General features: G+C 69.0%; 53 protein-coding genes (1 of these 53 running past the window's edge). 20 read left to right on the forward strand and 33 right to left on the reverse strand.

The features are described from left to right. Positions 1-74 precede the first annotated feature (74 nt). The 4 genes from QM019_RS05010 to QM019_RS05025 form a co-directional block, all read right to left on the reverse strand. Positions 75-860: an ABC transporter ATP-binding protein gene (locus tag QM019_RS05010; protein ID WP_249386890.1), complete on the reverse strand. Its 786-nt coding sequence runs from the start codon at positions 858-860 to the stop codon at positions 75-77. Between the two features lie 35 nt (positions 861-895). Beyond that, the gene (locus tag QM019_RS05015; protein ID WP_282852113.1) at positions 896-1939 is read right to left on the reverse strand and encodes an ABC transporter substrate-binding protein; all 1044 of its coding nucleotides are present in this window, start codon (positions 1937-1939) and stop codon (positions 896-898) included. A 59-nt stretch (positions 1940-1998) separates the two neighbouring features. Then, positions 1999-2853 (reverse strand): ABC transporter permease, encoded by an 855-nt coding sequence (locus QM019_RS05020; protein ID WP_282852114.1) that lies wholly within the window; start codon positions 2851-2853, stop codon positions 1999-2001. 141 nt (positions 2854-2994) lie between these two features. Then, positions 2995-3672, reverse strand: a complete 678-nt coding sequence (locus QM019_RS05025; protein WP_282852115.1) for a YoaK family protein — start codon at positions 3670-3672, stop codon at positions 2995-2997. Positions 3673-3795: 123 nt separating this feature from the next. On the opposite strand from QM019_RS05025, the gene QM019_RS05030 reads away from it, so the two are divergent. Continuing rightward, a complete protein-coding gene (locus QM019_RS05030; protein WP_282852116.1) occupies positions 3796-5034 on the forward strand; it encodes an Nramp family divalent metal transporter in 1239 nt (412 codons plus the stop codon). A gap of 6 nt (positions 5035-5040) precedes the next feature. Here the strand turns inward: QM019_RS05030 and QM019_RS05035 are convergent, their stop codons facing one another. The 12 genes from QM019_RS05035 to QM019_RS05090 all read right to left on the reverse strand — a co-directional run bounded on the left by QM019_RS05035 (position 5041) and on the right by QM019_RS05090 (position 18564). After that, positions 5041-5718 (reverse strand): metal-dependent transcriptional regulator, encoded by a 678-nt coding sequence (locus QM019_RS05035; RefSeq protein ID WP_282827294.1) that lies wholly within the window; start codon positions 5716-5718, stop codon positions 5041-5043. A gap of 61 nt (positions 5719-5779) precedes the next feature. Further along, positions 5780-6895, reverse strand: a complete 1116-nt coding sequence (locus QM019_RS05040) for a fatty acid desaturase family protein (RefSeq protein WP_428831959.1) — start codon at positions 6893-6895, stop codon at positions 5780-5782. 148 nt (positions 6896-7043) lie between these two features. After that, the gene (locus QM019_RS05045) at positions 7044-7523 is read right to left on the reverse strand and encodes a hypothetical protein (RefSeq protein WP_282852117.1); all 480 of its coding nucleotides are present in this window, start codon (positions 7521-7523) and stop codon (positions 7044-7046) included. Between the two features lie 41 nt (positions 7524-7564). Then, complete coding sequence (gene purL / locus QM019_RS05050; protein ID WP_282852118.1) at positions 7565-9874, reverse strand: phosphoribosylformylglycinamidine synthase subunit PurL; 2310 nt, start codon at positions 9872-9874, stop codon at positions 7565-7567. Positions 9875-9952: 78 nt separating this feature from the next. Beyond that, complete coding sequence (locus tag QM019_RS05055; protein WP_282852119.1) at positions 9953-11056, reverse strand: hypothetical protein; 1104 nt, start codon at positions 11054-11056, stop codon at positions 9953-9955. A 108-nt stretch (positions 11057-11164) separates the two neighbouring features. After that, positions 11165-12865, reverse strand: a complete 1701-nt coding sequence (locus QM019_RS05060) for an ABC transporter transmembrane domain-containing protein (protein WP_282852120.1) — start codon at positions 12863-12865, stop codon at positions 11165-11167. Next, positions 12865-13989, reverse strand: a complete 1125-nt coding sequence (locus tag QM019_RS05065) for a P-loop NTPase family protein (protein WP_282852121.1) — start codon at positions 13987-13989, stop codon at positions 12865-12867. Before QM019_RS05065 ends, QM019_RS05060 begins: the two co-directional genes overlap by 1 nt. A 108-nt stretch (positions 13990-14097) precedes the next feature. Then, entirely contained in the window at positions 14098-14985 is an 888-nt protein-coding gene (locus tag QM019_RS05070) for a hypothetical protein (protein WP_282852122.1), read from the reverse strand. Then, complete coding sequence (locus tag QM019_RS05075; protein ID WP_282852123.1) at positions 14985-15533, reverse strand: hypothetical protein; 549 nt, start codon at positions 15531-15533, stop codon at positions 14985-14987. Before QM019_RS05075 ends, QM019_RS05070 begins: the two co-directional genes overlap by 1 nt. 7 nt (positions 15534-15540) lie before the next feature. After that, the gene (locus QM019_RS05080) at positions 15541-16977 is read right to left on the reverse strand and encodes a phytoene desaturase family protein (RefSeq protein WP_282852124.1); all 1437 of its coding nucleotides are present in this window, start codon (positions 16975-16977) and stop codon (positions 15541-15543) included. 66 nt (positions 16978-17043) lie between these two features. Further along, on the reverse strand, positions 17044-17475 hold the full coding sequence (locus tag QM019_RS05085) for a DUF3817 domain-containing protein (RefSeq protein WP_282852125.1): 432 nt from the start codon (positions 17473-17475) through the stop codon (positions 17044-17046). A 9-nt stretch (positions 17476-17484) separates the two neighbouring features. Further along, positions 17485-18564 (reverse strand): DMT family transporter, encoded by a 1080-nt coding sequence (locus tag QM019_RS05090; RefSeq protein ID WP_282852126.1) that lies wholly within the window; start codon positions 18562-18564, stop codon positions 17485-17487. A 267-nt stretch (positions 18565-18831) separates the two neighbouring features. On the opposite strand from QM019_RS05090, the gene QM019_RS05095 reads away from it, so the two are divergent. Genes QM019_RS05095 through QM019_RS05105 form a run of 3 tightly spaced genes read left to right on the forward strand, consistent with a single transcriptional unit; the run spans position 18832 to position 19898 of the window. Further along, entirely contained in the window at positions 18832-19110 is a 279-nt protein-coding gene (locus tag QM019_RS05095; RefSeq protein WP_193128023.1) for a hypothetical protein, read from the forward strand. Between the two features lie 11 nt (positions 19111-19121). Next, complete coding sequence (locus QM019_RS05100) at positions 19122-19301, forward strand: hypothetical protein (RefSeq protein ID WP_282852128.1); 180 nt, start codon at positions 19122-19124, stop codon at positions 19299-19301. Positions 19302-19319: 18 nt separating this feature from the next. Beyond that, the gene (locus tag QM019_RS05105; protein WP_282852129.1) at positions 19320-19898 is read left to right on the forward strand and encodes a helix-turn-helix transcriptional regulator; all 579 of its coding nucleotides are present in this window, start codon (positions 19320-19322) and stop codon (positions 19896-19898) included. A gap of 12 nt (positions 19899-19910) precedes the next feature. Here the strand turns inward: QM019_RS05105 and purQ are convergent, their stop codons facing one another. Beyond that, positions 19911-20603, reverse strand: coding sequence for a phosphoribosylformylglycinamidine synthase subunit PurQ (gene purQ, locus QM019_RS05110; protein WP_125107578.1), 693 nt, complete (start codon positions 20601-20603; stop codon positions 19911-19913). Continuing rightward, entirely contained in the window at positions 20603-20866 is a 264-nt protein-coding gene (purS, locus tag QM019_RS05115) for a phosphoribosylformylglycinamidine synthase subunit PurS (RefSeq protein WP_125107579.1), read from the reverse strand. Before purS ends, purQ begins: the two co-directional genes overlap by 1 nt. A gap of 148 nt (positions 20867-21014) precedes the next feature. On the opposite strand from purS, the gene QM019_RS05120 reads away from it, so the two are divergent. Next, positions 21015-22250: an AI-2E family transporter gene (locus QM019_RS05120; protein WP_282852130.1), complete on the forward strand. Its 1236-nt coding sequence runs from the start codon at positions 21015-21017 to the stop codon at positions 22248-22250. A 12-nt stretch (positions 22251-22262) separates the two neighbouring features. On the opposite strand, the gene purD is transcribed toward QM019_RS05120, so the two are convergent. Next, entirely contained in the window at positions 22263-24545 is a 2283-nt protein-coding gene (gene purD / locus QM019_RS05125; RefSeq protein ID WP_282852131.1) for a phosphoribosylamine--glycine ligase, read from the reverse strand. 53 nt (positions 24546-24598) lie between these two features. On the opposite strand from purD, the gene QM019_RS05130 reads away from it, so the two are divergent. Together QM019_RS05130 and QM019_RS05135 are read left to right on the forward strand one after the other, a co-directional pair. Then, positions 24599-24967, forward strand: a complete 369-nt coding sequence (locus QM019_RS05130; protein WP_282852132.1) for a sterol carrier family protein — start codon at positions 24599-24601, stop codon at positions 24965-24967. 17 nt (positions 24968-24984) lie between these two features. Further along, complete coding sequence (locus tag QM019_RS05135) at positions 24985-25389, forward strand: hypothetical protein (RefSeq protein WP_282852133.1); 405 nt, start codon at positions 24985-24987, stop codon at positions 25387-25389. A 19-nt stretch (positions 25390-25408) separates the two neighbouring features. On the opposite strand, the gene purF is transcribed toward QM019_RS05135, so the two are convergent. Further along, entirely contained in the window at positions 25409-26866 is a 1458-nt protein-coding gene (gene purF, locus QM019_RS05140; protein WP_282852134.1) for an amidophosphoribosyltransferase, read from the reverse strand. Between the two features lie 107 nt (positions 26867-26973). Between purF and QM019_RS05145 the strand changes: the two genes are divergently transcribed. Together QM019_RS05145 and purM are read left to right on the forward strand one after the other, a co-directional pair. Next, positions 26974-27741, forward strand: coding sequence for a tyrosine-protein phosphatase (locus tag QM019_RS05145; protein ID WP_282852135.1), 768 nt, complete (start codon positions 26974-26976; stop codon positions 27739-27741). A gap of 10 nt (positions 27742-27751) precedes the next feature. Continuing rightward, positions 27752-28855: a phosphoribosylformylglycinamidine cyclo-ligase gene (gene purM / locus QM019_RS05150; protein ID WP_282852136.1), complete on the forward strand. Its 1104-nt coding sequence runs from the start codon at positions 27752-27754 to the stop codon at positions 28853-28855. Here purM and QM019_RS05155 read toward each other — a convergent pair. Continuing rightward, the gene (locus tag QM019_RS05155) at positions 28852-29199 is read right to left on the reverse strand and encodes an SdpI family protein (protein ID WP_164509799.1); all 348 of its coding nucleotides are present in this window, start codon (positions 29197-29199) and stop codon (positions 28852-28854) included. The two genes, purM and QM019_RS05155, sit on opposite strands and share 4 nt — an antisense overlap. A gap of 42 nt (positions 29200-29241) precedes the next feature. After that, positions 29242-29478, reverse strand: a complete 237-nt coding sequence (locus QM019_RS05160; RefSeq protein ID WP_282852137.1) for a DUF3073 domain-containing protein — start codon at positions 29476-29478, stop codon at positions 29242-29244. 169 nt (positions 29479-29647) lie between these two features. On the opposite strand from QM019_RS05160, the gene QM019_RS05165 reads away from it, so the two are divergent. After that, complete coding sequence (locus QM019_RS05165) at positions 29648-30781, forward strand: NAD(P)-binding domain-containing protein (protein WP_282852138.1); 1134 nt, start codon at positions 29648-29650, stop codon at positions 30779-30781. Here QM019_RS05165 and QM019_RS05170 read toward each other — a convergent pair. From QM019_RS05170 to QM019_RS05190, 5 genes are read right to left on the reverse strand one after another with little or no spacing between them, the layout of a single operon-like run. Further along, positions 30778-31161 (reverse strand): fluoride efflux transporter FluC, encoded by a 384-nt coding sequence (locus tag QM019_RS05170; RefSeq protein WP_282852139.1) that lies wholly within the window; start codon positions 31159-31161, stop codon positions 30778-30780. The two genes, QM019_RS05165 and QM019_RS05170, sit on opposite strands and share 4 nt — an antisense overlap. Then, positions 31154-31537: a fluoride efflux transporter FluC gene (locus tag QM019_RS05175; RefSeq protein ID WP_282852140.1), complete on the reverse strand. Its 384-nt coding sequence runs from the start codon at positions 31535-31537 to the stop codon at positions 31154-31156. The genes QM019_RS05170 and QM019_RS05175 overlap by 8 nt, the downstream gene beginning before the upstream one ends. Before the next feature lie 10 nt (positions 31538-31547). Further along, positions 31548-32099, reverse strand: coding sequence for a PadR family transcriptional regulator (locus QM019_RS05180; RefSeq protein WP_282852141.1), 552 nt, complete (start codon positions 32097-32099; stop codon positions 31548-31550). Beyond that, positions 32096-33073: a DUF4097 family beta strand repeat-containing protein gene (locus tag QM019_RS05185; RefSeq protein WP_282852142.1), complete on the reverse strand. Its 978-nt coding sequence runs from the start codon at positions 33071-33073 to the stop codon at positions 32096-32098. The genes QM019_RS05180 and QM019_RS05185 overlap by 4 nt, the downstream gene beginning before the upstream one ends. Positions 33074-33105: 32 nt before the next feature. Further along, entirely contained in the window at positions 33106-34362 is a 1257-nt protein-coding gene (locus tag QM019_RS05190) for a GNAT family N-acetyltransferase (RefSeq protein WP_282852143.1), read from the reverse strand. Positions 34363-34418: 56 nt separating this feature from the next. Here QM019_RS05190 and QM019_RS05195 point away from each other — a divergent pair, with 56 nt between their 5' ends. The 3 genes from QM019_RS05195 (at position 34419) to QM019_RS05205 (ending at position 42222) form a co-directional block, all read left to right on the forward strand. Continuing rightward, positions 34419-37589, forward strand: a complete 3171-nt coding sequence (locus tag QM019_RS05195) for an efflux RND transporter permease subunit (protein ID WP_282852144.1) — start codon at positions 34419-34421, stop codon at positions 37587-37589. Between the two features lie 38 nt (positions 37590-37627). Beyond that, positions 37628-39013, forward strand: coding sequence for a DEAD/DEAH box helicase (locus QM019_RS05200; protein ID WP_282852145.1), 1386 nt, complete (start codon positions 37628-37630; stop codon positions 39011-39013). A gap of 110 nt (positions 39014-39123) precedes the next feature. Next, the gene (locus QM019_RS05205) at positions 39124-42222 is read left to right on the forward strand and encodes a lamin tail domain-containing protein (RefSeq protein ID WP_282852146.1); all 3099 of its coding nucleotides are present in this window, start codon (positions 39124-39126) and stop codon (positions 42220-42222) included. Positions 42223-42286: 64 nt separating this feature from the next. On the opposite strand, the gene QM019_RS05210 is transcribed toward QM019_RS05205, so the two are convergent. From QM019_RS05210 to QM019_RS05220, 3 genes are read right to left on the reverse strand one after another with little or no spacing between them, the layout of a single operon-like run. Beyond that, the gene (locus QM019_RS05210) at positions 42287-43057 is read right to left on the reverse strand and encodes an energy-coupling factor transporter transmembrane component T family protein (RefSeq protein ID WP_282852147.1); all 771 of its coding nucleotides are present in this window, start codon (positions 43055-43057) and stop codon (positions 42287-42289) included. Then, positions 43054-44727, reverse strand: coding sequence for an ABC transporter ATP-binding protein (locus QM019_RS05215; protein WP_282852148.1), 1674 nt, complete (start codon positions 44725-44727; stop codon positions 43054-43056). The genes QM019_RS05210 and QM019_RS05215 overlap by 4 nt, the downstream gene beginning before the upstream one ends. Further along, positions 44724-45281: an ECF transporter S component gene (locus tag QM019_RS05220; protein ID WP_125107602.1), complete on the reverse strand. Its 558-nt coding sequence runs from the start codon at positions 45279-45281 to the stop codon at positions 44724-44726. Before QM019_RS05220 ends, QM019_RS05215 begins: the two co-directional genes overlap by 4 nt. A 159-nt stretch (positions 45282-45440) precedes the next feature. Here QM019_RS05220 and QM019_RS05225 point away from each other — a divergent pair, with 159 nt between their 5' ends. The 6 genes from QM019_RS05225 (at position 45441) to QM019_RS05250 (ending at position 51595) form a co-directional block, all read left to right on the forward strand. Continuing rightward, positions 45441-45836: a response regulator gene (locus QM019_RS05225; protein ID WP_282852149.1), complete on the forward strand. Its 396-nt coding sequence runs from the start codon at positions 45441-45443 to the stop codon at positions 45834-45836. Positions 45837-45879: 43 nt separating this feature from the next. Then, on the forward strand, positions 45880-46776 hold the full coding sequence (locus tag QM019_RS05230; RefSeq protein WP_282852167.1) for an ABC transporter ATP-binding protein: 897 nt from the start codon (positions 45880-45882) through the stop codon (positions 46774-46776). Then, complete coding sequence (locus tag QM019_RS05235) at positions 46776-47969, forward strand: ABC transporter permease (protein ID WP_282852150.1); 1194 nt, start codon at positions 46776-46778, stop codon at positions 47967-47969. The genes QM019_RS05230 and QM019_RS05235 overlap by 1 nt, the downstream gene beginning before the upstream one ends. Before the next feature lie 216 nt (positions 47970-48185). Further along, positions 48186-50270 (forward strand): acyl-CoA dehydrogenase family protein, encoded by a 2085-nt coding sequence (locus QM019_RS05240; RefSeq protein ID WP_282852151.1) that lies wholly within the window; start codon positions 48186-48188, stop codon positions 50268-50270. 47 nt (positions 50271-50317) lie between these two features. Then, the gene (gene ypfJ / locus QM019_RS05245; protein WP_125107606.1) at positions 50318-51202 is read left to right on the forward strand and encodes a KPN_02809 family neutral zinc metallopeptidase; all 885 of its coding nucleotides are present in this window, start codon (positions 50318-50320) and stop codon (positions 51200-51202) included. Between the two features lie 6 nt (positions 51203-51208). Further along, entirely contained in the window at positions 51209-51595 is a 387-nt protein-coding gene (locus tag QM019_RS05250) for a hypothetical protein (RefSeq protein ID WP_282852152.1), read from the forward strand. A gap of 59 nt (positions 51596-51654) precedes the next feature. Here QM019_RS05250 and QM019_RS05255 read toward each other — a convergent pair whose 3' ends face one another. The 3 genes from QM019_RS05255 to QM019_RS05265 all read right to left on the reverse strand — a co-directional run bounded on the left by QM019_RS05255 (position 51655) and on the right by QM019_RS05265 (position 55966). Further along, positions 51655-53136, reverse strand: coding sequence for an HNH endonuclease signature motif containing protein (locus tag QM019_RS05255; RefSeq protein WP_282852153.1), 1482 nt, complete (start codon positions 53134-53136; stop codon positions 51655-51657). 632 nt (positions 53137-53768) lie between these two features. Next, the gene (gene recQ, locus QM019_RS05260) at positions 53769-55577 is read right to left on the reverse strand and encodes a DNA helicase RecQ (RefSeq protein ID WP_282852154.1); all 1809 of its coding nucleotides are present in this window, start codon (positions 55575-55577) and stop codon (positions 53769-53771) included. Positions 55578-55666: 89 nt separating this feature from the next. Then, complete coding sequence (locus QM019_RS05265) at positions 55667-55966, reverse strand: rhodanese-like domain-containing protein (RefSeq protein WP_125107610.1); 300 nt, start codon at positions 55964-55966, stop codon at positions 55667-55669. 273 nt (positions 55967-56239) lie between these two features. Between QM019_RS05265 and QM019_RS05270 the strand changes: the two genes are divergently transcribed. After that, positions 56240-57671, forward strand: the 5' portion of a protein-coding gene (locus QM019_RS05270; RefSeq protein WP_282852155.1) for a DUF7937 domain-containing protein. 2489 nt of this gene lie beyond the right edge of the window; 1432 of the gene's 3921 nt are visible here — the first part of the coding sequence; the start codon lies at positions 56240-56242; its stop codon lies off the right edge, out of view.

Below are 57671 nucleotides of genomic sequence, written 5' to 3' on the forward strand. Positions count from 1 at the left end.
CCCCCGCGCGGGGGGGCCCCCCACCACCCTGCGGGGGGGCGCCCCCCACGCCGTGCTTATCAGTGAACGACCGCCTAGTCGCCGCCCATCGGGCTGCCGAGCAGCTCGCGCACGCGGCCGGCGACCGCGTGAAAGCGCGGGTCTTCGAGCGTGGGCTCGTACTCGCGCTCGTGCGGCAGGTCGACCTCGAACTCCTCGATGATGCGCCCCGGGCGGGGCCCCATCACGACGACGCGGCTCGCGAGGTAGACAGCCTCGGGCACCGAGTGGGTCACCAGCAACACGGTCTTGCCGGTCTCAGCCCAGACGTGCTGGAGCTCGACGTTGAGGTGCTCACGAGTGAGCGCATCCAGGGCTCCGAATGGCTCATCCATGAGCAGCACGTCGGGGTCGTGGAGCAGCGCGCGGCAGAGCGAGACGCGCTGTTGCATGCCGCCCGATAGCTCGTGGGGGAGTGCCTTCGCGAAGTCGGTGAGGCTCGTGAGTTCGAGCAGTTCATCGCAGCGCTGGGTCGCGGCGCGCTTGTCGAGATTGCGCATCTCGGCCTGCAGCATGATGTTGCCGCGCACGTCGCGCCAGGGCAGCAGCGCCGGCCGCTGGAACACGAAGCCGACGTCCTGCCGGGGCTTCGTGACCGTGGAGCCGCGCAGCTCGATCGTGCCCTCGGTGGGCAGGGTCAGGCCGGCGACGGCGCGCAGCAGCGTCGACTTGCCGCAGCCCGAGGGGCCCACAATCGAGATGAACTCGCCACGGCTGACGTTGAGGTCCACGTGCTCGAGGGCCTGCACCTGGCGGCGCTTCGTCTCGAACCGGATGCCGACGTTGTCGACATCGAGCAGCACGTCCTTGCGAGATCCCATCCGAGTCCCCACATCCTCTCTATCTGCCATTAGGGTCATTCCGCACCGCCCGGCTGGAAGTCGGCGTTGAAGTAGGTGTCAACCGGCTTCGCCTCGTCGATGAGGCCCGCCTCGGCGAGCACCGAGATGGTGTTCTCCCAGTCGGTGGTCGAGTTGACGCCGGGGGTGACTTCGCCGTCGGTCGGCGACTGCAGCAGTTCAATGGTGCCAGCCCACTGCTCGGCGAGCACGTCGGCGTCGGGCATCTGCGGGTCCTTGCCGTCCATCGCGGCAACCGCGCCCTCGGGGTCGTCGATCGCGGCCTGGAACGACTCGGAGGTCGCGGCGACCATCGCCGAGACGAGCTCGGGGTTGTCGCTGATCATCGAGTCGCTGGCGATGAGGCCGTTGCTGTAGAAGTTGAGGCCGACGTCGGAGTAGCGCAGGTAGGTGACGTCCTTACCGCTCTCAGCGGCGATGGTCGGGCCCTGGTCGTGGGCGAAGCCGATGAGGCCGTCGACCTGGCCGTTGATCATGGCGGCCATCTTGCCGGCCGCATCCAGGTTCTGCTGGGTGACGTCGCTCTCCTGCAGGCCAGCAGCCTCGAGGTACATCGGGAACGTCGTGGTCGGTGCGTCACCGGCCGATACGGCGATGGTCGTGCCCTTGAGGTCTTCGGGCTTGGTGATGCCCGAGTCGGTGAAGATCTGCACGGCCGAGGGGGTGGTCTGCAGGAACACGCCGACGCTGTGCACCTTGACGCCCTTGTCGATGTTCGAGAGCACCGCGGGGGTGTCGGCCCAGCCGAAGTCGACCTGGCCCTGGCCCGCGGCCTGCGTCGTCTTCGTCGAGCCCTGGCCGGCCTCGATCGTGAGGTTGATGCCGTGCTCTTCGAAGATGCCCTGGTCGACACCGTAGTAGAACGCGGCGTGCTCGCCGTAGGGGTACCAGTTGAGCATGAGGGTGACGTCGGTCATTTCGCCGTCGGCTGCCGTGGCGCCGGCGTCGTTCCCCGCGCCGCCGGAGCAGGCGCTGAGCAGCAGGGCCGCGCCGGTGGCGGCCGCCGCGAGGGCCATTCGGGTGGACTTCTTCTTAAACATGGAGTGCCTCTCGGGTTGGTGAGGATCGAATTCGTCGTTGAATGTGATCGTGGGTGGGGTTACTGCTCGAGGTTGCGGTGGGACGAGTGCCAGGGCACGAGGAAGCGCTCGGCGACGATGATGACGGCGAAGAGCAGGATGCCGAGCAGTGACATGATGAACAGCGCGGCGAAGAGCATCGCGGTGTCGACGTTGCCGTTGGCCTGGAGGATCACGTAGCCGAGGCCCTCGTTCGCGCCGACGAACTCACCGACGACCGCACCGGTCACGGCAAGGGTCGCGGCGACCTTCATGCCCGAGAGCAGCTCGGGCAGCGCGGCGGGAAAGCGCACCTTGACGAAGGTCTTGAGGCGCGAGGCGCCCATCGTGCTCGTGAGCTCGAGGATCTCGGGGTCGATCGTGCGCAGGCCGCTAATGCCCGAGATGACGATCGGGAAGAAGGCCATCAACACGGCCACGAGGATCTTCGGCTCGGGGCCGAAGCCCATCCACACGATGAACAGCGGCGCGATCGCGATCTTCGGGATCACCTGGGCGAACAGGATGAGCGGGTAGAAGGTGCGCTCGAGGGTGCGCGAGTAGACCATCGCGACGGCCACGAGCACACCGAAGATGACCGAGAGCGCGAAGCCGATGAGGGTCTCGGTCGTGGTCACCCAGGTGTGCTGCCACATGTAGGCCGCGTTGTCGGTGAATGCCGCGAGGGTGTCGGCCGGCGAGGGCAGGATGTACGGGGCGACCAGGCCCGCCTCGGTCACGATCCACCACGCGATGAATGCGATGACGAGGAAGATGGTCGGGTAGACGTAGCCGCTCGTTTGCTGGAGCCAGCCCGACTTCGCCCTGCGCCGAGCCTTGGGCTTGGGCGCGTCTGGTGAGTCGATCACCGGAGTTGCAGTAGTTGCACTGGTCATGTGCACTCCTTACATCGTTGTAAGAGATTTGGGATGCGATGGGTAAACGCTTTCCCGTGACGTCAGCCTACAACGGCGTGAGTGGCATCGGCAACCATCTGGATGCGCGGGAAAAGTTTCCGGCCCGGCTCGCGTCGCGTCTTAGCTCGCGTCGGTGCCGCGCAGCCAGCGGGGAACAGGCCCCTGGAAGCGGCGCGCGGCGAGGGCTGTCGCGATCGCGAACAGCATGGCTGCGCCGACGCAGAGCGAGAGCGCGTGGTGGACGACTTGCAGGCCTGCGCCGGCGACGGCGCCAACGGCGAGCGAGCCCCACAGCAGCAGCGGCCGGCGCCACGCAACCTTCGAGCCGCCGGTGAACAGCGCGGCGAGGCCGAGCCCGACGCTCACGAGCGTTCCGGTCGCGTAGGTAATCGCGACGCGGGCGCGGCCGTCGGCGAGGTAGAGCGTGTTGAGCGAGCCCATCGCGGCGGCGACGAGCAGGTACCACCACGGCGACGACCAGCCGATGAGCTCGAGCCCCGCGACGATGGCGACGGCGAGCGCGGCGGTGCCCACCACATCCCGCCGGTGGTCTTCGATGCGGCTCGCGAACATCCCCGCGAGCGTGACGCCGACGAGGAAGCCGAGCACGAGGCCGAAGCCGAGTAGCGCCTGGGCGGCGCCGTCGTGGAAAAACTCGACGCCGGCCTGGGTCGAGTTGCCGCTCATGAACGAGACGAACATGCCGCCGGTGGCGACGAAGCCGACCGCGTCGATGTAGCCGGCCGCAAACGCGAGGGTGCAGGAGAGCACCAAGCCATCGCGCGTCACCGTTTTCACGCCACCAGTTTAGTGAGTCGTGCCAGCGACCCGCGTCACACGCGACAAATATTCGGTGCTACTGTTTTCAAAAGTTCGGCACGACGAAGTTTTGTCGCAAATGGCGAAAAGGTGGACGACACGATGGCGAGTACGACCGTCACGCAGCGAGCAACGAAGGCGAAGCCGGCATGGTTGCTCGGCCCCGCGCTCGTGGCCGGTGTCGCGTATCTCGACCCGGGCAATGTCGCCGTGAACATGTCGGCCGGCGCGCAGTTCGGTTACCTGCTCGTCTGGGTGCTCGTCGCGGCGAACGTCGCGGCCTGGCTCGTGCAGTACCTCTCGGCGAAGCTCGGCCTCGCGACGCACGCGAGCCTCGCCGAGCTGCTCGGCCGCCGCATCTCGAATCGTGCCGGGCGCATCCTTTACGGTCTGCAGGCGCAGTTCGTCGCGATCGCGACCGACCTCGCCGAGGTCATCGGCGGCGCCGTCGCGCTCTGGATCATGTTCGACATTCCCCTCGTCGTCGGCGCGATCATCACCGGCGTCGTCTCGACCGTGCTGCTGCTCATTCAGTCGCGCCGGGGTGCGAAGACCTTCGAGTTCGTCATCATCGGCCTCGTGCTCGTCATCGCGGTCGGCTTCTGCTGGAGCCTCTGGCTCGCGCCGCCCGCGGCCGGCGACGTGCTCGGCGGCATGGTGCCGCGGTTCGAGGGTGCCGACTCGGTGCTGCTCGCCGCGAGCATCCTCGGCGCGACCGTCATGCCCCACGCGATCTACGCGCACTCCTCGCTCGCCCGCGACCGCTTCGGCGTCGGTACGAAAAAGTCGCTGCGCACGCTCCTGCGTGCGACCCGCGTCGATGTCACCATCGCGCTCACGATCGCGGGCTCGGTGAACCTCGCGATGCTGCTTGTCGCGGCGACCGTGCTGCCCGGCGTCGAGGGCACCGACACGCTCGATGGCGCGCACGCCGCGCTCGAGCAGGCGCTCGGCACGACGGCGGCCTGGATGTTCGCGATCGGCCTGCTCGCCTCGGGCATCGCCTCGACCGCGGTCGGCGCCTACGCCGGCAGCGACATCATGGGCGGCCTGCTCAACCGCGGTATGCGGCTGCTGACGCGCCGGCTCATCACCATCATCCCCGCGATCATCGTGCTCGCGATCGGCGTCGACCCGACCCAGGCGCTCGTCTGGAGCCAGGTCATCCTCTCGTTCGGCATCCCGTTCGCGCTCGTGCCGCTCGTCTGGCTCACCGCGCGCAGATCGGTCATGGGCGAGGCGGTCAACGCGTGGTGGACGACGGCGCTCGCCTGGATCATCACCGCGGCGATCATCGTGCTCAACATCGGCCTGATCGTGCTGCAGTTTGGGATGCAGTAGGGCGCGTTACGCGCGCTCGCTCACCCAGACTTCTTGCGCGGCCGTCGAGCTGATCGACAGGCTCGCGCCGGTGGGCTGCACCGTGAGGCTGACCGTGTCGGTGAACGGGGCCGAGCCCTGCACCTCGAGCTCAGCGCCGTAGATGACGCCCTGCTCGGCGAGGTATTCGAGCAGTGCTGGGTCGCTGTCGGAGACGCGCTCGACGAGCAGCGACTGCCCCGGCTTTGCCTCGCTCAGCGGGGTCGCCTCGGGCCTGTCGACGGTGCCGTCGGGGCCCGGGATGGGGTCGCCGTGCGGGTCGCGCCGCGGGTTGCCGAGTGAGGCGTCGATGCGCTCGATCATGAAGTCCGAGACCTCGTTCTCGAGCCGCTCGGCCTCGTCGTGGACCTGATCCCAGCGGTAGCCGAGGGCCTCGACCAGGAAGGTTTCTATGAGTCGGTGGCGGCGGACTGTTTGCACCGCGTGCACGGTGCCCTCCTCGGTCAGCGTCACAGCACCGTAGGGCGCGTGGTCGAGCAGACCGCGCTCCGAGAGCTTCTTGATCGCATCCGACGCCGTCGACGTGCGCACGCCGACGCGGGCCGCGATCATCGTCGCCGTCACCGGTTCATGCGACCACTCGCCGAGGGCCCAGACGGCCTTGAGGTAGCTGAGGTTGCTCGGCGAGAGCGGCGCGTTCGACACGCATGAACCGTACCAAAGTTTCGAGTTCGGGCAGTCAAACTCGGCGGGTGTTGAACCCTGCCTAGACCCGCCGGAACTGCTGCGCGGCCGGGCAGTCGAAGGGGTCGCGCGCCGCGAGCCCCACCCGGTTGAGGTACTCGATCACGATTGCGTACGAGCGCCAGAGCGAGGTCTCGGTGTAGGGCACGCCGAGGGTCTTGCAGTGCTGGCGCACGATCTCGCGGGCCTTCGCGAGGTGCGGCCGCGGCATGCTCGGGAAGAGGTGGTGCTCGACCTGGTAGTTGAGCCCGCCCATGAGCCAGGTGGCCCACCAGCCGCCGCGGATGTTGCGCGAGGTGCGCACCTGCTTGCTGAAGAAGTCGAGCTTCGCGCCCTCGGCGATGACCGGCATGCCCTTGTGGTTCGGGGCAAACGACGCGCCCATGTAGACGCCGAACACGGCGTAGAGCACGCCGAGGAACGCGAACGCCATGCCGACGGGCAGGAACAGGAAGATCGGCGTGAGCAGCAGCACGAAGCGCGCGAAGATGATGCCGAGCTCGGTCCAGCGGCCGTTGACCGGGCCGCGCTGGAAGAGGTGCTTGAAGCTGTGGAGGTGCAGGTTGAACCCCTCGAGCGTGAGCAGCGGGAAGAAGAACCAGCCCTGGCGCTTCGTAATGGCCCGCCGGAGCCCACGGGCCTCGACCGCATCCTCTTCGAGGAAGGAAATGGTGTCGACCGCGATGTCGGGGTCTTTGCGCATGCGGTTCGGGTTCGCGTGGTGGCGCGTGTGCTTCGAATCCCACCACGCGTAGCTCATGCCGATGCTGCAGGCGAGGATGCGCCCGAGTCGCTTGTTCGACGGGCCCGACTCGAGGATCTGGCGGTGCGCCGCCTCGTGGGCGAGGAACGCGACCTGCGTGAAGATGATGCCGAGGGCCGCGGCGATGAGCAGCTGGAACCAGCTCGGGCCGAGCAGGATGAAGCCGGTCACCGCGCCGCCGAGCGCGAGCACGATCGCGAGGCCGACGAGGCCGTAGAACCAGGGCGTGCGGCGCAGCAGGCCGGTCTCGCGCACCACGGCCGAGACCTCGGTGTAGGCCTTCGCGATGGGAGGGAAGTCGGTGGTGTCGGCGCGCTTGGTCGTGCGCAACGGACCGAACCCGCTAACAACGGGCGTGGCGGTGGGAGAGATGATCGGTACCTGTTTTCGTCGCGGGCCGCAACTCGGCCCTTGGGAAGCCAAAGGCAGATTACCGATCGCTTCAACTCACCGTACCGAGCGAGGGCCGCGTGAAACTGGGCGCAACGTGCCCATCGCCTGTGGATGCGGTTGCCCGCACCTGCTACGGCCCCTCGGTGCGGTCGGCCGACATGGCGAGGCCCTCGTTGTCGACGGCGACCACGGCGTCGAGGCCGGTGACTCCCCCGGCGTGCTCGAGCACGGTTGTTGCGAACGCCTCGAGGTCGTTAGGGCGCACCTTTTCGCTGAGCACGACGGTGACGCGGCCCTCGCTGAACGAGTCCCACGAGTCGATGTATGCCATGAGTATCGTCGTGTTGTCGGTCGCCTCGATCTCGCTGAACTCGTCGACCTCGTACGCGTCGAGCACGGCCTGCTCGCTCTCGCTCGCGAGGGCGGTGCCGTCGTAGGCGGGAGCCGCGGGGGTTGCCGCGGAGTCGCTGTCGGGTGTGCCCGATTTCGCCTCAACGGTCGGCGCTGCGACGCGAATCACCACGACAATCGCAATGACCGCGCCCGCAACGACCACCCAGGTCCACAAGTTCTTCCACCACGGCACCGCCGCGCTCTGCCCATCACGCATGCTGCGCAGAATAAACGACGCGCGTTGCGCGCCGGAAAACGCTACGCCTCGACGCGCTCGCCGAAGCGCTTCGGCAGCGTCGCGCCGCGCAGTTCGCGGAGCGTCGCGACCGGCACGGTGAACTGGCCCTGCACCTCGAGCTGCGCATCCGCATCCACGCCGTCGGAGACGCCGATGCGGACCACGGGGAAGCCGCGCGCCTCGCACATGTACGTGAACTTCACGTCTTCTTCGCGCGGCACCGACACGAGCACGCGGCTGGTCGACTCCGAGAAGAGCGCGGTCGCGGCGTCGACGTGGTCGCGCGAGATGATCTCGTCGAGCACGACGCGCGCGCCGATGCCGAAGCGCGTCACGCACTCGGCGAGCGCGAGCGCGAGCCCGCCCTCAGAGAGGTCGTGCGACGAGCCGAGGATGCCCTGGCGCGAGGCGCCGTCGATGAGGTCGGCGAGTGCCTGCTCGCGATCGAAGTCGACGACCGGCGGGTGGCCGCCGAGGTGGCCGTGCACCGCATCCGCCCAGAGCGAGCCCGAGAGCTCGGTGTGGGTCTCGCCGAGCAGGTAGAGGTTGTGGCCCTCCTCCTGCCAGCCGTTCGGCACGCGGCGCGCGACGTCGTCGAACTTGCCGAGCACCGCAACGACGGGGGTGGGGTGGATGGGCACATCGCCCGTCTGGTTGTAGAACGACACGTTGCCGCCGGTGACCGGAATCGAGAGCTCGAGGCAGCCGTCGGCGAGGCCCTCAACGGCCTCCTTGAACTGCCACATCACCTCGGGGTTCTCGGGCGACCCGAAGTTGAGGCAGTCCGAGACCGCCATCGGCGCGGCGCCGGTCGCGGCGACGTTACGGAACGCCTCGGCGAGCGCGAGTCGCGCACCCGCACGGGGGTCGAGCTGGGCGTAGCGGCCGTTCGCATCCATCGCGAGGGCGACGCCCATGCCGGTCGACTCGTCGACGCGCACGACGCCGGCGTCCTCCGGGTAGGCGAAGGCGGTGTTGCCGAGCACGTAGCGGTCGTACTGGTCGGTGATCCACGCCGGGTCGGCCGCGTTCGGCGAGCCGAGCAGCGTCAGGAACTGTGCCTTGAGCTCTTCGCTCGATGTCGGGCGGGGGAGGCCCTCGGCGTTGTTCGCCTGGAGCGCTTCGATCCACGTCGGGTAGACAACCGGGCGGTCGTAGACCGGCGAGTCGACGGCGACGGTGCGCGGGTCGACGTCGACGATGCGGCCGCCGCGCCAGTCAATCGTGAGGCGACCGGAGTCGTTCACCTCGCCGAGCACGGAGGTCTCGACCTCCCACTTACTCGTGATGGCAAGGAACGCCTCGAGCTTCTCGGGCTTGACGATCGCCATCATGCGCTCCTGCGACTCGCTCATGAGGATTTCCTCGGCGGTGAGCGTCGGGTCGCGCAGCAGCACGCTGTCGAGGTCGATGTGCATGCCGCCGTCGCCGGCGGCCGCGAGCTCGGACGTGGCGCACGAGATGCCGGCCGCGCCGAGGTCTTGAATACCCTCAACCGAGTCGTTCGCGAACAGTTCGAGGCAGCACTCGATGAGCACCTTCTCGGCGAACGGGTCGCCTACCTGAACGGCGGGGCGCTTCGTCGGGCCGCCCTCGCTGAAGGTGTCGGACGCAAGAATCGAGGCGCCGCCGATGCCGTCGCCGCCGGTGCGTGCGCCGAAGAGCACGACCTTGTTGCCGGCGCCGCGCGCGTTTGCGAGGTGGAGGTCGTCGCGCTTGAGCACGCCCACGGCGAGCGCGTTGACGAGCGGGTTCACCTGGTAGGTCTTGTCGAACCAGGTCTCGCCGCCGATGTTCGGCAGACCGAGGCAGTTGCCGTAGAACGAGATGCCGCCGACGACGCCGTGCACGACGCGCGAGGTGTCGGGGTGGTCGATGGCACCGAAGCGCAGGCCGTCCATGACTGCCACCGGGCGCGCGCCCATCGAGATAATGTCGCGCACGATGCCGCCGACGCCGGTCGCGGCACCCTGGAACGGCTCGATGTAGCTCGGGTGGTTGTGCGACTCGACCTTGAAGGTGACGGCCCAGTCGTCGCCGAGGTCGAGCACGCCCGCGTTCTCGCCCATGCCGACGAGCAGGTGCTCGCGCATCTTGTCGTTCACCTTCTGGCCGAACTGGCGCAGGTACTTTTTCGACGACTTGTACGAGCAGTGCTCTGACCACATCACCGAGTACATGGCGAGCTCGCCCGACGTGGGGCGGCGGCCGAGCAGTTCGCGAATCTGCGCGTATTCGTCGGCCTTGAGCCCGAGTGCCTCGTACGGCTGTTCGCGCTCGGGGGATGCCTCGGCGTGCTCAACGGTGTCGGGAACGTGCTCGATGCTCAAGTGACGGCTCCTTGCAGACGGATGCTGGCGGCGATTTCGCCTTCCCTGAGTCTAGTCGGCGTGCGGGCCGCGGTGCGCCTACGTGTTGCCTGCCACATCCGCGAGGGTGATCGAGCCGTCGGTGCCGACGCGGTAGAGCAGGCGCACGGCGTCGCGCGTGCTCGGCAGGCCGTCGGCTTGCGACACCGAGCAACTGCTCGCGGACGTGCTTGAGCAGGTCACCTTCGAGTAGTCGATGCTGAGCGGGCTTACCTCGGCGTACTGCGCGGCCGCGTCGCCGTGCTCGGAAATCGCTGACTCCCAGTCGCCCGGGTTGTCGCGGTCGACCGGGGTGATCGACGAGGCGCCGGCTCCGGTCGTGATCGTGAAGATGCCGGTGCCGTCGACAGCCTGCGACCACACCATCGCCTGCCACTTGTCGTTCGCCGGCTCGCTGCACCAGCCCGAGCACATGTTCACGTCATCGGCGTACTTGCCCGAGACGAGGTCGACGCCGGTCGACGACAGCTCGATGCTCGCGGCCGAGGCGATCTCTTCGCGCGTCGGCGGGGTCTCGTTTTCGCGGTCGCCGACGAACACCGGCACCTGCTCGGCGTCGGTGGTCACCTCAAAGGCATCGGTCGGCGGGGTCACGGTGTAGAGGTACGCGCCCGGCAGCGAGTCGATCTTGTCGTCGAGCTCGATGCCGTCCTGCTGTGGCACCACCTCGTACTCGGCGAAGGGGCCGCTGCCGCCGCTGCTCGGCGTCTCGACCTCGACGATGGCGTTCGTGAGCTGCCAGGCCGGGTCGTCGGTGCCGCTCGAGACGTACCGCAGCTGCGCATCCCACGACGCCTCCTCGCCGGCGAGCGAATAGGTGACCTGCACGGTCGCCGAGGCGCCGTCGAAGTGGCCCGTGTTGCCCGTGATCTCGCCGATTTCGACGAGCTCGGGCGCCACGTCGGGCACCTGCACGTCGACGTCGTCGTAGTCGGGCACGAGCTCGTCGAGCCGGTCGGCGTTGTGCTCGTCGATCGCGGTGAAGAGGTCGGTGATGACCGACTCCACCTCGGGCGCCTCCGCGACTTGCTGCGCGGCGTCGGTCGAGTGATCGTTGGGCTCGATGCGCTCGCCGCCGCCCGAACAGGCGGTCAGCGCGAGGCCCGCGAGCGCGAACCCGCCGGCGGCGCGCAGCCACCGCATCCGTGTAATCGACGTTCGTCGCGCACCAAAACCCATCACGAGTTGAAGACTACGCAGGTGCGCGACGCCGATCGTCGGTCGGGGGTTGTAGCGGACTCGGCCCGGAGGCTACTCCTCGTCGTCCGCGTCGTCGGCCTCGCGGGGCTGACCGAACGCGGCGACGGCCGCCGCCGTGCGCTCGCGGCTGGCCGGGTCGGTGCCGTCGAGGCGCCAGTCGCGTACATCCACGCCGAGCGCTTCGGGCCGGTGTGAGGCGACGAGCGCGATGCCGGGATACTCGCGCAGCACCCCGCGCAGAGCCTCGAGCCCGCTCGCGTCGAGCGCCGAGTCGAGGTGCTCGAGCACGAGCAGCGGCGGCGTGCCGAGCAGCGCCCGCGCGAGTTTGAGCCGCGCGATGTCGCCGCTCGACCAGGGCGCGCCGTCGTTCTTGAGCTTGCGGTCGAGGCCGCGGGGGTCGGTGCGGATGCGCTGCTCGAGGCCGACGGCGCGCACGACCCGCCAGATCTCGGCGTCGCTCGCGTCGGGCAGCCGGTAGCCGATGAGCCGGCGTAGCGAGCCGCGCTCGAGTGGCAGCTGGTTCGACGCGAAGCCGACGAGGTGGCGGCGAAAGCGCGCGGGCGCGAGCCGCAGGTCGAAACCGGCGATGCGCACCGTGCCGCCCGACTCGGGGTCGCCCTCGAGCAGCTCGGCGAGCACGCGGCGCACGAGGGGCGGATGCTCGGAGCGCAGCAGCACGCGTTCGCCCGGCTCGGCGCGCAGCTCGGGCACCGCGACGCCGCCGGGGCGCACGCCCTCGATATGGAGCTTGCCGGTGCCGGCGGGCGCGCCCGCATCCCCGTGCGAGCGGCGCCACTCGCGCTCGCGGGCGCGCTCGGCGGCGGTGAGCTCGCGCGCCTGCGCGAGCATCGGGGCGAGGATGCGCCGGGCCGCGCGGTAGTTCTGGCGGTATTCGACGACGCGGCCGAGGTCGGACATCGGCGTCGCCATGACGCCGAGCAGCGTCATCGCCGAGGCGACCGCGGCCGCCTCGATCTGCCCGAGCAACGCGAGCAGCACGACCGCGGCGGTGCACAGCGACGCCGTCGTGACCGTGAGCGCGCGCACGAGGCCGGTGACCTGCGCGCGGTGCACCGCCGCATCCACCACCCGGGCCGAGGCGCGGTCGACGGCGCTGAGCTCGCGGCGCACGGCCCCCGCGATGCGCACCGATTCGCCGGCGCGAGCGGTGTCGGCGATGTGCCCCGACATCTTGCCGCGCTGGCGGCGCAGCGCGCGGGCTCGGTCGTGGGCGAGCTGAGCGAGCCGCGGCAGCACGAGCGCCATGAGGCCGATCGGCACCGCGATCGCGAGGGCGACGAGCGGCTGCGTCACGGCGAGCACGCCGATGACGACGACGATGAGGCTGAGCCCGGTGCACAGCGGCACGATGCCCTGCGCGATCCAGTTGCGCACCGCGTTGAGGTCGTTCGAGGCGCGGGTGACGATGACGCCGAGCGAGCGGTTGCCCACATTGCCGAGCGCGGCCGCGACGAGGTGGCGACGCTGCTCGAACACGTAGTCCTGTCCGAGCGACTCGGCGACGATCCGCTCGGCCCAGCGCGCGATGCCGATGAGCAGCACCGAGGTGACGAGTGCGACGAGCGCGAGCCAGGCCGAGGCATCCCCGGTGCCGCCGAGCACCGCATCCACGCTGAAGGCCATCACGAGCGCGAGGGCCGCCTGCGCGACGCCGAGCCCGACGAGGGTGAGCAGCATGCCACGGCGCCGGCCCCGCCACACGGCGGGCATCTTCGGCGTCGAGTCGGCCACTACTTCGCCCGCTCGAGCAGCGACACCGCCACCTCGGGTGCCGTGAGGTCGAAGGTGCCGAGCACGCGCACGCCGAGCGGGTCGAGCACGGCACGGGCCTCGGTGCTCGCGAGCGGCGACGAGGTCATGACGCCGGTCGCGGCGCTCACGCGCAGGCCCGCCGACTGCAGCTCGCGCACCCCGGCGAGGGCGCCGAGCGCGTCGACGGCCGAGAACACGACGTGGTCGACCGCGGCGTGGAAGCCCGGGTCGCGCAGCAGCTGCGAGGTCTCGCCCTGAAACACGCCGTCGGCGATCTCGACCACGACGACGTCGGGGTCGGCCGCCGCGAGCTGCTCGATGAGCCCGAAGGTGATCGCGCGAATCTGCGGCATTGGCAGCTTGAACGTCGTGCCGAAGCCGAAGTCGCTGAAGTCGAGCACGGTCTCGGCGCCCGCGTCGCGGTAGATCGTCGGGTCGTTGCCCGCGCCGGTGCCGGTCGCCTTGCCCGCCGTAACGCGCAGGCCCGACTTCGTGAGGCCGTTGATGAGCGTCGCCATCGAGGTCGACTTGCCCGAGTTCATCGAGGTGCCGAGCACCGCGATCACCTCGGGGCGCTTGCGGCCGCGGGCGCCGAGCGGGCGCTCGGGCGCGTCGGTGGCGGATGCCGTGAACGGCGCGTAGTCACGCAGGTTCACGACGCCGTGGTCGTCGGCGAGCAGGCCGAGCGGCTCGAGCTGCGTCGGCGCACCGATGCGGTCGTGCTGGGTCTCGACCGCGCCCGCGATGCCGCCGGCGGCGACGAGGTGGCAAGGGCCGAGGTCGGCGGGCACGTGGGCGAGGAACTGGTCGGCGGCGTAGCGGTTGCCGTAGGCGACCATGACGATGTGGTCGCCGAACAGGATCGCCTTGCGCGACTCGGGCGTCTCGATGCGCTTGTGATTGCCGATCTTCGTGACGCGGGCGACGACAACGTCGCCGGCCTGCGGGTGCACCTCGGCGCCCGAGACGAGGTGGAAGGCGTCGCGGTTCGCCTCGACGGCGGCGCCGACGAAGCGGGTGGTGTAGGCGGGCTGGATGCGCGCCGGCAGCGGCTGCCGAGCGCTCGCGGTGATGGGTGCCGGGGCGGTGACGGAGGTGGTCATGATGGCGGCCTTTCGAGCGAGGGGACCGGCGGTGTCTGCCGATTCATTCCGAGTGAATCGCTCGCGCATGATGTGCAAATGGGATGCACGTGAGAGCGTTCTCATGCGTTAGCGCGGGCTGAGTGCGGGGATGTTCGTGAGGTAGGGCAGGTAGGCGACGCCGGAGGTGTTGTAGCTGAATTTGATGCCCATGATCATGCGAATTCCGACGTGCATACCCCAGGCGCCGGCGCTGAACAGCGCGCCGAGCCGGCGGTCGACGAGCGAGAGCGGCGCGCCGAGTTCGATGACGAGGGCGCCGATCGCGAGCAGGCCGAACTGCCCCTTGCTGCGATACATTTCGCCCGCGAACTTCGGCGGCACCCCGCCGAACGACTCCTTGCGAATCGCGTCGGCCGCGATCTGCTCGCGCAGGGTGTCGCCGCTCGCCCAAGCCCACCCCTGCGGGCTGCGCACCTTCGCGACGCCCGAGATGAGATAGACGGCGCAGGTGGCGAGGTTCATGACGGTCGCGATGCCGCCATAGTGCCGGCTCACGCGGTTCGGCAGCAGGGTGCGCTGCGTGACCAGGGCATCCACCGAGAGCGCGTCGGCGCTGCGCCCGAGACCAAGCGCCATCTGGTGCATCGTGAGCGTGTTGTCGTTGTGAAAGACCATGCCCCACGAGTTGCGGTAGGTGATGGTCCACAGCTGCAGCGCGGCATTGAGTGGGCCGGTGACGCGGTGGGCGAGCCCCGCGGTCGCGGCGAGGTTCACGAGCTGGGCGGCGTCGAAGATCGCGTCGGCGACGCGCGGCGGCAGGGGCCGGCGCAGCACCCGGGCGACGCCGACGGGCGCCCAGCGATCCTCGCCCTGCCGGTGCAGCGTGCGGAACATCGCGCGGCGACGCAGATTGTGCACCGCCGAGAAGGCGCCGACGCCGAGCCGCAGCAGCGCGGGCCGGGCGGCGTGGGTAGTGGGGCGAAGCGTGCGCGTCATGGCACGAACGATGGGCATCACAGTGGCTCCTGGCTGGGGTCGATGACTGCGGTGGACTTGCGGGTGACGCGGCAGCGCACGGCCGTGCCGCCGACGGCACACTCGGCGTGCACCACCTCGGAGCTCGGCGCGGTGCGGCCGGCGAAGTAGCGGTCGAACACGAAGCGGGCGCGCACGACCTCGACGCGCACGAGCTCGCGCTCGCCCGCGACGGCGAGCGAGTCGGCGTACTGCTGCGCGACGCTCGCGGCCTGGCCGGCGCGCACCGCGCGGGCGATCTGCTTGCGCACCTGATTCAGCCCGCCGGCGCCGTAGTGGCGGTAGTGGGGGATGCGCCGCTCGCCCGCCGCCGTGAAGGCGACGACATGGGGCAGGTAGAGCCGGCCGCGGCGGTCGGCCGAGAACATCGGGTAGGTCGACAGCGGAAACGAATCCTCCTCGACCTTCGCCCGGTCGACCTCGGCGCGGGTGCCGCGGTAGTGGCCCAGCGGGGCGAGCAGTACGCCGGCGAGGGCAGCGTAGCCGAGCAGCGGCAGGGCATCTCGGGCGGTGACGGGCGATTTCACGGGTGGCTCACTTCTCTCGGGTGTCGGCGATAAGGGTCTTTGCGGCCCAGTAGCCCGGCATGCCGTGCACGCCGGCGCCGGGCGGGGCGGAAGCGGAGGCGAGGTAGGTGCCGGGCGCGAGCCGGTAGGGGTTCGGCCCGACGCCGAAGCGGCGCAGCAGCTGCGTGCCGGTCATCGCGCCGCCGGCGATGTCGCCGCCGACGAGGTTCGGGTTCCACGCCTCGAGCTGCTCGGGCGAGGTGGTGCGGCGGAACACGACGGTGTCGCGGAATCCCGGCGCGAAGCGCTCGAGCTGGCGCTCGATGCGGTCGACGACCTCGTCCTCGCGCCACTCGGCGTAGCCGTGCGGCACGTGCGCGTAGCCCGACACGACGACCGAGTCGCCCGGGGCGCGCACGCGGTCGGCCGCCTGCTGCTGCGCGAGCAGCACGAACGGATGCTCGGGCAGGCGGTCGCGCGCCACCTCGCGTTCGGCGAGCAGCAGCTCTTCGGCGGTGCCGACGACGTGCACCGTCGTGGCCTCGGCGACGCGCGGGTTCGTCCACGGAATCGGCTCGCGCAGCAGGTAGTCGACCTTGAACGCGCTCGCGCCGTGCCGCCACCGCCGCAGGCCGCGGGGGAGCTCGGACGCGCCGCCGAGCCGCGCGATCTGGCGTGGGGTGAGCGCGAGCACCGTCGCGTCGGCGGGCGGCAGCTCGCGCAAGTCGGTGACCTCGTGGTCGAGGTGCAGGCGGGCGCCATGGGCGCGCGCGACCGCGAGCAGCGCATCCGTAATCGCCTGGCTGCCGCCGGCCGCGACCGGCCAGCCGTGCGTCATGCCGAGCGCCCCGAAGAGCACGCCGAACGCGCCCGTGAGCGGCTGCTGCAGCGGGGCGAAGGCGTGTGCGGCCGAGCCGAGAAACAGCGCCCGGGCGGCCGGCGTCGTGAGGGCGCGGCGGGCAATCGTCGACGCAGGTGCGAGCGCTGCCGGCGCGAAGCGCGCGAGCTGCACCGGGTGACGGGGCAGGTGCGCGAGCGGTTGGAGCACCTCGTTGAGCAGCGCGTCGATGTCGTCGGTCGCGGGGCGGTGGAGGCGGCGCCAGGCGGCCGCGTCGGCGCCGAGGTCTTCGGCCGTCCAGCCGAGCTGGTGGTGGAGCAGCCCCGCGTCGCCGCCGGGGAGCGGATGCGCAAGCGCGAGCCCCGAGTGCTGCCACTCGAGGCCGTAGTTCGTGAGCTCGAGCTCGCGGAACGCGCGGCTCGCGACGCCGAAGGGATGCGCGGCGGCGCCGAGATCGACGAGCGTGCCGGGCCCGAGCGCCGAGGTGGTGGCGGCCGCGCCGCCGGGGCGGTCGGCGCGCTCGTAGATGTCGACCTGCCAGCCCGCTTTCGCGAGCACGGCGGCCGCAGTGAGCCCGTTCGGGCCGGCGCCGACGACATTCGCGCGGCGCCCGTGTTGGGTGTGCATACCCAACACTGTTTCGCCCGGGCATGAGCCGGGCGTGAGGTAACTATGAGAGGGCGATGAGAGGCGCTAGGCCGACAGCGACGACGTCAGCACGAACGCGAACACCGCGACCGTGCTGCAGGCGAGGGTGAAGGGATGCGTCGCGGTCCAGCGCACGAGGCCGCGCGCATCCGCCCCCTCGCCTTCGTCGCGCACCGACGGCGGCACGTGGCCCTTGCGGTGCACGTACCAATCGAACAGCAGCGTGCAGAACGGCGGCAGCGCCGCGAGCCCGCCGAGCAGGGCGACGCGGAACGGCCAGCGCGCGTGCACCCACGCGACGATCACCGCGAAGCCATACGCGAGAAACGCCGTGCCGTGCAGCGAGCCCGCCCACGAGATGAGCGTGCCGCCGAGCTCTGCGTCGCCGAGCGTGCGGATGAGCATCGACGCGATGAGCAGTGCCCACGTGCACGCCTCGATGATCGAGGTGACGCGAAGCAGGCGAGCGGGATGCACCCGTCTAGCCTAGCGATTCGCGGCGGCCCGCCGCGCGTTCGCGACCGTCGTGAAGCCGATCGCCGCGATGACGATCGCGATGCCGAGCCACTGCAGCACCGTGATCTGCTCGGCGAGGAATACGACGCCGCCGATGACCGCGACAAGCGGCTGGATGAGCAGCAGCATCGGCCCCGTCGTGCCGTCGACGCGGGGGAGTGCGCTCGACGTCGCGATCCACCCCACCACCTGCGCGAGCAGCGCGAGGGCGATGAGCACGAGCAGGTGCTCGAGCGGCGGCGTGAAGTTCGGGGCGCCGAACGGCGTCGCGACGAGCGTGCCGACGACCATCGCCGACGTCGTCGACAGGAACACCTGCGTGCAGGCGTGGCCCGTCGGCCGGGCCCGCGCGATCACCATGACGTAGCCCGCGTAGGCGAAGCCGCCGGCAACCGCGAGCATGACGCCGAGGAACACCTGGCCCGAGAACGAGCCCTGCTCGAGCGCGCCGCTGAGCAGCACGACGCCGGCGAGCATGAACGGAATCGCGATGACGAACGGCCGCGCCATGCGCTCGCGGAAGAACAGCAGCGCCATGAGCGGCACGATGATGACCTGGAGATTACCGGCGACGGTCGCGATGCCCGCGCCGGCGAGGTAGACGCCGGGGATGAACAGGCCCACGTCGAGGCCGAAGAACACGCCCGCGAGCAGGTGCATCGCCATGCCCTTCCAGCGCATCCGGCCGTTGAGGCGCCACTCGAGCACCGCGAAGATCGCGAGCGGAATCAGGGCGATGCTAAAGCGGAAGAAGATCGTCGTCGCCGCATTCTCGCCCGACATCTTCGTGAGCAGGGGGCCCATGCCGACCGCGAGCGAGCCGAGCACGACCACGAGCCGGGCGTCGAGCTTCGTGAGGAACGCGAAGAGGTCCTTCGGCACCCGCTTGCCGGCCGCGCGCAGGCGGCGCCGCTCGGCGGCGGGGATCGCCGTGGTGAGCAGCATCGTCGTCGTCGGCACGACCGGGAGGACGTCGCTGACCGGCTCTTCCTGCCGCTCGTTCGGCTTCGCCCAGTGCGACCTGTTGCTGCGCTCCGGCTGCTCCACCATGTCTCCCTCGTTCTCGACGAATGAATGATGTCACCCCGACGTTTCGCGACCAAAAACGGCCGAAATCTGGCTGCACGAAGCTGCCACGCGAACTACCTGCCACGGCAATTTTTCGCTCATCCAAACGGCTGACTTCCCAGTGATTGCAAGGGATGCAGGGGTGCCAGATCGAACCCCGTTGCAGCATCCGGACACGGCTCGAAGCTGATCTTGTTGGCCACCCCGCCGCCGGGCGAACCTCGAACCACCTCGAGAACAGGAGCTCGCATGACCACCCAGAACCGAACCCTCCAGCTCACCGTCGGCATCATCGGTGTCCTCGCTTTCGCGACGGCGCCAACTAGCGCGATCGTCACGGGCCAGGTGCCTCCGCTTACGTACCTCAGCCTGCTGGTCGGTGTTGCCGCGACGGTCTACGTCGTCGTCACCTTCGTGCGCAAACGGCCGGCGACGCCGGGACTCGTGACTTCGCTTGTATCGCTCGCCGTCGGTGACCGCCTCGCTGGGGCGAATGGCTACTACGGCCACGACACCAGCGGCGAATGAAGGGGGCGTGGATGCTGAGCAAGCACGCCACGACGCTCTACGAATACGTGAGCTCGCAGGCCGACGCCACCGTGCAACAGGCGTCAGTATCGCTCGCACTGCGCATGACCGAGACCGAGGAGGCCTGGCGAGAGCTCGCCGACCTCCGCCTCATCACACCCGCCTACGAGGACGCCGAGACCTTCACCTGACGCCGCGTCACGAGCGAGGTGCTCATCGTGCAGCCCGGCCGCGGCTCGACCGTCGAGGTGCAAGAGGAGTCCGACCTCAAAGACGCCGAGCTGCTCGAGGCGGGCATTTCGCGCCGCACCCTGATGCATGACCGCCGGCGTGACCACGTGCCGACGCGGCGCTCGGTCGAGCGGCTTGGTGAGCTCGGCGCCGAGTTCCGCACCGTACCGTCGCTGCCGGTGCGGCTGCTCGTGTTCGACCGCAACAAGGCGATCGTCTCGCGGCACCGCGAGAAGAACGACCCGGCCGCGCTCGTCATCCGCGACCCCGACGTCGCGATGGTGTTCGCGCGCCTGTTCGACACGGTGTGGGATTATGCGACGCCGTTCGAGATCTGCCCCGACGAGGCTGAGTCGGCCGACGCGGTAAAGCTGTCGGCGACGCAGCAGGCCATTCTCGAGGGGCTCTCGATCGGCATGACCGACGAGGCCCTCGCGCGCCGCCTGCAGATGAGCGTGCGCACGTGCCGGCGCCACATCTCGCAGTTGTTCGAGATTCTCGGCGCCGACAGCCGATTCCAGGCGGGCGTGCTCGCCGCCCGCCGCGGCTGGCTCTAGCCTCGGAGGGCGCTAGCCGACGAGTTCGCGCACGAGGCCCATGAACATGCCGCGGCCGTCGATGCCCGAGCGCATCCGCTCGGCAATGTCGGGGCCGTAGCCCGGCTCAACCGCGTGCTCGGGGTGCGGCATGAGGCCCACCACATTGCCGGCCTCGTTGCGCAGGCCAGCGATGTCGTTCATCGAGCCGTTCGGGTTGACGCCGAGGTAGCGGAATGCGACCTGGCCCTCGCCTTCGATGCGGCGCAGCGTCTCGTCGTCGGCGATGAACGAGCCCTCGCCGTTCTTGAGCGGAATGACGATCTCTTCGTTCTGCTCGTAGCCGCGGGTCCACGGGGTGTCGATGTTCTCGACGCGCAGTCCCTGGTCGCGGCAGATGAAGCGGCCGTGGTCGTTGCGGATCAGGCCGCCGGGCAGCAGGTGCGCCTCCATGAGCATCTGGAAGCCGTTGCAGATGCCGAGCACGGGCAGGCCCTTGGCCGCGGCATCCTTTACCTCGCGCATGATCGCCGAGTGCGAGGCGATCGCGCCGCAGCGCAGGTAGTCGCCATAGCTAAAGCCGCCGGGCAGAATCACGGCGTCGACACCCTGCAGGTCGTGGTCGCCGTGCCAGAGCATGACGGGCTCGCCGCCACTGATCTCGACCGCGCGCGCGGCGTCACGGTCGTCGAGCGAGCCCGGGAAGGTGATGATGCCGACGCGCACTACGAGAGCTCCTCGTCGCTCGCGACCTCAATCGAGATCACGTCTTCGATGACGCCGTTCGAGAGCAGGTCGTCGGCGATCTGCGCGACCTCGTCCATGAGCTCCGGCGTGACCTCGCGGTCGGTGACGATCTCGAAGCGCTTGCCGATACGTACATCCGTGAAGTGCTCGCGGCCGCCGGCGGCGAGCGACCGCTGCACGGCCTTGCCCGCCGGGTCCAGCAGCTCCTGCTTCGGCATGACCTGCACGACGATCTTGGGCATCAAATCTCCTTGCAACGTTTGGGGCATCTCCGCCCAATCCTACTCGTGGCGCGCCGCCGTTCAGGCGGCCTGCGAAAGAATGGCGTTCGAATTAGTGGAGGCAAGCATGTTTGGACGTCTACGGAAGCCGAAGACCGATGCTGCGGGGGTGCCACTGGCTGATTCCGCGCTCGAAGATCGCGAGCTGGATGCGCAGCTGCGGGCAAAGGCGCAGGAGCAGGAACGCCAGGGTCGCCTCGTGAGCCCGCGCCGTCCGGCGCAGCTCTGGACCGACAGCGTCGGCGTCGTCGCGACCCGCTCGCTGCAGGGCCTGCTGATCCTCGCCGCCTTCGCCATCCTCATCTTCGGCCTGCTGCACGTGGCCATCGTCGTCGTGCCGATTCTGCTCGCGCTCATCATCGCCTCGGCGTTTGAGCCGGTGATCTCGGCGCTCAGCCGCTACCGATGGCCGCGCGTGCTCTCGACCGTCGTCGTGCTCCTGCTCGTCGTTGTCGTGTTCGGCGGCCTCATCTGGATCGTCGTGATGCAGGTGATGGACCAGTGGGACAACCTCGTGTCGACCACCGCCGAGGGCTTCAACCAGCTCGTGTCGTGGTGGAACAACCAATTCCCGCAGTTCGCGCTCGACGACACTCGCCTCGACGACCTCTGGGCGACTATCCAGTCGCTGCTGTCGAACATCAACTTCGGCGCGGTCGGCAGCGGCCTCGCCTCTGGCCTGTCGGCCTTCGGTAACTTCGCGATGGCGGCCGTGCTGTTCGTCGTGATCCTGTTCTTCTTCCTCAAGGATGGCCCGTCGATCTGGGGCTTCATCGTGCGTCCGCTGCCGACGAACCAGCACCGTCGCGCCGAACTCATGGGCGCCCGCGCGGTCGGCGTCATGGGCGGCTACGTGCGCGGCACCGTGATCGTCGCGCTCGTCGACGCCGTTTTCATCGGCCTCGGCATGGTGTTCCTCGGCGTGCCGCTGTGGCTGCCGCTCGCGCTCGTCGTGTTCATCTGCGCGTTCATCCCGGTCGTCGGCGCGACGCTCGCGGGCATCATCGCGGCGCTCGTGACGCTCGTGACGAACGGCTTCGTGCCGGCGCTCGTCGTCGCCGGCATCGTCGTGCTCGTCAACCAGCTCGAGGGCAACCTGCTGCAGCCGGTCGTGCTCGGCAAGTCACTCAAGCTGCACGAGCTCGTCGTGCTGATCGCCCTGACCACCGGCACCGTGCTCGGCGGCATCATAGGCACGCTTATCGCCGTGCCGCTGACCGCCGTCGCTTGGGCGCTCATCAAGGCCTGGAACGAGTCGCTGCCCGAGCTTGAGGCGCAGCAGGAGGACGACACGATTCGCGCCCGCCTGCGCGAGCGCTGGCGCCGCGCCGAACGTGAAAGCTAGCTTGCCGGCGAGCTAGTCGGCCGGCTCGGCGGTCAGCCGGTCGATGAGCTCGCGGTACTTCGCCGCGGTCTGCTCGACGATCTCGTTCGGCAGTTGCGGGGGAGTACCCTCGCCGTTCCAGTTCTCGCGCAGCCAGTTGCGCACAATCTGCTTGTCGAACGAGGCGAGACGCTCGGGCAGCGGGCGCGACTCGTCGCTGTAGCGACGCTTGTCCCAGTAGCGCGAGGAGTCGGAGGTGAGCGCCTCGTCGGCGAGCGTGACGTGGCCGGCCGAGTCGACGCCGAACTCGAACTTCGTGTCGGCGAGCACGAGGCCCTGCTCGGCGGCGATGGTCGAGCCCGCGGTGTAGAGGCGCAGCGAGAGCTCGCGCAGCTGCGCGGCGTGCTGCTCGCCGACGAGTTCGACGGTGCGAGCGTAGCTGATGTTCTCGTCGTGCTCGCCCTGCGGCGCCTTGTAGGCGGGGGTGTAGATCGGGGCGGGCAGCCGGTCGCCGTCCTCAAGGCCGGCGGGCAGCGGCACGCCGCACACGCTGCCGGTCTCGCGGTATTCGGCGAGGCCCGAGCCCGTGAGGTAGCCGCGCACGACGCACTCGATCGGGAACATCTGTAGCTTCGCGACCCGCATCGAGCGCGCGGCGAGCTCGGGGTCGAGCTGCGCATCCCAGCCCTCGGCCTCGCGGAGGTGGTTCGGGGCCGGAAGCTGCGAGAACCACCAACGGCTCAGCTCGGTGAGCATGCGGCCCTTGCCCGGAATCTCGGGCTCGAGCAGGTGGTCGAAGGCCGAGACGCGGTTGCTCGCGACGACGAGGAGCACCTCGGCGTCGGACTCCGACTCGTAGACCTCGCGCACCTTGCCCGAGTAGATGTGGCGCCAGCCGGCAAGCTCGTCGGATGCTTCGGGCTCGGCGAGTGCCGCCGCGGGCGTCGGCAGTTGCTCGGCCGCCTGAACCGCGAGCGAGTCGGTCGTCGCCGCGACATCGCGCGCCTCGCTCAGCGAGATCGCGCCGGTGCGGGCGAGCTGGCTGTCCTGCAGCGCGGCGCCGTTCTGGGCGATGTCGGTGCGGAACTGGCCGCCCTCGAGGCGGATGAGCCCAAGCGCCGCGTAGGCGCCGCGACGGGCCTGCTGAATCGTCTCGGCGGTTGCGACCACGTTGAGTACGCGGCCGCCCGTGGCGATGATCGCCTCGTCGGCGACGCCGGTCGCGGCGTGGAACACCTGCGCACCTGTCGCCTCGGCGTCGGCGATGCCGGTGATCTCGCGGCCCGAGCGCACCTTATCGGGGTAGCCCTCCGAAGCGAGCACGACGGTGACCGCCGACGCGTCGTTGAGCTCGAGCTCGCGGGCGTGGCTGCCGAGCGTGCCGTTCGCCGACTCGTAGAGCAGGGGCGTGAGCGGCTCGGCGAGGCGCTGCAACACGACCTGCGTCTCGGGGTCGCCGAAACGCGCGTTGAATTCGATGACGCGGATGCCCGCGGCCGTCACGATGAGGCCGCAGTAGAGCAGGCCCTGGAACGGCACGCCGTCGGCGCGCATGACGTCGACGACGGGCTGCGCCACCTGGTCGACCACGAGCTGCATGAACTCGCGCTCGCCGCCGAACTGGTCGTTGAGGAACGGCACCGGCGTGTACGCGCCCATGCCACCCGTGTTCGGGCCGGCGTCGTTGTTGAACAGGCGCTTGAAGTCCTGTGCCGGCGGCAGCGCGCGCACCGTCTCGCCGTCGCTGAAGCAGAACAGCGAGACCTCGCTGCCGTCGAGGAACTCCTCGATGAGCACGGGGCCCTGCGTGAGCCAGTGCTCGGCGTGGGTGATCGCGTCGCCGCGGTCTTCGGTGACGATGACGCCCTTGCCCGAGGCGAGGCCGTCGGCCTTGATGACGTAGGGCGCGCCGTACTCGTCGAGCGTCGCGATGACCTCGCTGAGCTCGCTGTGCTTCACCGCGCGGCCCGTGGGCACGCCGGCGCGCTGCATGATGTCCTTCGCGAACGACTTCGAGCCCTCGAGTGCGGCCGCGGCTTTCGAGGGGCCGAACACCGGCACGCCCAGCTCGCGCACCGCATCCGCGACGCCCGCGACGAGCGGCGCCTCGGGGCCGATCACGACGAGCTCAACCTGCTCGTCCTTGACGAAGTCCGCAATGAGTTCGGGGTTCGTCTGATCGATGCGGATGCGCTCTGCCAGCGCCTCCATTCCGACATTGCCGGGAGCGACGACGATTTCGTGGGCGTTTTCGCGGGCGAGCGACGCCACGAGGGCGTGTTCGCGAGCACCCGAGCCGAGTACCAGAATCTTCACTGCTCCAGGGTACCGGCCAGCAGCCCGGATGTCGTGGTTGCGACAATGGAGGCATGGCTCGTGCAACGATTTCCGACCCCGATGGCAACGCCGCGATTGCAGCCTGGCGCGCGGTGCGCGACGCCGGCGTAACGCCCGCGCGCGGGCAACTCGCGACCGCCGTGCGCTACACGCTGCAGCTGCTCGCCGAGCGCGCGCCCGGCCACGCCGTCGAGGTGCGCGTGCCGCCGTTCGGCGCGGTGCAGTGCATGCCCGGCCCGGGCCACACGCGCGGCACGCCCCCGAACGTGATTGAGACGGATGCGCAGACTTGGCTCGCGCTCGCGACTGGCGCGCTCGCGTGGGCCGACGCGGGCCCCGCGGTGCGCGCATCCGGCGTTCGCGCCGACGTGTCGGCCGCGCTGCCGCTGTTCGGTCGGTGAGTGCGAGAATAGAAGCCATGTCTGACCACCAAACCCCCGACGCCGAGCCCGCAGCGCCTGAAGAATCCGGTGCTCCCGCCGAGCTCGACTACGTGGAGCCCGAGGCGGAGTACGTCGAGCTCGAGGTCGCCGAGGGGGCCGCGGTCGACGAGCGGGGCCCCACCGCCGTCACCACGACCGTGCGCCGCGGAGTGAACATGCGCGGCTGGATCGCGCTCGGCCTCGGCCTCGGCGTGATCCTCGCCTTCGTGTTCACCTACGTGTTCCCCGAGCATGAGGAGTTCTCGCGCGGCCAGGTGCTCGGGTTCCTACTGGTCTTCGTCACGGCGCTCACGACAATCATCGTCGTCGGCATCGCCGCCATCGTCGACTTCTTCATCGGCCGCCGCACCCGCAAGATCACGCTGACCCGCGAGCAGTAGCGGCGGCCGAAGCGGCGCGCTACGACGTCTGCGAGGTCTCGAGCCAGGCGAGGTACTCGGGCGTGACCGTGCCGGTCACGTACTCGCCGGTGAAGCACGACATGTCGAGGCTCGTCACGTCGGAACCCTCGGTGATCGCGTCGAAGAGGTCGTCAACGTCCTGGTAGATCAGCGCGTCGGCGCCGATGACCGAGCAGACCTCCTCGACCGTGCGGGCCGAGGCAACGAGCTCGCCGCGCGTCGGCATGTTGATGCCGTAGACGTGCGGGTAGCGCACGGGCGGGGCCGCCGAGGCGAAGAAGACCTTCTTCGCGCCGGCCCAGCGGGCCATCTCGACGATCTCCTTCGAGGTCGTGCCGCGCACGATCGAGTCGTCGACGAGCAACACGTTCTTGCCCTCGAACTCGCTCGGCAGTGCGTTGAGCTTCTGACGCACCGACTTCTTGCGCGCCTTCTGGCCCGGCATGATGAACGTGCGGCCGACATAGCGGTTCTTGTAGAAGCCCTCGCGGTAGGGGATGCCGAGAGTCTCGGCGAGCTGCATCGCGGCAGGGCGGGCCGAGTCAGGAATCGGCATGACGACGTCGATCGCGTCGACGCCGATCTCGCGCTCGACCTTGTGCGCGAGCTTCTCGCCCATGCGCAGGCGGGTGTCGTAGACCGAGATGCCCGACATTGTCGAGTCGGGTCGGGCGAGGTAGACGTACTCGAACGAGCACGGCGACAGCTGCGTCGTGGTCGAGCACTGGCGCGAGTACATGCGGCCGGCGTTCGTGATGAACACGGCCTCGCCGGGCTCGACGTCGCGCACGAACTCGTACCCGCCCGAGTCGAGCACGAGGCTCTCGGAGGCGACGACCCACTCCTCGCGGCCGACTTCGTCGAGGCGACGGCCGAGCACGAGCGGGCGGATGCCGAACGGGTCGCGGAACGCGAGCATCCCGTGGCCGGCAATGAGCGTGATCGCGGCGTACGAGCCCTCGACGCGCTGGTGCACGTTCGCGACGGCGTCGAACAGTTCGTCGGGGGTGAGTTCGGCGCCAGAGATTTGCTCCTGCAGCGCGTTCGCGAGCACGTTGAGCAGGATCTCGGTGTCGCTCGGCGAGTTGAGGTGCCGGCGGTCGATGTTGAAGAGCTCATCGGTGAGCTCGCGGGTGTTCGTGAGGTTGCCGTTGTGCACGAGCACCAGGCCGTATGGCGCGTTCACGTAGAACGGCTGCACCTCGTCTTCGCTCTTCGCCGAGCCTGACGTGGCGTAGCGCACGTGGCCGAGGCCGACGTTGCCGAGCAGGTTGCGCATGTCGCGCGTGCGGTAGCCCTCGCGCACCTGGCCCTTCAGCTTGACCTGGTGCAGCGTGCTGCCCTCGGCGGTCGCGATCCCGGTCGAGTCCTGGCCGCGGTGCTGCAGCAGCAGGAGCGAGTCGTAGATTTGCTGGTTGACGAGGTTGGTCGAGACATGACCGACGATGCCGCACACGGTATGGGGCGCTCCTGACTGGCAGCGAAACAAGGCGACTAACATCATCCCACTTTCTGCGCCCCTCGCGCAGCGTCCACGACATTCACATGGGCGAGCATGGAGCCATGAGCGAACGACTTCTCGGCTGGGACGGCTTCTACAACGCGCGCGACCTCGGCGGGCTGCCGACCCGCGACGGCGGCACGACAGCCCACGGCGGCTACGTTCGCTCGGCCGACCTGCGCTACGTCACCGAGGCCGGCCTCGGGCAGATGGCCGATGCGGGCATCCGCACCGTCTTCGACCTGCGCAACGATTTCGAGACGCACGTCGAGCCCCGCAACGCTGACGAGGAGCGGGCGAACGCCTACCGCGTGCCGCCGACTCCCGAGGCCGAGCTGCCCGAGGGCGTGTTCGGCGTGCGCGTGCCGCTCGACAACACTCGCGACCACGCGTTCTGGCAGCGGATGCGCGAAGAGGGCCGGTTGGGCTCGCCCCGCTTTTTCACTCCGGTGCTGCGGGAGCAGCCCGAGCGGGTCGTCGCGGTGCTGCGGGCGATGGCCCAGGCGCCGGGCGGCGTGCTGTTCCACTGCGCGATCGGCCGCGACCGCACCGGCCTCGTCGCGTTCACGCTGCTCGCCCTCGCCGACGTCGAGCCCGAGGCGATCGCCGCCGACTACCGCATCTCGACCGCCGCGCTCACGCCGTTCTTCGAGCGCATGGACTTCCCCGACCAGTCGCACCTCATTGACGCGGCGCTCGAGCGCAACGGCTTCACGATCGAGTCGGCCGTCGCCGAACAGCTCGACGGCTTTGATGCGTGGGCCACCCTCCGCGATGCCGGCCTGAGCGACGCGGAGCTCGAGACGTTGCGGGGCCGCCTCGTCGCCTAGGCTTGAGCGCATGAGCGATGAGCTGTACTCGGCGTCCGGTGTCGACACGCGCGCGGGCGACCGCGCCGTTGAACTCATGAAACAGGCCGTGCAGGCCACCCATGGCCCCGAGGTGCTCGGCGGCTTTGGCGGCTTCGCGGGGCTCTTCGACGCGTCGCGCCTCACCAAGTTCCAGCGGCCGCTGCTCGCGACCTCGACGGATGGTGTGGGCACGAAGGTCGCGCTCGCGCAGGCCATCGACAAGCACGACACCATCGGCCAAGACCTCGTCGGCATGGTCGTCGACGACATCATCGTGGTCGGCGCCGAGCCCCTGTTCATGACCGACTACATCGCCTGCGGCAAGGTCGTGCCCGAGCGCATCGCGAACATCGTTGAGGGCATCGCGCGCGCCTGCGCCGCGACCGGCACCGCCCTCACCGGCGGCGAGACCGCCGAACACCCGGGCCTGCTCGGCGACGACGAGTACGACGTCGCGGGCGCCGCGACCGGCGTGGTCGAGGCCGACCGCGTGCTCGGTGCCGAGCGCGTGACCGACGGCGACGTGATTATCGCGATCGGCGCATCCGGCCTCCACGCGAACGGCTACTCGCTCGTGCGCCGCCTCATCGCCGACCACGGCGTCGACCTGCGCGCGCACTCCGACGAGCTCGGCACGACGTGGGGCGAGGCCCTGCTCGAGCCCACCCGCCTCTACACCGGCGAGCTCGTGCGCGTGCTGCGCCGGCCCGAGCTCGACGGCGCGATTCACGCGTTCTCGCACGTCACCGGCGGCGGCATCGCCGCGAACCTCGCACGCGTGCTGCCCCGCGGCAGCTGGGCGCAGCTCGAGCGCTCGCGCTGGTCGCCGCTGCCGGTCTTCCGCGTACTCACCGAGCTCGCTGGGGCCTCGCTCGAGTCGGTTGAGGGCACCTGGAACCTCGGCATCGGCATGTTTGCCATCGTCGACACCGCACGCGCCGACGCGGTCATCGACGCCGTGCGCGAAGAGGGCCACGAGGCCTGGATCGCGGGTGAGGTCACGATCGGCGAGCGCGACCTTGCCGGCTTTGAGCAGGGTGCGAAGGGCGTCGACGGCGGCGCGGTGCAGCTCGTCGGCAGCTACGCGAACTAACGCTCGAGCGTGCGCTGCGCGGCGCGGTGGCCAATGACGATCTGGCCGAGCGCGCCGATCGCGGTGCAGATCACTGCCGTGCCGCCCGCCACGAGAAACGGCAGCACGGTGTTGCCGAGCACCATCGTCGCAATGCCGGCGACCATGCCGAGCCCGTTGCACACCAGCGCCCACGGCCATGCCGCCTCGTGCGCCGCGTGCCAGGCTTCGTCGGAGGCGCGGGTCGCGTTCGTGCGGATGCCGCCGAGGGTGCCGGGCAGGATGCGCCCCGAGATCGCGAGGCGGATCGCGGCGAGCGCGGTGAAGTTACCGACGACAAGCATGAGCCCCAGGATGATCGACATCGCGATCCCCGGGGCCTGCAGGTTTTCCATACGGGAAGTGCGCTACGCGCGGCGACGCTGGTCGAGGTCGTCCCCGGCCTCGTGCTCGCCATCGTCTTCGATGTACTCAGCCCACTTCGAGAGCTCGTCTTCTTCAGACTCGTCGCTCGAAGTTACCACCGGCTCGTCGTGGTTGCCCTGGAGTTCGCGCTGCAACGACTCGTAGTCGGTCTCGGGGATGTTGTACTTCAGCTCCCGAGCGACCTTGGTGTGCTTTGCCTTCTGACGGCCACGCCCCATGCGTAACCCCCCTAATAGCTATCGTGCTGGTCGGATGTACCGACGCAGCACGGAATGACATACATAAATATTGTGGGGCAACTTTACCACGCATGGTGAGGACGCCGAGTTTGCAGCGCCCGTTCCGTATCCTTTGCAATAAGCGTCCCTCTTCACTTCAGGAGCCCGCGTGCCAGCCTCCCGCAGCATCGATATCACGGTGATCGGTGCGGGCGCGGCAGGACTCACGGCCGCGTATTCGCTGCGCGCGCTCGGCCTGGAGGCCCTGCGCGATTTCGTCGTGTTGGATGCGCAGCCGCAGCCCGGCTCGACCTGGCAGCACGCCTGGAACTCGCTGACGATTGGGCGCGCCCTGCAGTTCGGCGAGTTGATTGACCTCGCCGGACAGGCCGACCTCGGCCTCGGCTTTCGCGACCTCGACCCCGCGCGGCGGGTGCACGAGGCGGTCGGCTCGGCGTGGCGGCGCTACGAAGATGCGTACGGGCTCTTCGTCGCGCACGGGATGCGCGTGCACCAGGTGCGCTCGAAGCCGCGCCGCGACGACCTGCGCGTGTTCTATCAGGGCCCGGTGGGCGGCGAAATCGAGATGTCGACGCGCATCGTCATTAACGCGACCGGCAGCTGGTCGAACCCGTTCGTGCCCTGGTACCCGGGGCAGCTCGAGTACCGGGGCACGCAGTTGCACGCGTATCGCATCGACCACTTCGGCCAGTTCCGAGGGCAGCGCGTGCTCGTCGTCGGCGGCGGCCGTGGAGCGGTCTCGGTGCTGCTCGAGCTTGAGCGCCGGGGTGCGCAGACGCTCTGGTCGACCCGGCGCGACCCCGACTTTCACGAGCGGCCAAGCTTCGGCATCCTGCCGAGCCGCACCCTCACCGTGAGGGAGCTCACCGACGCGAACCTCTCGAAGGTGCGCCGCATGATTGAGCGCGGCAAGCGTATGCCAAGCGACGTCGCAGTGCGCGGCATTCCGCTGACCCGCGAGATCTTTGACGCGCGCCGCCGTGGCACGTTGAACTCTGCGGGCCCCCTCGAGCGGCTGCTGCCCGGGGGCGTGCGTTTCGTCGACGGTGCCGAGGTCGAGGTCGACGCGATCATCTGGGCCACGGGCGGCCGCGAGTCGCTGCGCCACCTCGCCCCGCTCGGGCTGCGCGATGCGGGCGGCACGCCGAAGATCGCGGGCGGCTGGTCACGCCGCGACGACCGCGTCGCGTTCCTCGGCTACGGCCCGGGCATGGACCCGGCCGACGTGCTCGACGAAGCCCTCGTGATCGGCGAGGATGCGATCGACCGACTCGAGAGCTAGGTCGACGGCGGCGTCACGAACAGCAGCGCGCCGGCGAGCGCGAACACGGCGCAGACGATGAACTGCCCGAACAGGAACACGGCGGCGCGGCCCCGACGCTGCTCGCGCCAGAGCCGCACGGCGTCGAGCATCGCGGTCGAGAAGGTGGTGAAGCCACCGCAAAAACCGGCGCCGAGCAGCGCATGCCAGGTACCGTCGGTCACGAGCCCCGTGAACAGGCCGAGCAGAAACGAGCCCGTGGCGTTGATGAGGAACGTCGCGGCGGGCGCCGTCCACTCGCGCCGCTCGCGCAGCAGGGTGTCGGTGACGTAGCGCGCGGCCGCGCCGAGGCCGCCGGCGAGCGCGACGCCGAGCAGCAACAGGGGCGTGAACTCAGGCATCGCCGAGCCTCCAGCCAAGCGCCGAGAGGGCGAAGCCACCGAAAAGCGACGTCATGGCGACGACGATCCAGGTCAACTCGCCGTATGCGGCGAGCGTGCTCACGTCGAACGCGAACGACGAGTAGGTGGTGAAGCCCCCGAGCAGGCCGCTGCCGAGCAGCAGGCGCAGTTGCTCGGTGCCGGGGCGCAGCGCGATCGGGGTGAGCACGCCGAGCGCGAATGCCCCGACGAGGTTGATCACGAGCGTCGTCCACACCGCGTCGAGCGGCACGAGGCTCGTGAGGGTGAAGCGCAGGCCCGCGCCGACCGTGCCGCCGGCAAACACGAGCGCCGCGTTGCGCAGCAGGCGCGACGTGGGCGTGGGGGTGACGGTCACCCCCACTACGTTACGCGCCGTCGAGCTCCTCGCGGATGCGCGCCTGCGCCCCGAGAATCTCGGCCTCGACGCGTGCGACCAGCTCGGGCGTGAGACGACCCGTCTCATCCGCCGTGCGTGCCGCGGCGCGGAGCTGCTGACGGAACGACTGGGCCGCCGCGTCGAGTCGCTGCGCGAGCTCGCCCCGTTCGAGGGCGGGCGTGAGCGTGGCCCGCAGCGTGTCGCGCGCCTCGGCGGCAGACGTGCGCACCGCATCCGCTCGCGCCCGCACCGAGTCGGCGGCGCCGGTGATGCGTGTTGCATCGTCAGTCCGCGACCGCACCTCGGCCTCGCCCTGCAGCGTGGTCGCGTAGAGCAGCTTCGTCGCGCCGTGGCTCGGCGTTACCGAGCCGTCGCGCTCGAGGTCGTGCAGCAGCCGCGACAGCACCGAGCCCGCGACGTTGTAGTTGCCGCCGAGGCGCTCGCGCAGGGCCTCGCGCAGCTCGGTGAACTCGCGCGGCCGCTCGTGCAACAGCGTCAGCGTGACGAGGCGCAGCTCGTCGTCTCGCAGTACCGGGGTCATGACTCCTCCGTTCCGGTCGCAGTGCGGAAGCCTGTGACGTCGGGCCGCTCGCCCTCGGATCTCGGCTCGCGCGCGGCCTGGGCCTCGGGCTCGTTCACGCGCTGCACCTTGGGGGCGTTGCTGAAATCGACGGGGGAATCGTCGACGCGGTGTGCGGCGCTCGCGGCGGGTTCGTTGGTCTCGGCCTCGACGACGGTGATCGAACCGGCGACCGAGTTGAGGCGCAGGAAGAGCGAGTCGCCGTCGCCGGTCGCCTGCTCGCGGTGCCGGCGACCGTGCAGCGGGTCGATCGTGTCATCGCCGATGTGCGTCGTCGCGGTGACGGTCTGGATGTTGTAGCTCGGGTTCGTGCCCGCCGCGAGTCGCACCGTGGCCCGGCCCGACACCGTGTTGTGGGTGAACTGGCGGGTGCCGGCGTCGAGCAGGTCGACGACCGCCGAACCCGAGACGGTATTGCCCGTGTACTCGAGCAGCGTGCCCGAAACCGTGATGTCGCCCGTCGTCGTCTTCGCGTCGACGCGACCGGCATGCTCGCGCGCGGTGACGTTGCCCGACACCGAGCTCAGCGCGAGGGTGCCGCCGGTCTGGTCGGCGAACTGCTCGCCGCTCACCGTCGAGATCGACACCTCGCCCTCGACGCCCGCGACGAGCACCTCGGCCGAGGTGGCCTTGACGTTCACGTCGCAGCGCCGTGGCACGAGCACGTAGACCTCCGCGCTCGGGCCGTCGACGAGCGTGCGCACCGAGGTGCCGAACTGCTGCCAGTCGAGTTGCGGGTGGTCGATCGTGAGCGTGTCGCCGTCGAGCTCGACCTTGAGGTCGCGACCCGTCAGCCCATCCACCTCGACCCGGCAGCTCGCGTCGTCGTGGGCGACGACGTTGACGCTGCCGCCCATGAGGCTCGCGCGCACACGCCGCACGAGGCCGACGTCGATCGACTCGGGCCCATTTACTTGCCACGTTTCGCTTGTCACGGTGACTCCAATCGGGTGTGGGATGCGCGGGCCTAGTAGCCCGTGAGGTTGCGCACCGGTTCGGCGCGGTAGAAGAGGCTCGCGAAGTCGCGGATCGCGCCGGGCTCGCCCTCGACGCGGCCGACGTGTGCGAGCGCGACGGGGGAGTCGTTCGACTCCCAGATGCGCGCCAGTTCGGCAATGTCGAGCGCGACGTGCGGCGCCTCATCCGTCGTCACCGCAGAGCCGCGCCCGCCGAGCACCGTGATATGCCAGACGCCGTCCGCGAGCCCGAGGCCGTCTTCGACGCGCACGATCACCTCGCCGTCGCGCTCAAACGAGCGCGCCGCGATGGCCGCGGGGAGGTCGAGGATGCGCAACCAGGTCCAGTCGCCGAAGTCCTTAATCTCCATGGCCCGCTCGTCGGTGAGGACGAGCGGCAGCGGGTCACCGGGCTGCGTGTAGAAGCCGAGCTGCCCGATGAGGTCCATGCTCGCGAGTGCCTGCCAGAGCGCGAGCTCGACGCCGAGCGTGCTGCCGAACAGCGAGAAGACCTTGACTCGGCGTGGCTGCTCCCAGCCCGTGTGCTCGAAGGTCGCGAAGCCGTCGACCTGCCCCGACTCGTCGAAGTGGGCGACGGCCCGGAGCTTCTTCGCGGGGCCCTGCGCCTCGCCCGACCACTCGCCGAGGATCTCCATCTTCGTGCGCGCGTACGGTCGCACCGAGCCGAGCTGCCGGGCATGGAAAGCCTCAATGACGCGGTCGACGTGCTCGGCAAGGAAGCCAGGCTCGATCCACTCGACCTGGCCCGCGGCTACCGGGGCGGTGGGCCGCAGCTTGAACTTGTTGACGTCGATCGTCACCTCGCCGATGCGGGTGCTCGGCGCGAAGCCGAAGCGGCCGTAGATCGTCGCCTCGCTCGCCGAGAGCGTCGCGAACGGAATGCCGTCGGCCTTCGCCTGCTGCAGCTGCTGCGTCATGAGTTCGCGCAGCAGGCCGCGGCGGCGGTGCGCGGGGTTGACGCCAATGGTGTTGATGACGAGCGTCGCCGCGTCCTCGGCGCCCGCGCTGTAGCGGCCGACGATCGACGAGCAGCCGCCCACGACGGTGTCACCGACGTGCGTGCGTGTCGTGATCATCGCAAGCCGGGCGTCGTCGGCGCGGCGGTTGCGACGGAAAAACGCGAGCTGCGCGTCGCCCGCCGGTTCGTCGAGCAGGGTGAGGCGGAACACGTCGAGGTACTGGCGCCAGCGCGGGTCGTCATCGGGCGCGTCGAGGGGCAGTAGGCCGTACTGATAAGAATCATCCACGGCGTGAGGCTAGCGAACCGCCCCGATGTTTGCCCAAGTGTGAAAAACTTGCACTCGTGCACGCACTTGCCAAGCTCAGTCTCGCCAACCGCGCCCTCATCGCTCTCATCACCGTGTCGATCGCGATCTTCGGCGCGCTCCTCATGACGAACCTGAAGCAGGAGCTGATCCCCTCGATCTCGCTCCCGCAGGTCTCTGTGGTGACGAGCTACCAGGGTGCCTCGCCCGAGATCGTCGACGAGGACGTCTCGCAGCCGATCGAGTCGGCGCTGCAGGGCCTGCAGGGCCTCGACTCGACGACGACGACGTCGAGCGACGGCCAGTCGGTTGTCTCGGCCAGCTTCGAGTTCGGCACCGACATTGTCTATGCCGAGCAACGTATCCAGCAGGCCCTCAACCGCATCGACGCGCAGCTGCCCGAAGACGCCGACTGGAGCGTGCTTTCGGGCTCGATCGACGACCTTCCCGTCGTGCAGCTCGCCTTCACGGGCGGCGACCCGACGCAGCTTGCCGAGCGCGTCGAGCAACTCGCCGTGCCCGAGTTGCGCGGCCTGGACGGCGTGCGCGCCGCCGACGTCTCGGGCGACCGCGCCGAGCGCATCACGATCGCGCCCGACCAGGCGGCGCTCGCGGCGAACGGCCTGTCGCTGCAGGACATCACCGACACCCTCGACGACGCCGGCGTACTCGTACCCGCTGGCACGATCACCGAGGGCGACGAGACGCTGACGGTGCAGGCAGGCGATCTGCTCGCGTCGGTCGACGAGCTCCGCGAGATCCCGATGCCGGTGTCGGCGGATGCGACTACCCAGCAGGACCCGACGGCGCCGGCCGCGACCCCCACCGTCGTGACCCTTGGCGACGTCGCCGACGTCGAGCAGGACTACGCACCGATCACCTCGATCTCGCGCGTCAACGGTGAGGATGCGCTCACCGTGTCGGTCACGAAGCGCCCCTCAGCGAACACCGTCGAAGTGTCGCAGGCCGTCGCCTCAGTGCTGCCAGAAATCGAGGCGGCGCTCGGCGACGACGTCACCGTGACCGTCGCGCTCGACCAGGCCCCGTTCATCCAGCAGTCGATCGACACGCTTGTCACCGAGGGACTGCTCGGCCTCGTCTTCGCCGTGCTCGTTATCTTCTTCTTCCTCTTCTCGGTGCGCGCGACGCTGATCACCGCGATCTCGATTCCGACGTCGCTGCTCGTCACGTTCATCGCCCTCTACTTCCTCGACTACTCGCTCAACGTGCTCACGCTCGGCGCGCTGACGATCGCGATCGGTCGTGTCGTTGACGACTCGATCGTGGTGGTCGAAAACATCCGCCGACACCTCACGATGAATCCGTCGGCTGCCCTGCGCGGCGGCGAGCGCGTCAAGGTCATCACCGAGGCGGTGCGCGAGGTCGGCATGGCGATCACGGCGTCGACGCTCGTGACCGTTGCCGTGTTCCTGCCCGTGATCTTCGTCGGCGACGTCACCGGCGAACTGTTCCGGCCATTCGGCTTGACGAGCGCGGTCGCGCTACTCGCTTCGCTGTTCGTCTCGCTCACGATCGTGCCCGTGCTCGCGTACTGGTTCATGGGCGGCTCGAAGGTGCGCGCGTCGGAGGTCGAGACGCACGGCGCGCACGCGGCGGATGCGGAGGCCGACGAGCCGCGCAACTGGCTGCAGAAGTTGTACGAGCCGCTGCTACGCCGCATCATCGTGCGCCCGGGCTGGGTGCTCGTGGGTGCCGTCGTCGTGCTCGCCGGAACGATCGCGCTCATTCCACTCATGAAGACGAACTTCCTCGGCTCGGCCGGGCAGAACACTTTTCAGATGTCGCAGGAGGTCGGCGTCAACGCCTCGCTCGACGCGAAGACGGCGTACGCCGAGCGCCTCGAGAGCGTACTTGACGACACCGAGGGCATCGACATCGTGCAGGTGAGCTACGGCGGCGGCGACCTCATCTCGATGTTCACGGGCGGCGGCTCGAACACCATCACCTGGTCAATCACGACCGACGCCGACGCCGACGCCGACGCGATTCAGTCGCAGCTGCGCGACGAAATCGACGCCCGCGACGACCTCGGCGACGTTGAGATCGGCGCGAGCGCCGGCTTTAGCACCGACGTCACGGTGCGCGTCAGCGCGCCCGACGCCGACGCGCTGCGCGAGGCCGTCGATGCCGTAACTCCCGCGGTCGAGGGCGTCGAAGGAGTGCAGCAGGTGAACACCGGCATCGACGAGACCCGCCCGTTTATCGAGCTCAACATCGACCAGACCGCAGCGGCCGAGGCTGGCCTCAACGAGGTCGCGATCGGCGGGCAGGTGATGCAGGCGCTTCAGCCAGTGCCCGCTGGCTCGATCATGATCGACGGCAGCTCGCTGCAGGTCTACTTCGTCGGCGACGAGGAGCCGCCCGTGAGCGTCGACGAGCTGCGCGAGCTCGACATCCAGACCGGCACCGGCGTCGTGCCACTGAGTGATCTCGCCGACGTCGAGGTCACTGACGGCCCCGTGTCGATCACGGCCGAGTCGAGCACGCCCTACACCGACCTCACCATCGTGAGCGAGAGCGACGACCTCGGCGGCATGAGCAGCGCGATCACTGAGGCGATCGACGGCATCAAGCTGCCGGGCGGCGCGACCGCCGAGCTCGGCGGCAGCGCGGCCGACCAGCAGCAGGCATTCCAGCAGCTCGGCCTCGCGATGCTCGCCGCGATTCTCGTGGTCTACATCGTCATGGTGGCGACGCTGAAGAGCCTGCTGCAGCCGCTGCTGCTGCTCGTGTCGGTGCCGTTCGCCGCGACAGGCGCGATCCTGCTGCAGGTCGCGACAGGTCTGCCGCTCGGCGTGGCCTCGCTCATCGGCGTGCTGATGCTCATCGGCATTGTCGTGACGAACGCGATCGTGCTCATCGACCTCGTGAATCAGTTCAGGAACCGAGGCAACGACGTGCGAGAGGCGACCTTCGATGGCGCCACGCGCCGTGTGCGCCCGATCGTCATGACCGCGCTCGCCACGATCCTCGCCCTCACCCCGATGGCGCTCGGCATCACGGGCCACGGCGGCTTCATCTCGCAGCCGATGGCGGTGGTCGTGATCGGCGGCTTGCTCTCGTCGACGCTGCTCACACTCGTCGTGCTGCCCGCGCTTTACGTGCTCGTCGAGGGCCGCCGCGAGCAGCGCGCCAACCGCCGCGCCGAGCGCAACGAGCAGAAGCTGCAGGAGGCCGGTCTGGCGTAGCTCGCTAGGCTGGGGAGTCAGAAACCAGGAGGTGCCAGATGGCCCGCGGCTACAAGGCCCCCTCGAACTACGACCCGCGCAAGAAAAAGGGCGCGGGCAAGTTCAATAACAAGCGCTACCGGCCCGAGCCGTCCGCGCGCCCCGCGCCGACGCCGGCCGAGAAGGCTGAGCCGAAGCGCGAGGCGCCCGAGCGGCGCGCCCCGCGCATCCCCACCGACGAGGTCTACGCGCCCCTGCCCGCCACGACCATCACGGCCGCCGAGGCTGAGGGTGTGACGTTTGCCGACCTCGGGCTTGGGCCGCGCATCATCCGCGAGCTCGCGAAGCAGGGCGCCGAGACGCCCTACCCGCTGCAGGTGGCGACGATTCCAGAGGCGCTGGCCGGCCGCAACGTGCTCGGCCGCGGCCGCACGGGTTCGGGCAAGACCATCGCGTTTGGCGCTGCGCTCGTCGAGCGACTGTTCCTGCTGCGCGGCAAGCGCGGTCGGGTTGAGGGCCGCGCCCCGCAGGCGCTCGTGCTCGCACCGACCCGCGAGCTCGCGCTGCAGATCGACCGCACCATTCAGCCCTTCGCCCGCGCGATCGGCTTCTTCACGACCCAGCTCTACGGTGGCGTGCCCGCGGCGCGCCAGCGCGAGGGCCTCAAGCGCGGCGTCGACATCGTCATTGGCACGCCGGGGCGCATCAATGACCTTGCCGACCGCGGCACCCTCGACCTCAGCCAGGTCGTCATCACGGTGCTCGACGAGGCCGACATCATGAGCGACATGGGCTTCATCGAGCAGGTCAACAGCATCCTGTTCCGCACGCGACCTTCGGGCCAGCGGATGCTCTTCTCGGCCACGCTCGACAGCCAGGTGCGCGGCCTGGTCGAGCGCTACCTGCCGAACCCGGCCGTCTACGAGGTCGCCGACGACCGCGCGGCGATCGACCACCGCATCCTCACCGTGCGGCGCGACGACAAGGATGCGGTGGCCGCGCAGCTTGCCGGCTCGGGCGGCCGAGTGCTCGTGTTCGTGCGCACGAAGCTCGGCGCCGACCGGCTCGTCGAGGCCTTCGCCGAGCACGGCGTGACCTCGCTCGCGCTGCACGGTGACCTGACGCAGGAGGAGCGCACCGCGAACCTCGACAAGTTTCAGTCGGGCAAGGTCGACGTGCTCGTCGCGACCGACGTCGCCGCGCGCGGCATCCACGTCGACGACATTCGTCTCGTGGTGCAGTTCGACCCGCCGATCGGCCACAAGACCTACGTGCACCGTGCGGGCCGCACGGGCCGCGCGGATGCGAGCGGCACGGTCATCACGCTCGTCACGCCCTCGCACCGCGACCGGATGCGCGACATGCTCGCCGAGGCCGGCGTCGAGGCGCACGTGCAGCCCGCGTCGCCGGGCGGCCGCGAGCTCGACGAATTCGCGCAGTTCTAACCCCTTGGCCGGGCGGGGTTTGCCTCGAGTTCACTGAGGCGACACCTGCCGCTTAGGTGGGCGGGATTGGGTAGCTGGGTTCAATCCCCGCCCCTGCCCCAGGAGTATGAATGCGCGCTCGTCGCCCGCTTTCGCTGCTCGCTGCTGCGACGATCGGCTGCGCCGGCCTCATGGCCGCGCCCTCGATCGCCCTGGCCGCGCCGGTCGAAAACAACATTGTCATCAACGAAGTCGAGTCGAGCGGGGGCAACCCCGGCGACTGGATCGAGCTGTTCAACCCGGCCGACAGCGAGGTCGACCTCTCGGGCTACATCCTGCGCGACTCGGACGACGACCACACCTTCGTGATTCCTGCCGGCACCGTCGTCGCCGCGGGTGGCTACCTCGTGTTCGACGAGCTCAACGACGGCGCCGGTGACTTCGACTTCGGCCTCGGCGGCACCGACAGCGTGCGCCTGTTCGCGCCCGACGGCACGACCCTCGTCACCGAGCAGAGCTGGGACGGCCACGCCGAGGTGACCTACGGCGTGAACGCCGCCGGCGACTTCGCCGAGACCGCGGTGCCGACGAAGGGCGCCGCGAACAACTTCAGCGGCGTCGTCATCAACGAGGTCGTCTACGACGACGTCTCGGGCAGCGAAGACGCGATCGAGCTGTTCAACGCGGGCTCGGCCGCCGTCGACCTCGCCGGCTGGAGCGTGCACGACGACAAGGACCGCCCGGGCGAGGGCGACCTCAGTGGAAGCCTCGCGCCGGGTGAGTACCTCGTGCTCAACGCCGACGTCGACTTCACCTTCGGCCTCGGCAAGGGCGACTCGGTCGTGCTCAAGGACGCCTCGGGCGCCGAGATCGACCGCCTCGACTACGAGAACACCGCCCCGCTCGCCGACTGGTCGCGCTGCGAAGACGGCACGGGCGACTGGGCCCCCGGCACCGAGGTGACCCTCGGCGCCGCGAACAACTGCGAGCCCGTCGAGGTCGAGCCGACCCCGGCCGAGCTCATCCTCAACGAGATCGACTCGTCGCCCGCCGACTGGGTCGAGTTCACGAACCCCGGCGACGAGGCGCTCGACATCTCGGGCTACGAGATTCGCGACAACTCCGACGACCACCGCTGGCGCTTCCCCGCCGGCACCTCGATCGCGCCGGGCGAGTACCTCGTCGTCGACGCGGCGAGCGAGGGTGAGTACTTCGACGACGCGACCGACACCTACGTGCCCGGCACGTTCGAAGCCGCCATCGGAATCGGCTCGGGCGACAGCATCCGCGTCTACGACGCCGCCGGCACGCTCATTCAGAACTACAGCTGGACGGAACACCCGGCCATCGACGGCGACGAGACCGCCGCGACGTGGTCGCGCTACCCGGATGCGACGGGCAACTTCGCGCTGAGCTACGCTACCCCGGGCGCCGCGAACGAGGGCGTCGCACCGAGCGTCGCGATCAACGAGATCGAGTCGAACGGCGACGTCACCGACTGGGCCGAGATCGTGAACACCGGCGACACCGCCGTCGACATCTCGGGCTGGACGCTCATGGATAACGACCCGATCGGCCACGCGGCTGACGTCACCCCGCTGGCCGACGGCACGACGCTGCAGCCGGGCGAGTTCTTCGTCTTCGACGGCGGCGAGCACTTCACCTTCGGCCTCGGCAATGGCGACACCGTGACGATCCGCGATGCGGCTGGCCAGACGGTCGCCGAGCACAGCTACGCCGAGCACGCGGATGGTGTGCTCGCGCGCTGCCCGGATGGCACCGGCGACTTCGTCGACGTCGCGGTCGGGACGAAGGGCGAGGCGAACTCCTGCGGCAACGCGGTCGTGCTCAACGAGGTGCGCATCGTCGACGGCGGCACCGTCGTCGAGCAGACCGCCTGGACCGAGTACGCCGCCGAGACTTGGGGCCGCTGCCCCGACGCGACCGGCGACTTTGGCGTCACGAGTGAGCCCACCCCGGGCGAGCGCAACAAGTGCGCCGGCATTCCCGACGTCATCGCCTGGCCCGGTAGCCAGGACGTGACGGTGCAGGACCTCGAGCCCACGTTCCTCGAGGACTCCTCGGGCCTCGACTTCGCCGACGGCGCGCTCTGGGCGGTTGACAATGGCACCGGCACCATCTGGAAGGCGGACGCGCAGGCCGATGGCACCGTGACGGTCGCTGACGGCTGGGCTGACGGAAAGCGCGTGCGCTACGCCAAGGACGCCGACAACCCCGATGCCGCGGGCCCCGACACCGAGGGCATCACGGTCGACGGCGACGGCCTGGTCTACGTTGCCTCCGAGCGCGACAACAGTGCAAAGGGCGTGAATTACGACAGCGTGCTCTTCGTCGACCCGAATGAGCCAGGCCCCGATCTGATCGCGCAGAACGAGTGGGACCTCACCGAGCTGCTACCGTCCGTAAACGCGAACGTGGGTATCGAGGCCGTCGAGTGGGTCTCAAACGATGCTCTGGGTGACCAGCTCGTCGGCGACGCGGGCGTCTACGACCCCGCGAACTACCCGAACGCGGTCTCGGGCGGCGTCTTCTTCGTCGCGCTCGAAGACAACGGCCACGTCTACGCCTTCGTCTTCAACGCCGACGGCTCGGCTGAACTCGTCGCCGACCTCGACCCGCAGATCGGCGGTGCCATGGGCCTCGAGTACGACGAGGCGCTCGGCGTGCTCTGGGTTGAGACCGACGACGGCTACAACGGCCGTCTCGCGCAGCTCACGCTGAACGGCACCACCACGCCCGACGTCGTGCAGATCGACCGCCCGACCGGCATGGAGAACCTGAACAACGAGGGCTTCGCCGTCTCGTCGATCGACTTCTGCGTTGACGGCCAGCGCCCCGTCTGGTGGTTCGCCGACGGCCTGCAGCCGGAGGCCCTGCGCTCGGGCATGCTCGACTGCGAGGTCGAGAACGGCGGCGGGGAGACCCCTGCGCCGACCCCGACCCCGACTGGGCCGGAGGAGCCGGTTGAGACGAATGGCCCCGATCAAAGTGTGGACCCCAGCGAGTCCGAGACTCCGGTTGCAACGGAGATGCAGGGTGGTTCGACTTCGGGTTCGAGCACTGGTTCGACCAGAACTCCCGAAGCCGGTACCAACGGCCTCGCCACCACCGGCGTCGACGGCATCGTGCCGCTGCTCGCGCTGAGCGGCGTGCTGCTCGCGGCGAGCCTGGCGCTCATGCGCATCCGTCGTGGGAATCACGCGGAGTAGCGAGCGCTAACGAACAAGAAGGCGGGCGTCCCGATGAGGCGCCCGCCTTCTTGTTGCTCAGTAGCTAGGCAAGTCCAACGACGAAGCACGCGGCGAAGACGGCGAGTCCGACGACGAGAAACAGCCAGTCCGTTGCGACGATGCGCAGCGGGTGGCGCTCCGTGCGGGTGGCGGCGTAGCCGAAGCCGCGGGCATCCATGGCGAGTGCCACGCGGTCGGCATGCCGCATCGAGGCGGCAAGCAGCGGCACGAGCGACGCGCGCTGCCGGCGAAACCAGCCGCCGAGCCCGCGCCCGAACACCATGCCGCGGGCGCGGTGCGCACGGCGAATGTTCTCGAGCTCGGTGCGGAACCGCGGCACGAAGCGGAATGCTGCGAGCCCCGCGTAACCGAAGCGATACGGCACGCGCAGGTGCTGCACGAGCGCCCGCACGAAGTCGTCGCCCGAGGTCGACGAGCCGCTCAGCAGCGCGAGCGCGAACAGGGCGATGAGCCGCAGCGAGTTCGCGAGGCCGTGCTCCCACGTGCCGAGTGTGAATTGCCAGTCGCCGAACTGCGCGAGCACCGGCGTGCCCTCACCGAGCGCGGGGTTTACCCAGACGCCGAGGGTGATCGAGAGAATGAACGCGAGCACGGGCAGGCCGACGAGCAGCGCGATGCGCTGGCGCCAGCGCATCCGTGAGCCGACGAGCACCGTGCCGAGCGCCACCACCCCGACGAGTGCCGGCACGTGCCAGCCGTCGACAAAGAACAGCGCGACCATGGGCACGAGCGCGACCACGAACTTGCTGAGCGGGTGGATGCGGTGCAGGAACGGCTGGCGCTCGGCGGTCATCGCCACACCTCGCGCCCGGGCACCTCGCGCATGCGCGTGATCGCGCCGTGCGGGCCCGCGATACCGCGGAACGCCGCAGCGACCGGCGGCAGCCCGAGACCGACGCGCTCGAGCACGCCCGAGGCGATGACATCGTGCGTTGCGCCGTCGGCGACGAGCCGCGCGTCGTCGAGCACGAGCACCCGGTCGGCCTCCTCGGCCGCGAGCTGCAGATCGTGGGTCGCGATGAGCACCGTGGTGCCCCCGGCGACAAGCTCGCGCAGCATGCCGACAAGCTCGGCGGCGCGCGCCTCGTCCTGCCCGAACGTCGGCTCGTCGAGCACGAGGGTGCTCGCGCCCGACACGAGCGCCGTCGCGACCGAGAGCCGGCGCTTCTGCCCACCCGAGAGCACGAACGGATGCTGCTCTGCGTGCGCCGTGAGGTCGAAGCGCTCGAGGGATGCGCGAACCCGCGCCTCAACCTCGGCCTCGTCGAGCCCGCGGCTGCGCAGCTCGAGCGCGAGCTCGTCCCAAACCCGCCCCGTCAGAAACTGCTGTTCGGGGTTCTGGAAGACGATGCCGATGCGGTCGCGCAGCTCGCGCTCGGGCAGCCGAGTGAGGTCGTCGCCGCCGACGAACACGTGCCCGCGGCCCGGGGGAGTGATGCCCGTGAGCGCGTGCAGCAGCGTCGACTTGCCGGCACCGTTCGGCCCAACGAGCGCGGTGAAGGATGCGGCGGGCAGCGAGAACGACAGCTGGCCGAAGAGCCCGCGGGCGCCGATGGCTTCGGGAGCGTCGGCGGGGGCCGGTGACGGGCGCTCGGCAACCTCGGGCAGCGCGGACGTGGCCGTGAGTGTGCGGCGCAGCTCGTCGATCGTCAGCGGCAGCTCGTCGAAGAGCACGCCCGCGCCCCAGAGCCGCGCGCCGATCTGCGTCGCGACGGGCAGCCAGACGCCGAGCTCGGCGAGCACGTGGGCGTGGTCGACGAGCACCTCGCGCGGCGAGCCGGTGACGGCGACGCGCCCCTCGTGGTCAAGCACGAGCACCCGGGTGGTGATGCGCAGCGCCTGATCGAGGTTGTGCTCAACGAGCACGATGCCGACGTCACCGCGCGCGAGCAACTCGCCGAGCACGTCGTAGACTTCCGCGGCCGAGCGCGGGTCGAGGTTCGCGGTGGGCTCGTCGAGCACGATGCAGGGCGAGCCCTGCGCGATGGCCGCGGCGATCGCGAGCCGCTGGCGTCCGCCGCCCGAAAGCACTTCGGGTGCGTCGTCGCGGCGATCCCAGAGCCGCACGGCCCGCAGGGCGGCCTCGACGCGCCGCTCGATCTCGTCGACTGGCACGCCGAGGTTCTCGGGCCCGAACGCGACCTCGTCGTAGACGGTGCCGGCGACGATCTGTGCGTCGGCATCCTGAAACACCATCGCGACGTGCGCGCTCGCGTCGGCGAGCCGCAACTCGACGAGGTCGCGACCGCCAAGCTCGACGCGACCCGACACATCCGCCCACACGCTCTTCGGAACGAGGCCGTTCAGCGCGAGCGCGAGCGTTGACTTGCCGCTGCCCGAGGGGCCGAGCACGAGCAGCGCCTCGCCCGTGGCGACCTCGAAGCTCACGCCGGCCGGCGTGGGCCGCGCGGCGTCGCGGTGAGTGACGGAGAGCTGGTCGCAACGCAGCAGCGGGGCGGTCACCGCTGTCGGCGCTCGTCCTGCTGCAGGCCGCGCGCGACGCCGGCGCGGTCGAGCGCGCCCGCGAGCCAGACGCCGATCATCGTGAACACGAGCGGCGAGATGAGGAAGCAGCCGACGATGAGGATCGTGCCGGCTGTGCCGTAGTCCTCGCCGCCGAGGATGCCGAAGGCCGCGCCCGCCGTGATACCCGCGCTGAGCACGCCGCTCACCACGAAGAGCCACGGCCGCCAGATGCGGTAGCGGGTGACGAGGAACGGGATCTCCTGCACCACGCCGATCATGAGGCTCGTGAGGAACGCCATGAAGAAGATGGGCTGGAACGGGCTCGCGACGAGACCTGAGAGCGCCGTTGTGAGCAGCGCGATGCCGGGCCGGTGGAACAGCGACTGGGCGAGCGCCCCAGGCAAGAAATAGAGGCCCATCGTGAGGCCGTAGACGAACGGCACCGTGTTCACCGTGATGAGCCCAAGCCAGGCATGGGCGGTGAATAGGACACCGCCGGCGACGCCAATGGCGGCGCACGTCATGAGCAGACGCGTACTGATGTTCTTCATGGGGCACCTTTTCAAGTAATTCTAAGGGTCGCCTGACCTGATGGGCGTGGGGAACAGGAATACACATCTGTAATTTGCCGCGGCTCAAGGTGCGCGTTACCGGGGGTAGGTACCGTTCGGGCAAAGCAACCGCGCTCAGGCGCCGAAGGGGAGGTGGCTATGTCGTCGACAAGCGTCGTCGTGGTGGAGCCGCACCTGTTGGTTCGTGCTGGCTTTTCGCTCATTCTTGATGCCCCGGCCGACATCGATGTCGTGGGGCAGGGCGAAACCGTTGACGACCTCATGCGGCTGGCTAACGAACAGCGACCCGACGTGGTGTGCGTCGCCGCGAAGTTCGCCGATGGCTCGACCGTGATGGATGCGCTGGAGGCACTCACGCGCGTCGAGAGCTACCGGCCCGTGGTGCTGCTGCTCACCGGCAAGCACGACGCCGACATCGTCGACGTGGCGACGAGCCGCGGGGTCGCCGCGGCGATCTCGAAGTTCGCGACGCCGGAGGACATCGTCGACGCCGTCCGTACCGCCGCCCAGGGGACTGTTACACGACTTCCGTAGCTTCGAGTACGACCTTTCCGCAGCCGAATCTTGGGGGAGCATGCTGCTCGAAGTCCAACACGTAAGTCATTGGTACGGCGATCGGCAGGTGCTCAAGGACGTCAGTTTCTCGGTGTCCGACGCCCATCTGACGGGCTTTGTTGGCGCGAACGGCGCCGGTAAGACCACGACGATGCGCACCATCCTCGGGCTGCTCAAGCCCCGCGAGGGTCGCGTGCTGCTCGACGGCAAGCCGATCAACGATGCCGATCGGGCGCGCTTCGGCTACATGCCCGAGGAGCGTGGCCTGTATCCGAAGATGAAGGTGCGCGAGCAGATCGTCTATTTCGCCCGCCTCCACGGCGTTGGTCAGGACGCCGCGAAGCGTCGCGCCGACGAGTTGCTGGAGCGGCTCAACCTGCACGAGCGCGCGAACGACAACGTCGAGTCGCTCTCTCTCGGCAATCAGCAGCGCGCGCAGGTATGCGTCGCGCTCGTGCACTCGCCCGAGTTCCTCATGCTCGACGAGCCGTTCTCGGGCCTCGACCCGGTCGCGGTCGATGCGGTGCTCACGGTGCTGCAGGAGGAGGCCGCGAACGGCGTGCCCGTGCTGTTCTCCTCGCACCAGCTCGACGTGGTCGAGCGACTCAGCGACGAGCTCGTGATCATTTCCGAGGGCGAGATTAAGGCGACCGGCTCGCGGCGCCAGCTGCAGGAGCAGCACTCGCAGGGGCTGTACCGGATCGACGTCGACGACGTCACGTGGCTGGCAGCGCAGGCCGATGTCGAGCTCGTCGACGCGCTCGGCGAGGGCCAGGTCATCCGCATCCTCGCCGCCGACGAGCAGGCCGCCGCGGCCCGGGCGCAGGAGCTGCTGCGCGAGGGCGTTCAGCGGGGCGAGGTGCGCCGGTTCCAGCGCGAACTCACCCGACTCACCCAGATCTTCCGGGAGGTGCGCTAATGACGCAGCAGAACACATCCCCTCGCACCATCAGTGTCATGGAGGGCGTGCGCCTCGTCGCTGGTCGCGAAATTTCGACCGCCGTGCGCGCGAAGGCCATGTGGTGGAGCCTCATTTCGATCGTCGCGATCATCGCGGTCGTGCTGCTCGGTGGCCGGTTCCTCGGCGACGTCATGTCGGCGATCACCGGCGGCAACGGCGAAGACCAGCAGATCGGCACGACCCTGCCCGAGTCGACGCTGCCCGCCGACGCGATCGCGGGCGACCTCGTACGCATCGGCTCGGTCGATGACGCGGTTGCCCAGCTCGAGTCGGGCGAGCTGGATGCGCTGGTGCTGCGGGGCGCCGACGCGACCGGCCTCGAACTGCACGCCGAGGACGGCGAGGTCATCTCGGCGGACACCGTCGCGAATAGCCCGTACTTCGTCGTCGTCGGCAAGGACTCGGTGCCCGATTCGCTCGCGCAGAGCCTCACGCTGACTCCGCTCACCGGCTCGCTCGAGTTCGACCAGCAGCAGATTCCCCAGTTCATGATGATGTTCGTCGCCCTCGGTTACGGCCTCGTATTCTTCCTCGCGATCATGCTCTACGCGCAGCGGCTCTCGCAGTCGATCGTCGAAGAGAAGGCCTCGCGCATCGTCGAACTGCTCGTGTCGACGGTGAAACCGGGCACGATCCTCGCCGGCAAGATCGTCGGCGGCACCGTGCTCGCGATGGTGCAGGTCATCGTGATCGTCGCCGCCGCGCTCATCTGCCTCGCGGTCGCGGGGAACCTGCAGGACGTGCCCGACATCGGCGTCTCGCTGGTGTGGTTCTCGGTGCTGACGCTGCTCGGCTTCATGTTCTACGCGAGCATGTACGCCGCGCTCTCGGCGACCGTGTCGCGCCCCGAGGACGTCGCGAGCGTCACCGCGCCGCTCACCTACCTGCTCATGATTCCGTATATCGGGCCGATGCTCGGGTTCCAGAACGACACCCTCATGACCTGGCTGTCGTACATTCCCGTGTCGTCGCCGGTGGCGATGCCGCTGCGCATTCTGCAAGGCAACGCCGCGTGGTGGGAGCCGCTCGCGGCGACCGCCGTCATGGTCGTGTTCGTCGTCGCCGTGATCTGGCTCGCGGGGCGCATCTACCGCAATTCGGTGCTGCGGACCGGCACGCGGGTGAAGCTCGCCGACGCCCTGCGCTCGTAGCGCGGCGGGGTGCATCCTTGTGCGTGAGCGAAGAGGATGCACCCTCAGGTTTGTGGGGTTGCGCCAAGTCGGGCGCGGGGTCGCGTCGCCCTATTGTGCCGAGGGCGCAGGCCGCGGGCGGGCGCTTCGGGCGCTGTCTTAGCGTTGGGAACACGTGCGCTGTTGCACTGTCGCGACAGCCACTTGCATCCCGCAGCGGCAGAGAAAAGGTGACACATGACTGACCAGCACCTCGAAGATCTTGACCACGACCTCGAGGTCGCAACCGGAACATCCGGCATCGACCGCGAAGCGATTTTCACCGCCATCATGGGCAGCTGGCCCGAGCAGCGTGCGCTCGGTCGCAAGGTGTCGGCGACCCCAGACTTCTGGCGCGACGACAGCCTGAGCATGGCGGAACACCGCGAGCGGGTGCTCGAGCAGTCGCACAAGCTCGTCGCCTTCGGCACCCCGAAGCTCGCGTTCCCCGAGAGCGTCGGCGGCGGCAACAACCACGGCGGCAACCTGGCGGCGTTCGAGCAGCTCACGCTCGCCGACCCGTCGCTGCAGATTAAGACCGGCGTGCAGTTCGGCCTGTTCGGTTCGGCGATCATGCACCTCGGCACCGAGGTGCACCACAAGCGCTGGCTGCCCGACGTCATCGAGATGCGCATCCCCGGTGCCTTCGCCATGACCGAGTCGGGCCACGGCTCGAACGTTGCCGGCCTCGACACCACCGCCACGTACGACGAGGCGACGCAGGAGTGGGTCATCAACACCCCGTTCCGCAACGCGTGGAAGGACTACCTCGGCAACGCCGCGAAGCACGGCATCGCCGCGGTCGTGTTCGCGCAGCTCATCACGAAGGGCGTCAACCACGGCGTGCACGCGTTCTACGTGCCGATTCGCGACGACGCGGGCGCGTTCCTGCCCGGCGTCGGCGGCGATGATGACGCCGAGAAGGGTGGCCTCAACGGCATCGACAACGGTCGTCTGCACTTCGACCACGTGCGCATTCCCCGCGACTACCTGCTCAACCGCTACGGCAACGTCGACGAGGAGGGTAACTACACCTCACCGATCGAGTCGCCCGGTCGCCGCTTCTTCGTCATGACCGGCACGCTCGTGCAGGGCCGCGTCTCGCTCGACGGCGCCTCGACCATCGCGCAGCAGGCGTCGCTGCAGATCGCCGTGACCTACGCGAACCAGCGTCGTCAGTTCGACAACACGAAGTCGGGTCGCGAGACCGTGCTGCTCGACTACGGTCGCCACCAGCGCCGCCTGATTCCCCGCATCGCTACCGCCTTCGCCGCGACCTTCGCGCACGACGAACTGCTGCGCGAGTTCGACGCCGTGTTCTCGGGCAAGGGCGACACCCCCGAGCGCCGCGCCGACCTCGAGACGCTCGCCGCCGCGCTGAAGCCGCTGTCGACCTGGCAGGCGATGGACACGATGCAGGACACCCGCGAGGCCTGCGGTGGCGCCGGCTTCCTCATGGAGAACCGCATCGTCGGCTTGCACCACGACTTCGACGTCTACACGACGTTCGAGGGCGACAACACCGTGCTGCACCAGCTCGTGGGCAAGCGTCTGCTCGACGACTACGCCTCGAAGTTCAAGGGGGTGGATGCGCGCGGCCAGGCACGCATCGTCGCCACGCAGTTCGCCGGCAAGGCGTTCCGCGAGATCGGCCTTGCCCGCCTCGGCGGCAACGTCGGCGACCTCGGTCAGTCGGCGCGTTCAGTGGGCTGGCTGCGCGAGCCCGAGAACCAGCGCGCCCTGCTCGAGGCCCGGGTCGAAGAGGCCATCGCCGAGATCGGCATGGAGATCGGCAAGGTCGCGAAGGGCTCCGCCGACGAGCAGAACGCCGTGTTCAACGCGAATCAGAGCAAGCTCATCGACGCGGCTCGCGCCTATGCCGAGCTCACGCAGTGGGATGCGTTCACCCGCAAGCTGTCGGACTTTGAGGAGGGCTCGGAGACGCAGCGCGTCATGACATGGCTGCGCGACCTCTTCGGCCTGGGCCTCATCGAGCGCGACCTGCAGTGGTACCTGCTCGCCGGTCGTCTCACCGCAAAGCGTGCACGCCTCGTCACCTCGTACATTGACCGCCTCGTGCTGCGCCTGCGCCCGCTTGCGCAGGACCTCGTGAGCTCGTTCGGCTACACTGACGCCCAGCTGCGCGCGAAGATCATTGAGGACGATCGCGAGGAGAAGCGTCAGGCCGAAGCGAACGAGTACTACGAGCAGCTTCGCGCCTCCGGTGAGGAGCCGAAGGACGAGCGTGAGATCTACCGCCTGAAGCGAGGCTCGCGCCGCTAGCCTCGTGAGTGGTCGCCTGCCTCGCGTGGGCGGGTTACTGTAGCGACATGACGTTCAACGAGAACTCAAATCTCGATTCTGGCAATGTTCGCAAGCGTCGAGGGGGCACCACCGCTGCCGTTGGTGGCGGTGGTGTCGTCGTGCTTATACTCGGGCTGCTGTCGACGCAGCTGTTCGGTGTCGACCTGACGCAGTTCTTCGGCGGGGCCGGCACCGAGCAGCAGCAGTCGGCCAGTGACGAAGACCTCGTCTGCACCGGCGCCGAGGCGAATGCGCAGCGCGACTGCCGTGTCGAAGGCGCTGCCGTGACGCTCGAGGCGTACTGGGCCGACGCATCCTCGGAGGTCGGCATTCGCGACTACGTCGACCCGACCGTGATTCTCTACGAGGGGCAGACCTCGTCGTCGTGCGGCACCGCGTCGAACGCCGTCGGGCCGTTCTACTGCCCGACCGACCAGTCCATCTATATGGACACCTCGTTCTTTGACATCCTCACCGAGCAGTTCGGTGCCTCGGGCGGACCGCTGTCGGAGATGTACGTGCTCGCGCACGAGTGGGGCCACCACATCCAGAACCTAGCCGGTGCCCTCACCGCCGACCGCCAGCGCGACACCGGCGACAACGGTGGCCAGGTGCGCATCGAGTTGCAGGCCGACTGCTACGCCGGCGCCTGGATGGGCGAGGCCGCCTCGCAGACCGACGCCGACGGCAATGCGATCCTCGAGGCACCGACGCGTGCCGAGATTGAGACCACCATTTCGGCCGCCGAGGCGATCGGTGATGACCACATCATGGAGCAGCAGGGCATGGAGGTTCAGCCCGAGGCGTTCACCCACGGCACGAGCGAACAGCGCGTGAATTGGCTGATCACGGGCTACGAGCAGGGTGTTGGCTCGTGCGATACGTTTAGCGTGCCCGATAGCAAGCTCTAGGAATCGATGACGTTTTCTCTTCTGCTCGCGCTGCAAGTTGTTGCCGTTGTTGTCGCCGTCGCCGTCACTATCGGCGGCGCCGTGCTCATCGTCATCGGCGCCACTCGACTCATGCGGAAGCCCGTTCCGCCGCGCGCTCAGGAGCCCGGATACTCGCAGCCGGTCGAGTATGACGGCCCCGAACAGGTGCCTGCCGGGTTTGAAGATTCGCCGCGCTGGTTGGATGCGGATGTCACCTCCGACTCACCCGGCGCCTCCTCGCACGTAGCCCGCTATTCGAATGCCGACCTGCACGCCGTTCGCCGCAGTGGCATCGCCTTCCTTGCTGGCGGCATTGTGTTGTTCCTCGTCGGTCTGGTCTTCGTGACGCAGACCTGGACCGCGCTGGCCTGAGCTAACGCCTGACGCCGAGGCGAAGCACTGGCGCCGGCAATTGGCAGAGTCCTCCCTCGCTAGAAGGGAGCGGGATCGACGGCGGGGTCGTAGACGAGCTCGTCGACGGGCTTGAAGATCGGCCCGGGTGGTTCGGGTCGGTTGATGAAGACGTCACCAATTGGCGAGGTCCATTCGAGTACCCCGCCACCGAGATGCCTGACTCTCCACGGTTGTTGGTGCTTCTGCGTGTGATGTCGCCGACACAGGTGGGCCTGGTTGTCGACGCTGGTGGTGCCTCCCGCGGCCCACGGCGTCGTGTGATCGAGGTCGCTGCGGTTGGCGGGCCGGCGGCAGCCGGGGAACCGGCAGGTGCGATCGCGGGCCTGCAGGAATTTGCGCATCTGCGGGGTCGCGATGCGGGTGTCGACGGTAAGCACGTGACCGCTGATCGGGTCGGTGAGGATGCGGTCGAAGCAGGTCACGCTGCCGGCAAGCTCGCGAGCCTCGAACGCGCTGATCGGCTCGGTGCCGTCGATGAGGGCAATGTCGCGCGGTGCGTCGGGGTCGAGCAGGGTGGTGACCGGCACGATGACGCTCACGGTCGCGTTGACGTGCGGGTTGCCCTTGGCCTCGGACTCGAGCGTGCTCTGCGGCACCGTCGTGAGGAGCGTCTCGACGAGCACGTCGGAGCGCAGTTGCGCGACGGTGCGCGGGTCTTCGATGAACTCGGCGTCCTCGGTCGAGAGTTCTTCGCCCGCCGCTTGTGCCGCGCGGACGCGGGCACGGTGCTGTTTCGCGTCTTCTTGGTGCTCGTCGCGCAGTTGGGTCGCACGCTTGTTGATGAGGTCGTAACTGGCGTGGGCCATGCCGGTGGGCATGTCGGCGGTGAGGCGCGACATGCCGCTGCCGAAGTCTTGGATAGTGACAGTGCGCTCTTCGTACTCGCGGTGGAACGCGGCTTCGAATTCGGCGGCGTTGAGGCGGGCGGCGAGTCGTTTCGCGTAACTCTCGGTCTGCCCATGCGTGTGGGTGCGCGCGTAGTCGAGCACCTTCTCGCCGAACTCGTCGTGGCGCTCCTCGCCGACCCTGCGCTCGAACCGGAGGAGCGCGCCCGCATGTCGCATGGTGACGGCGCCCTCATCGAGCGCGGTCATCCAGATCGGAAACTGCGTGGTGAGCCGGTGCGCGTCGAGGGCGCGGTTCGTGAGGGCGATATCGCTTTCGTTGGTGCGAATGCCGAGGCTGGCGACGGTGGAGCGCAGGTGGGACTGGAGGCCGTTCTCGTCGGAGATGATGTGAGCGCCCGCTTCGGCGTCGCGGCGAGTGTGTTCTTCGGCGATGTCGTACGCCTCGGCGAGCATGCGGCACTCGCCGAGGTCGGCTTGGCGGCGCAGCGTATTGAAGTCGACGTAATTGTCGGCGACGTGTCGGGCGCGTGCGGTGAGGTCGTCGTGCTGTGGTTCTGGGGTCGTGCCGTCGGGCTGGTGCCTGTTCGCGCTGCGCGTGGGCTCGAAGTCGTCGTCATCGTCGGGCGGCGTGGCGTGGTTGGGAGCGGTCATCGGGTGTCACCTCCTCGAGCACGAGCGTCGGTGTGATCGGAGCCTGCGGAACTGTTCGTCGTTGTCTTGAAGACGCGTGAGCGGGCCAAAACGTGAGCCCTAGGTGCGATCTCTTTGCGGGGAGTTTCCTGACCGCAACGATGCGGGCGAGGACGAGTCGGCGACGGCTTGGGGACTGGCTTTACTTCACCACGACCCTCCGACATTGAGGGCGTGGGTGGAATCGCGACGGTTTGGGGACTGGTTTCAGTTCACCATGAGCCTCCGACATAGCGGCCACATGGGGGTCCGTGGCGCTCACCTGACTGGCATTCTGCGGTACCGGGTCCTCGACGCCAGCGTCGCCGACGTGACCGCTTCCGGCGCGCGTGCGGTGGATGGGACAGCTTCCGACGCCGTGCCAGGGGCGGCCAGTTTCCGGCCTGCTGCCGCCGGGTGCTATCGCCGTCGCGCTTGCCGAGCCGACACATCAACCGAGCAGCCGCATCCGCCCAGCAGCTCGACCTGGGTACGACGCCGATCGCACCGACTCACTCACGCATAGGTGTTGCGTTCAGCCCCAAACGCACGCGAAAACGAGCCTCGAATGGGGCCAAGCGCAACATCCACAACTTGAAGAGAAGATCGCGAAATTACTCGCGCGACGCGATGACGTCGAGCACCTCTTCGCCGTACTGCTCGAGCTTCGAGCGGCCGACGCCAGAGATGCCGGCGAGCGCGGTGATGGTGTCGGGGCGCTCTACCGCGAGCTCGCGCAGCGTCGCGTCGTTGAACACGACGTAGGCGGGCACCGACTGCTCGCGCGCGGTGTCGCGGCGCCACTCGCGCAGTCGCTCGAAGCGGGCGAGCTGCTCGGGCTGCAGCGAGTCGAGCTCGGGCTTGGGGCGTGACGAACGCGAGCTGCGCACGCGCTGCTCGCGCACATCCGTTCGCAACTGCACCTGTTCGCCGCCGCCGAGCACCGACGCCCCGCGCTCGGTCATGCGCAGCACGCCGTAGTCGCCGTGTGCCTGAATCACGTTCATCGCGAGCAGCTGCCGAACGACCGATCGCCACTCCGACTCGTCGAGCTCGGTGCCGATACCGTAGGTCGACAGCTCGTTGTGCCGGTTCTGCGCGATGCGGTCGGTGTCACGGCCGAGCAGGATGTCGATGAGCTGGCCGGCGCCGAACGCGCGCCGCTGCGAGCGGTCGATGCGCACGATCGTCGAGAGCAGCTTCTGCGCGGCGACGGTGCCGTCCCACGTCGCAGGCGGGTTGATGCAGTTGTCGCAGTTGCCGCACGGCTCGGAGCGCTCGCCGAAGTAGTCGAGCAGCATCTGGCGCCGGCAGCCGGCGGTCTCGCTCAGCGCGAGCATCGCATCGAGGTGGAGCGACTGCTGCCGCTTATAGAAGTCGTCGCCTTCGCCCTGGTCGATCATGCGGCGCTGCTGCACGACGTCCTGCAAGCCATAGGCGAGCCATGCGGTTGACGGCAGCCCGTCGCGCCCCGCACGCCCCGTCTCTTGGTAGTACCCCTCGACCGACTTCGGCAGGTCGAGGTGCCCGACGAAGCGCACATCGGGCTTGTCGATGCCCATGCCGAACGCGATCGTCGCGCACATCACGAGCCCCTCCTCGCGCAGGAACCGCGCCTGGTTCGTCGCGCGCGTCGCCGCAGGCATGCCCGCGTGGTAGGCGAGTGCCGGGATGCCGCGGTCGCTCAGGTACTCGGCCGTCTGCTCGACCGACTTACGCGACAGGCAGTAAACGATGCCGGCGTCGCCCGGGTGCTCGGCCTTGATGAACTTGTGCAGCGAATCGCGGGCGCGGTCTTTCGGCACGATGCGGTACTGAATGTTCGGGCGGTCAAAGCTCGAGACGAACTTCGCGGCGCCGTCGAGGCCGAGCCGCTCGATGATCTCGTCGCGCGTCGCGAGCGTCGCGGTCGCCGTGAGGGCCACCCGTGGGACGTCGGGCCACTGCTCGTGCAGCACGCTGAGCTGCAGGTAGTCGGGGCGGAAGTCGTGGCCCCACTGGCTCACACAGTGCGCCTCGTCGATCGCAAACAGCGAGATGTTGCCGCGCTGGAGTAGCGGGATAGTCGCCTGCAACCGCTCGGGTGCGAGGTAGAGCAGGTCGAGCTCGCCGGCGATGTACTGCTGCTCGACGAGGCGACGCTCGTCGATGTCGAGGGTCGAGTTCAGGTAGGCGGCCCGCACGCCGAGCTGGCCGAGCGCATCCACCTGGTCTTGCATCAGTGCGATGAGCGGCGAGATGACGATGCCCGTGCCTTCGCGCACGAGCGCGGGCACCTGGTAACACAGCGACTTGCCACCGCCGGTGGGCATGAGCACGAGGGCATCTCTGCCCTGCACGACCGCATCGATGATCTCGGCCTGCTGCCCACGAAACTCTGGGTAACCCCATACCTGTTCGAGGACCTGCTGTGCCGTTGTCATACCTACAAGCCTAGGCACTGCCCGAAGTGGGCAGCTCAGTTCTCCACAGCCCCGATGCCGTGGTCACGTTTCCGCAGAAGGGCGCCGCGCTACCCGCGTTCGACGGGGAAGCCCTCGGCCTCCCATTGCGAAATGCCGCCATCGACGTTGGTCGCGTGCTTGCCATAGCGTTCGAGGAAGTCGACGGTGCGCGCCGAACGGCCGCCCGCGTGACACATGATGTAGGCGCCCTCATCGGGCACCTCGTCCATGCGATCCGCGAACTCGCTCAGCGGAATCACCGTCGCGAACGGGATGCGCACCTCGGCGACCTCGTCGTTCTCACGCACGTCAATGAGCGTGATGTTCTCACCCAGTTTGTGCAGTTCTGCAACGGAAATGTTCTCCATGAAGTGAGCTTAGACGCGATTTCTTGGGGGAATCTCCCCGGCGAAACATCAGCCATTCGATGGCATCGACCCACCGCCGAGTCCAACCTGCGGTTGAGATTCGTCGTCGCGTTACGCAGATTTCGTCGAGGCCCGGGGTTTTGTCGCAAGCGGCGGATAGGCTTCACACGATCTCCTCAGTGAGGGCTGCTCAACGGCGGTGCGCTGCGGGGTCGAACCCACCAGAACTCATGAGCGTGGTGACAGTTCGCCGCCGCGCGCGAAGGAGCAGCAGTGAGCGACAGCTACTCGAATCAGCCGAACGGGTACGGAGCTCCCTCGGGAGGCTACGGCCAGGGCGCGCCAGGGCAGAACCAGCAGGGCTATGGCCAGCAGCAGGGTCAGTTTGGCCAGCAGCAGGGCTACGGTCAGCAGGGCCAGCAGCCTGGCGGATACGCGGGCCAGCCCGGTCAATACGGTCAGAACCAGCAGGGTCAGTTTGGCAGCCAGCAGGGGCAGCCCGACTACGGCCAGCAGCAGCCTGGCGGATACGCGGGCCAGCCCGCTCAGCAGGGCCAGTTCAACCAGCAGGGGCAGTTCGCCCCGCCCCCGCCCCCGCCGCAGCCTCGCCCGCGCCCGCAGTTGCTCAAGAGCTCGAAGCTCGACTGGGTGCGCGACATCGGCGGCGCCGCGCTGCCCCTCATCGCGCTCGTCATGGTGTGGCACGTCGCGCAGACCCGCAGCGGCATCGCGCTCACCGCGACCGAGATCGCGCCGGTCCTCACCTCGATCGTCGCGGCGCTCGCGGGCATCCTGCAGATCGTGACGCGCTTCGGCATCGTCGGCATGCCGCAAAACACGCTCTACCTTATTCGCGCCGCCGCACAGGTGCCGTTTATCGTGACGTTCGTCGTGTACTTCGTCTTTGATGTGGTCAACGCGATCACGACCTCGAGCAAGTTCGACGGCAGCCTCGACGTCGCATTCATCGGCCTCGGTGCCGGTGCGGCCGTTGCTCTCGCGGGTGCCGCGCTCAACGTGCAGAGCCGGGACTACGAGGCCGGCCCGAACCGTGACCAGGTCAACCCGATCGCGGTCACCGCGACGAAGGTCCTCAGCTGGCTGCTCGTCGGCATCGTCGCCCTCGGCGCGCTCGTGTTGATCATCGGCTCGATCTTGTTCGCGGCAGCGCTCGCCGACGCGTTCGGCAGCTACGGCTCGGTCAACCCGGTCGGCATCATCCTCAAGGTCGTCTTCGGCGTCCTGCTTGCGCTTGCGATCGGCCTCGCCCCGGCGCTGCTCGCCAACCTCGGCTCCGAGCCGGCCCGCATCGCGACCATCGCGATTGGTGCCGCGGCGCTGCTTGCCTGGATCCTCGACGGCACCTTCGGCCTCGCCTTCTCGATCACCGGCATCGAGTCGGTCGTGCCGCTCGCCGCCTTCTCGGGCGGCGCAGGCTTTGTGCCCTTCGCGCTCGTGGCCGCAGCTCCGCTCGGTGCCCTCGCGCTTTCGCCCGAGGCACAGCGCTCGACCAAGCCGATCGAGCCGACCGTGCGTTGGTTCTCGGCGCTCGGCCTCTCGCTGCTCGCGATCGCGGCGGTCGCTCTGACGGCGGCGCTTGGCGCGATCGGTTCGTTTATCCCGGTCTACGACGGTGCAGAGCAGGACAGCGGTCGAGTCACGCTCACCGTGATCATCCTCGTGCTCTCGGTCGTCATCGCGGGTG

It is taken from the genome of Gulosibacter sediminis (assembly GCF_030011715.1).
Classification (GTDB): Bacteria; Actinomycetota; Actinomycetes; order Actinomycetales; family Microbacteriaceae; genus Gulosibacter; species Gulosibacter sediminis.

Bases quoted from the DNA above. Each gene is read 5' to 3' on its own strand.
- QM019_RS05010 (WP_249386890.1), bottom strand. From the start codon at position 860: ATGGGATCTCGCAAGGACGTGCTGCTCGATGTCGACAACGTCGGCATC.
- QM019_RS05015 (WP_282852113.1), bottom strand. From the start codon at position 1,939: ATGTTTAAGAAGAAGTCCACCCGAATGGCCCTCGCGGCGGCCGCCACC.
- QM019_RS05020 (WP_282852114.1), bottom strand. From the start codon at position 2,853: ATGACCAGTGCAACTACTGCAACTCCGGTGATCGACTCACCAGACGCG.
- QM019_RS05030 (WP_282852116.1), top strand. From the start codon at position 3,796: ATGGCGAGTACGACCGTCACGCAGCGAGCAACGAAGGCGAAGCCGGCA.
- QM019_RS05045 (WP_282852117.1), bottom strand. From the start codon at position 7,523: ATGCGTGATGGGCAGAGCGCGGCGGTGCCGTGGTGGAAGAACTTGTGG.
- QM019_RS05055 (WP_282852119.1), bottom strand. From the start codon at position 11,056: ATGCGGTGGCTGCGCGCCGCCGGCGGGTTCGCGCTCGCGGGCCTCGCG.
- QM019_RS05065 (WP_282852121.1), bottom strand. From the start codon at position 13,989: ATGACCACCTCCGTCACCGCCCCGGCACCCATCACCGCGAGCGCTCGG.
- QM019_RS05070 (WP_282852122.1), bottom strand. From the start codon at position 14,985: ATGCCCATCGTTCGTGCCATGACGCGCACGCTTCGCCCCACTACCCAC.
- QM019_RS05080 (WP_282852124.1), bottom strand. From the start codon at position 16,977: ATGCACACCCAACACGGGCGCCGCGCGAATGTCGTCGGCGCCGGCCCG.
- QM019_RS05090 (WP_282852126.1), bottom strand. From the start codon at position 18,564: ATGGTGGAGCAGCCGGAGCGCAGCAACAGGTCGCACTGGGCGAAGCCG.
- QM019_RS05095 (WP_193128023.1), top strand. From the start codon at position 18,832: ATGACCACCCAGAACCGAACCCTCCAGCTCACCGTCGGCATCATCGGT.
- QM019_RS05100 (WP_282852128.1), top strand. From the start codon at position 19,122: ATGCTGAGCAAGCACGCCACGACGCTCTACGAATACGTGAGCTCGCAG.
- purS (WP_125107579.1), bottom strand. From the start codon at position 20,866: ATGCCCAAGATCGTCGTGCAGGTCATGCCGAAGCAGGAGCTGCTGGAC.
- QM019_RS05130 (WP_282852132.1), top strand. From the start codon at position 24,599: ATGGCTCGTGCAACGATTTCCGACCCCGATGGCAACGCCGCGATTGCA.
- QM019_RS05135 (WP_282852133.1), top strand. From the start codon at position 24,985: ATGTCTGACCACCAAACCCCCGACGCCGAGCCCGCAGCGCCTGAAGAA.
- QM019_RS05145 (WP_282852135.1), top strand. From the start codon at position 26,974: ATGAGCGAACGACTTCTCGGCTGGGACGGCTTCTACAACGCGCGCGAC.
- purM (WP_282852136.1), top strand. From the start codon at position 27,752: ATGAGCGATGAGCTGTACTCGGCGTCCGGTGTCGACACGCGCGCGGGC.
- QM019_RS05155 (WP_164509799.1), bottom strand. From the start codon at position 29,199: ATGTCGATCATCCTGGGGCTCATGCTTGTCGTCGGTAACTTCACCGCG.
- QM019_RS05160 (WP_282852137.1), bottom strand. From the start codon at position 29,478: ATGGGGCGTGGCCGTCAGAAGGCAAAGCACACCAAGGTCGCTCGGGAG.
- QM019_RS05170 (WP_282852139.1), bottom strand. From the start codon at position 31,161: ATGCCTGAGTTCACGCCCCTGTTGCTGCTCGGCGTCGCGCTCGCCGGC.
- QM019_RS05180 (WP_282852141.1), bottom strand. From the start codon at position 32,099: ATGACCCCGGTACTGCGAGACGACGAGCTGCGCCTCGTCACGCTGACG.
- QM019_RS05200 (WP_282852145.1), top strand. From the start codon at position 37,628: ATGGCCCGCGGCTACAAGGCCCCCTCGAACTACGACCCGCGCAAGAAA.
- QM019_RS05205 (WP_282852146.1), top strand. From the start codon at position 39,124: ATGCGCGCTCGTCGCCCGCTTTCGCTGCTCGCTGCTGCGACGATCGGC.
- QM019_RS05210 (WP_282852147.1), bottom strand. From the start codon at position 43,057: ATGACCGCCGAGCGCCAGCCGTTCCTGCACCGCATCCACCCGCTCAGC.
- QM019_RS05220 (WP_125107602.1), bottom strand. From the start codon at position 45,281: ATGAAGAACATCAGTACGCGTCTGCTCATGACGTGCGCCGCCATTGGC.
- QM019_RS05225 (WP_282852149.1), top strand. From the start codon at position 45,441: ATGTCGTCGACAAGCGTCGTCGTGGTGGAGCCGCACCTGTTGGTTCGT.
- QM019_RS05235 (WP_282852150.1), top strand. From the start codon at position 46,776: ATGACGCAGCAGAACACATCCCCTCGCACCATCAGTGTCATGGAGGGC.
- QM019_RS05240 (WP_282852151.1), top strand. From the start codon at position 48,186: ATGACTGACCAGCACCTCGAAGATCTTGACCACGACCTCGAGGTCGCA.
- ypfJ (WP_125107606.1), top strand. From the start codon at position 50,318: ATGACGTTCAACGAGAACTCAAATCTCGATTCTGGCAATGTTCGCAAG.
- QM019_RS05250 (WP_282852152.1), top strand. From the start codon at position 51,209: ATGACGTTTTCTCTTCTGCTCGCGCTGCAAGTTGTTGCCGTTGTTGTC.
- QM019_RS05255 (WP_282852153.1), bottom strand. From the start codon at position 53,136: ATGACCGCTCCCAACCACGCCACGCCGCCCGACGATGACGACGACTTC.
- recQ (WP_282852154.1), bottom strand. From the start codon at position 55,577: ATGACAACGGCACAGCAGGTCCTCGAACAGGTATGGGGTTACCCAGAG.
- QM019_RS05265 (WP_125107610.1), bottom strand. From the start codon at position 55,966: ATGGAGAACATTTCCGTTGCAGAACTGCACAAACTGGGTGAGAACATC.